At 54.2% G+C, this 55353-nt stretch carries 57 protein-coding genes (1 of these 57 only partly in view); 32 read left to right on the forward strand and 25 right to left on the reverse strand.

The window, feature by feature from the left end; translation table 11 throughout:
* The 3 genes from AC9UG7_RS06515 to AC9UG7_RS06525 form a co-directional block, all read right to left on the reverse strand.
* Positions 1-476, reverse strand: a 476-nt coding sequence (locus AC9UG7_RS06515) for an MFS transporter (RefSeq protein ID WP_509585788.1), incomplete at its 3' end; no start/stop codon positions are given.
* A gap of 27 nt (positions 477-503) precedes the next feature.
* Positions 504-2264 carry an ABC transporter transmembrane domain-containing protein gene (locus tag AC9UG7_RS06520; protein WP_509585790.1) on the reverse strand — a complete coding sequence of 587 codons (1761 nt, stop codon included), beginning with the start codon at positions 2262-2264 and terminating at the stop codon, positions 504-506.
* A 61-nt stretch (positions 2265-2325) separates the two neighbouring features.
* Entirely contained in the window at positions 2326-2523 is a 198-nt protein-coding gene (locus AC9UG7_RS06525; RefSeq protein ID WP_509585792.1) for a hypothetical protein, read from the reverse strand.
* Positions 2524-2555: 32 nt separating this feature from the next.
* Here AC9UG7_RS06525 and AC9UG7_RS06530 point away from each other — a divergent pair, with 32 nt between their 5' ends.
* Genes AC9UG7_RS06530 through ccmI form a run of 10 tightly spaced genes read left to right on the forward strand, consistent with a single transcriptional unit; the run spans position 2556 to position 10425 of the window.
* Positions 2556-3479: a GNAT family N-acetyltransferase gene (locus AC9UG7_RS06530; protein WP_509585794.1), complete on the forward strand. Its 924-nt coding sequence runs from the start codon at positions 2556-2558 to the stop codon at positions 3477-3479.
* Complete coding sequence (gene ccmA / locus AC9UG7_RS06535) at positions 3476-4102, forward strand: cytochrome c biogenesis heme-transporting ATPase CcmA (RefSeq protein ID WP_509585796.1); 627 nt, start codon at positions 3476-3478, stop codon at positions 4100-4102. The genes AC9UG7_RS06530 and ccmA overlap by 4 nt, the downstream gene beginning before the upstream one ends.
* Positions 4099-4764, forward strand: a complete 666-nt coding sequence (ccmB, locus tag AC9UG7_RS06540) for a heme exporter protein CcmB (protein ID WP_509585798.1) — start codon at positions 4099-4101, stop codon at positions 4762-4764. Before ccmA ends, ccmB begins: the two co-directional genes overlap by 4 nt.
* 4 nt (positions 4765-4768) lie before the next feature.
* The gene (gene ccmC / locus AC9UG7_RS06545; RefSeq protein ID WP_509585800.1) at positions 4769-5518 is read left to right on the forward strand and encodes a heme ABC transporter permease CcmC; all 750 of its coding nucleotides are present in this window, start codon (positions 4769-4771) and stop codon (positions 5516-5518) included.
* Positions 5515-5685, forward strand: coding sequence for a heme exporter protein CcmD (gene ccmD, locus AC9UG7_RS06550; protein WP_509585802.1), 171 nt, complete (start codon positions 5515-5517; stop codon positions 5683-5685). Before ccmC ends, ccmD begins: the two co-directional genes overlap by 4 nt.
* Positions 5682-6134: a cytochrome c maturation protein CcmE gene (gene ccmE / locus AC9UG7_RS06555; protein ID WP_509585804.1), complete on the forward strand. Its 453-nt coding sequence runs from the start codon at positions 5682-5684 to the stop codon at positions 6132-6134. The genes ccmD and ccmE overlap by 4 nt, the downstream gene beginning before the upstream one ends.
* Before the next feature lie 13 nt (positions 6135-6147).
* Positions 6148-8106, forward strand: coding sequence for a heme lyase CcmF/NrfE family subunit (locus AC9UG7_RS06560; RefSeq protein ID WP_509585806.1), 1959 nt, complete (start codon positions 6148-6150; stop codon positions 8104-8106).
* 4 nt (positions 8107-8110) lie between these two features.
* Entirely contained in the window at positions 8111-8695 is a 585-nt protein-coding gene (locus AC9UG7_RS06565; RefSeq protein ID WP_509585808.1) for a DsbE family thiol:disulfide interchange protein, read from the forward strand.
* The gene (locus AC9UG7_RS06570; protein WP_509585810.1) at positions 8692-9135 is read left to right on the forward strand and encodes a cytochrome c-type biogenesis protein; all 444 of its coding nucleotides are present in this window, start codon (positions 8692-8694) and stop codon (positions 9133-9135) included. Before AC9UG7_RS06565 ends, AC9UG7_RS06570 begins: the two co-directional genes overlap by 4 nt.
* Positions 9136-10425 (forward strand): c-type cytochrome biogenesis protein CcmI, encoded by a 1290-nt coding sequence (ccmI, locus tag AC9UG7_RS06575; RefSeq protein WP_509585812.1) that lies wholly within the window; start codon positions 9136-9138, stop codon positions 10423-10425.
* A 126-nt stretch (positions 10426-10551) separates the two neighbouring features.
* Here the strand turns inward: ccmI and AC9UG7_RS06580 are convergent, their stop codons facing one another.
* The 7 genes from AC9UG7_RS06580 to AC9UG7_RS06610 all read right to left on the reverse strand — a co-directional run bounded on the left by AC9UG7_RS06580 (position 10552) and on the right by AC9UG7_RS06610 (position 17351).
* Positions 10552-11154, reverse strand: a complete 603-nt coding sequence (locus AC9UG7_RS06580) for a response regulator transcription factor (protein WP_509585814.1) — start codon at positions 11152-11154, stop codon at positions 10552-10554.
* 16 nt (positions 11155-11170) lie between these two features.
* Positions 11171-12367 carry a tryptophan--tRNA ligase gene (locus AC9UG7_RS06585; protein ID WP_509585912.1) on the reverse strand — a complete coding sequence of 399 codons (1197 nt, stop codon included), beginning with the start codon at positions 12365-12367 and terminating at the stop codon, positions 11171-11173.
* Positions 12364-13044, reverse strand: a complete 681-nt coding sequence (locus AC9UG7_RS06590; RefSeq protein WP_509585816.1) for a site-2 protease family protein — start codon at positions 13042-13044, stop codon at positions 12364-12366. The genes AC9UG7_RS06585 and AC9UG7_RS06590 overlap by 4 nt, the downstream gene beginning before the upstream one ends.
* A gap of 114 nt (positions 13045-13158) precedes the next feature.
* Positions 13159-13794, reverse strand: coding sequence for an L-threonylcarbamoyladenylate synthase (locus AC9UG7_RS06595; protein WP_509585818.1), 636 nt, complete (start codon positions 13792-13794; stop codon positions 13159-13161).
* A 24-nt stretch (positions 13795-13818) separates the two neighbouring features.
* Entirely contained in the window at positions 13819-14673 is an 855-nt protein-coding gene (locus AC9UG7_RS06600) for a 3',5'-nucleoside bisphosphate phosphatase (protein ID WP_509585820.1), read from the reverse strand.
* A 6-nt stretch (positions 14674-14679) separates the two neighbouring features.
* Entirely contained in the window at positions 14680-16389 is a 1710-nt protein-coding gene (recJ, locus tag AC9UG7_RS06605; protein WP_509585822.1) for a single-stranded-DNA-specific exonuclease RecJ, read from the reverse strand.
* A complete protein-coding gene (locus tag AC9UG7_RS06610) occupies positions 16386-17351 on the reverse strand; it encodes a hypothetical protein (protein WP_509585824.1) in 966 nt (321 codons plus the stop codon). The genes recJ and AC9UG7_RS06610 overlap by 4 nt, the downstream gene beginning before the upstream one ends.
* 36 nt (positions 17352-17387) lie before the next feature.
* Between AC9UG7_RS06610 and AC9UG7_RS06615 the strand changes: the two genes are divergently transcribed.
* The gene (locus tag AC9UG7_RS06615; RefSeq protein ID WP_509585826.1) at positions 17388-18653 is read left to right on the forward strand and encodes a lipoprotein-releasing ABC transporter permease subunit; all 1266 of its coding nucleotides are present in this window, start codon (positions 17388-17390) and stop codon (positions 18651-18653) included.
* Entirely contained in the window at positions 18646-19323 is a 678-nt protein-coding gene (gene lolD / locus AC9UG7_RS06620; RefSeq protein ID WP_509585828.1) for a lipoprotein-releasing ABC transporter ATP-binding protein LolD, read from the forward strand. The genes AC9UG7_RS06615 and lolD overlap by 8 nt, the downstream gene beginning before the upstream one ends.
* Positions 19324-19336: 13 nt before the next feature.
* Here lolD and AC9UG7_RS06625 read toward each other — a convergent pair whose 3' ends face one another.
* From AC9UG7_RS06625 to AC9UG7_RS06635, 3 genes are read right to left on the reverse strand one after another with little or no spacing between them, the layout of a single operon-like run.
* A complete protein-coding gene (locus tag AC9UG7_RS06625) occupies positions 19337-19999 on the reverse strand; it encodes a DUF799 domain-containing protein (protein WP_509585830.1) in 663 nt (220 codons plus the stop codon).
* On the reverse strand, positions 19996-20352 hold the full coding sequence (locus AC9UG7_RS06630; RefSeq protein ID WP_509585832.1) for a DUF4810 domain-containing protein: 357 nt from the start codon (positions 20350-20352) through the stop codon (positions 19996-19998). Before AC9UG7_RS06630 ends, AC9UG7_RS06625 begins: the two co-directional genes overlap by 4 nt.
* Complete coding sequence (locus AC9UG7_RS06635) at positions 20349-21020, reverse strand: CsgG/HfaB family protein (RefSeq protein ID WP_509585834.1); 672 nt, start codon at positions 21018-21020, stop codon at positions 20349-20351. Before AC9UG7_RS06635 ends, AC9UG7_RS06630 begins: the two co-directional genes overlap by 4 nt.
* A gap of 146 nt (positions 21021-21166) precedes the next feature.
* On the opposite strand from AC9UG7_RS06635, the gene AC9UG7_RS06640 reads away from it, so the two are divergent.
* From AC9UG7_RS06640 to AC9UG7_RS06675, 8 genes are read left to right on the forward strand one after another with little or no spacing between them, the layout of a single operon-like run.
* Positions 21167-21970, forward strand: a complete 804-nt coding sequence (locus AC9UG7_RS06640; RefSeq protein WP_509585836.1) for a TatD family hydrolase — start codon at positions 21167-21169, stop codon at positions 21968-21970.
* Positions 21971-21988: 18 nt separating this feature from the next.
* Entirely contained in the window at positions 21989-22744 is a 756-nt protein-coding gene (locus AC9UG7_RS06645; protein WP_509585838.1) for a class I SAM-dependent methyltransferase, read from the forward strand.
* 38 nt (positions 22745-22782) lie between these two features.
* The gene (locus tag AC9UG7_RS06650; protein ID WP_509585840.1) at positions 22783-23280 is read left to right on the forward strand and encodes a tripartite tricarboxylate transporter TctB family protein; all 498 of its coding nucleotides are present in this window, start codon (positions 22783-22785) and stop codon (positions 23278-23280) included.
* 10 nt (positions 23281-23290) lie between these two features.
* Positions 23291-24802, forward strand: coding sequence for a tripartite tricarboxylate transporter permease (locus tag AC9UG7_RS06655; RefSeq protein WP_509585842.1), 1512 nt, complete (start codon positions 23291-23293; stop codon positions 24800-24802).
* A 9-nt stretch (positions 24803-24811) separates the two neighbouring features.
* Complete coding sequence (locus tag AC9UG7_RS06660; RefSeq protein ID WP_509585844.1) at positions 24812-26092, forward strand: DUF3422 family protein; 1281 nt, start codon at positions 24812-24814, stop codon at positions 26090-26092.
* 50 nt (positions 26093-26142) lie between these two features.
* Positions 26143-27765 carry a gamma-glutamyltransferase family protein gene (locus AC9UG7_RS06665; RefSeq protein WP_509585846.1) on the forward strand — a complete coding sequence of 541 codons (1623 nt, stop codon included), beginning with the start codon at positions 26143-26145 and terminating at the stop codon, positions 27763-27765.
* The gene (locus AC9UG7_RS06670) at positions 27766-28704 is read left to right on the forward strand and encodes a DMT family transporter (RefSeq protein ID WP_509585848.1); all 939 of its coding nucleotides are present in this window, start codon (positions 27766-27768) and stop codon (positions 28702-28704) included.
* The gene (locus AC9UG7_RS06675) at positions 28695-29489 is read left to right on the forward strand and encodes an SDR family oxidoreductase (RefSeq protein ID WP_509585850.1); all 795 of its coding nucleotides are present in this window, start codon (positions 28695-28697) and stop codon (positions 29487-29489) included. The genes AC9UG7_RS06670 and AC9UG7_RS06675 overlap by 10 nt, the downstream gene beginning before the upstream one ends.
* Before the next feature lie 46 nt (positions 29490-29535).
* Here AC9UG7_RS06675 and AC9UG7_RS06680 read toward each other — a convergent pair whose 3' ends face one another.
* From AC9UG7_RS06680 to AC9UG7_RS06690, 3 genes are all read right to left on the reverse strand, one after another.
* On the reverse strand, positions 29536-31395 hold the full coding sequence (locus AC9UG7_RS06680; RefSeq protein ID WP_509585852.1) for a response regulator: 1860 nt from the start codon (positions 31393-31395) through the stop codon (positions 29536-29538).
* Between the two features lie 10 nt (positions 31396-31405).
* Positions 31406-31930, reverse strand: coding sequence for a putative pterin-binding protein (locus AC9UG7_RS06685; RefSeq protein ID WP_509585854.1), 525 nt, complete (start codon positions 31928-31930; stop codon positions 31406-31408).
* A 165-nt stretch (positions 31931-32095) separates the two neighbouring features.
* On the reverse strand, positions 32096-33025 hold the full coding sequence (locus tag AC9UG7_RS06690) for a DMT family transporter (RefSeq protein ID WP_509585856.1): 930 nt from the start codon (positions 33023-33025) through the stop codon (positions 32096-32098).
* Between the two features lie 91 nt (positions 33026-33116).
* Between AC9UG7_RS06690 and AC9UG7_RS06695 the strand changes: the two genes are divergently transcribed.
* Positions 33117-34100, forward strand: coding sequence for a quinone oxidoreductase family protein (locus AC9UG7_RS06695; protein WP_509585857.1), 984 nt, complete (start codon positions 33117-33119; stop codon positions 34098-34100).
* 60 nt (positions 34101-34160) lie between these two features.
* On the forward strand, positions 34161-35858 hold the full coding sequence (locus tag AC9UG7_RS06700; RefSeq protein WP_509585860.1) for an ArnT family glycosyltransferase: 1698 nt from the start codon (positions 34161-34163) through the stop codon (positions 35856-35858).
* 87 nt (positions 35859-35945) lie between these two features.
* Here AC9UG7_RS06700 and lspA read toward each other — a convergent pair whose 3' ends face one another.
* The 3 genes from lspA to AC9UG7_RS06715 form a co-directional block, all read right to left on the reverse strand.
* On the reverse strand, positions 35946-36455 hold the full coding sequence (lspA, locus tag AC9UG7_RS06705; RefSeq protein WP_509585862.1) for a signal peptidase II: 510 nt from the start codon (positions 36453-36455) through the stop codon (positions 35946-35948).
* A 54-nt stretch (positions 36456-36509) separates the two neighbouring features.
* On the reverse strand, positions 36510-39422 hold the full coding sequence (gene ileS, locus AC9UG7_RS06710) for an isoleucine--tRNA ligase (protein ID WP_509585864.1): 2913 nt from the start codon (positions 39420-39422) through the stop codon (positions 36510-36512).
* Positions 39423-39533: 111 nt separating this feature from the next.
* Positions 39534-40541 (reverse strand): bifunctional riboflavin kinase/FAD synthetase, encoded by a 1008-nt coding sequence (locus AC9UG7_RS06715; protein WP_509585866.1) that lies wholly within the window; start codon positions 40539-40541, stop codon positions 39534-39536.
* A 93-nt stretch (positions 40542-40634) separates the two neighbouring features.
* Here AC9UG7_RS06715 and AC9UG7_RS06720 point away from each other — a divergent pair, with 93 nt between their 5' ends.
* Entirely contained in the window at positions 40635-41192 is a 558-nt protein-coding gene (locus AC9UG7_RS06720; protein ID WP_509585914.1) for an HNH endonuclease, read from the forward strand.
* A 21-nt stretch (positions 41193-41213) separates the two neighbouring features.
* Here the strand turns inward: AC9UG7_RS06720 and AC9UG7_RS06725 are convergent, their stop codons facing one another.
* Both AC9UG7_RS06725 and purN read right to left on the reverse strand, forming a co-directional pair.
* A complete protein-coding gene (locus tag AC9UG7_RS06725; RefSeq protein ID WP_509585916.1) occupies positions 41214-41459 on the reverse strand; it encodes a DUF1653 domain-containing protein in 246 nt (81 codons plus the stop codon).
* Between the two features lie 45 nt (positions 41460-41504).
* Entirely contained in the window at positions 41505-42110 is a 606-nt protein-coding gene (gene purN, locus AC9UG7_RS06730) for a phosphoribosylglycinamide formyltransferase (protein WP_509585868.1), read from the reverse strand.
* A 117-nt stretch (positions 42111-42227) separates the two neighbouring features.
* Between purN and AC9UG7_RS06735 the strand changes: the two genes are divergently transcribed.
* The 5 genes from AC9UG7_RS06735 to AC9UG7_RS06755 all read left to right on the forward strand — a co-directional run bounded on the left by AC9UG7_RS06735 (position 42228) and on the right by AC9UG7_RS06755 (position 47712).
* Positions 42228-43406 carry an acyl-CoA dehydrogenase family protein gene (locus AC9UG7_RS06735; RefSeq protein ID WP_509585870.1) on the forward strand — a complete coding sequence of 393 codons (1179 nt, stop codon included), beginning with the start codon at positions 42228-42230 and terminating at the stop codon, positions 43404-43406.
* Positions 43407-43426: 20 nt separating this feature from the next.
* A complete protein-coding gene (locus tag AC9UG7_RS06740) occupies positions 43427-44542 on the forward strand; it encodes an acyl-CoA dehydrogenase family protein (RefSeq protein ID WP_509585872.1) in 1116 nt (371 codons plus the stop codon).
* Between the two features lie 92 nt (positions 44543-44634).
* Positions 44635-45954, forward strand: coding sequence for an RsmB/NOP family class I SAM-dependent RNA methyltransferase (locus AC9UG7_RS06745; RefSeq protein WP_509585874.1), 1320 nt, complete (start codon positions 44635-44637; stop codon positions 45952-45954).
* Positions 45955-45998: 44 nt separating this feature from the next.
* Positions 45999-47210: a DesA family fatty acid desaturase gene (locus AC9UG7_RS06750; protein ID WP_509585918.1), complete on the forward strand. Its 1212-nt coding sequence runs from the start codon at positions 45999-46001 to the stop codon at positions 47208-47210.
* Positions 47211-47457: 247 nt separating this feature from the next.
* Positions 47458-47712, forward strand: a complete 255-nt coding sequence (locus AC9UG7_RS06755) for a signal peptidase (RefSeq protein WP_509585876.1) — start codon at positions 47458-47460, stop codon at positions 47710-47712.
* Between the two features lie 70 nt (positions 47713-47782).
* Here the strand turns inward: AC9UG7_RS06755 and rpmG are convergent, their stop codons facing one another.
* The 3 genes from rpmG to trxB form a co-directional block, all read right to left on the reverse strand.
* Entirely contained in the window at positions 47783-47953 is a 171-nt protein-coding gene (rpmG, locus tag AC9UG7_RS06760) for a 50S ribosomal protein L33 (RefSeq protein ID WP_019425810.1), read from the reverse strand.
* A gap of 30 nt (positions 47954-47983) precedes the next feature.
* Entirely contained in the window at positions 47984-48217 is a 234-nt protein-coding gene (gene rpmB / locus AC9UG7_RS06765; RefSeq protein ID WP_509585878.1) for a 50S ribosomal protein L28, read from the reverse strand.
* A gap of 160 nt (positions 48218-48377) precedes the next feature.
* The gene (trxB, locus tag AC9UG7_RS06770; protein WP_509585880.1) at positions 48378-49325 is read right to left on the reverse strand and encodes a thioredoxin-disulfide reductase; all 948 of its coding nucleotides are present in this window, start codon (positions 49323-49325) and stop codon (positions 48378-48380) included.
* A gap of 110 nt (positions 49326-49435) precedes the next feature.
* Between trxB and AC9UG7_RS06775 the strand changes: the two genes are divergently transcribed.
* From AC9UG7_RS06775 to AC9UG7_RS06790, 4 genes are read left to right on the forward strand one after another with little or no spacing between them, the layout of a single operon-like run.
* Positions 49436-51769 (forward strand): DNA translocase FtsK, encoded by a 2334-nt coding sequence (locus AC9UG7_RS06775; protein WP_509585882.1) that lies wholly within the window; start codon positions 49436-49438, stop codon positions 51767-51769.
* A 56-nt stretch (positions 51770-51825) separates the two neighbouring features.
* Positions 51826-52518: an outer membrane lipoprotein periplasmic chaperone LolA gene (gene lolA, locus AC9UG7_RS06780; RefSeq protein ID WP_509585884.1), complete on the forward strand. Its 693-nt coding sequence runs from the start codon at positions 51826-51828 to the stop codon at positions 52516-52518.
* A gap of 1 nt (position 52519) precedes the next feature.
* The gene (locus AC9UG7_RS06785) at positions 52520-53032 is read left to right on the forward strand and encodes a DNA-deoxyinosine glycosylase (protein WP_509585886.1); all 513 of its coding nucleotides are present in this window, start codon (positions 52520-52522) and stop codon (positions 53030-53032) included.
* A gap of 13 nt (positions 53033-53045) precedes the next feature.
* The gene (locus tag AC9UG7_RS06790) at positions 53046-54350 is read left to right on the forward strand and encodes a replication-associated recombination protein A (protein WP_509585888.1); all 1305 of its coding nucleotides are present in this window, start codon (positions 53046-53048) and stop codon (positions 54348-54350) included.
* Here AC9UG7_RS06790 and AC9UG7_RS06795 read toward each other — a convergent pair.
* Positions 54347-55353, reverse strand: partial view of a CDP-6-deoxy-delta-3,4-glucoseen reductase gene (locus tag AC9UG7_RS06795; RefSeq protein ID WP_509585890.1) — the 3' portion only. Its footprint extends 25 nt past the window's final position; only the last 1007 of its 1032 coding nucleotides appear in the window; its start codon lies off the right edge, out of view; it ends in the stop codon at positions 54347-54349. The genes AC9UG7_RS06790 and AC9UG7_RS06795 overlap by 4 nt on opposite strands.

Consider the following 55353-nt stretch of genomic DNA (forward strand, 5'->3'; position numbering starts at 1 on the left):
GGCCACAAGGTGCCAGCCAAGTAATTGCCACTCGCACACACCGCCACGGCAATGCCGCGACGCTTGTTCCACCATTGACCGGTGTCGGCCAGCAGCGGCGCAAACGTGGACGCAATACCGAGCAAACCGAGAAGTCCTTGTGCCAACGCAAATCCGACGATGCCGCCCGACAACCCGGCCCACACAAATCCACCTGCCACACCGGCTGCGCCCACCGCCAACACGCGGGCAATGCCGAAGCGATCTGCCCAACGCCCCAGCCACATGCCGCCGAAACCAAAGCCCAACATGCACAAGGTATAGGGAATGGATGCATCTGCGCGGCTGATGCCGAACTCGGTTTGCACAGCTGGCAACACCACCGACACGGCGTACATGCCGCTGTTACCCAGCAGCATCAACAACAAGGTGGTTAAGAGCCGCCACGCGGCTTTGCGTGAATCGATGTCGTCTGCTTTGGCGTAAGTGACAGTCATTCCATGCTCAGGGTGGGTTGAAAAGAATCAACTCTGATTGAACTGCAAGGCCGCCAAACTGGCATACAAACCGCCTTTGGCGACCAACTCTGCGTGCGTGCCTTGCTCAACCAAAGTCCCGTGGTCCAACACCCAAATCACATCGGCTTGTTGCACGGTAGCCAGTCGGTGTGCGATGACCAAGGTGGTACGGCCTTGCATGGCTTTTTCCAAAGCTGCTTGCACCATGCGTTCGCTGTGCGCGTCCAACGCGCTGGTGGCTTCGTCCAACAACAACAGCGGCGGGTTTTTCAACATGGCGCGTGCTATCGCAATACGTTGGCGTTGGCCACCCGATAAACGCACGCCTTTTTCACCTAAAAACGTACCGTAGCCTTGCGGCAATTGCACGATGAATTCATCGGCAAACGCGGCTTTGGCAGCAGCTAAAACCTCGTCGTCGCTCGCACCTGGATTGCCATAACGGATATTGTCCATGGCACTGCCCGAAAAAATCACCGGCTCTTGCGGCACGATGCCTATGCGTTCGCGCAAGTCGTGCAAGCTCATCTCATTGATGGCCACGCCGTCGAGCACAATACGCCCGGCTTGCGGGTCGTAAAAACGCAGCAGCAAACCGAACAAAGTGGTTTTCCCCGCGCCGCTGGGCCCGACCACGGCCACGGTTTGACCAGGCTGAATCTCACCACTTAGACCAGCCAGCGCCAAGGTTTGCGGCCTTGACGGGTAATGAAAATCCAGCGTTTGCAATGACAACGACGAGCCTTGTTGCGGCCAGACTGCTTGCAAAGGGTTTTCGGGGGAACTGACCACAGAGCGTGTGTTGAGCAACTCCATCAAGCGCTCGGTGGCACCTGCGGCGCGCAGCAAATCGCCATATACCTCGCCAAGTACGGCAAATGCACTGGCCAGCAAAATCACATAGACCACCGTTTGGCCGAGTTCACCGGCGCTCATGCTGCCGTCGCGTACCGCCATGGTCCCTTGGTACAAGCCCCACAACAAAGCCGCGCTGCTGGCCAGAATAATGAAGCCGACCAGCACCGAACGCGCTAAAGCGCGGCGTAGCGAAGTTTTCACGGCTTGTTCAGTGGAATCGACAAAGCGCGTCGCTTCGCGTTGTTCGGCGGTATAGCTTTGCACCACAGGAATCGCGTTCAACACTTCGGCAGCCAGCGCACTCGCGTCTGCCACACGGTCTTGGCTGGCGCGTGACAGGCGGCGCACGCGTCGACCCAAAGTCACACTTGGCCAAACCACCAACACCAGCAAGCCAATGACTTGCACCATCAACATCGGGTGGTTCCACACCAGCATCAACAAGGCACCAGTACCCATCACCAAATTGCGCAAGCCCATGGACAGCGACGAGCCGACCACGGTTTGCACGAGCGTGGTGTCATTGGACAAACGTGACAAGACTTCGCCGGTTTGTGTGGTTTCGAAAAACGCCGGACTTTGTTGCAGCACATGGCCGTAAACAGCATTGCGAACATCGGCAGTGATGCGCTCACCCAGCCAAGTGACGGTGTAAAAACGCGCTGCTGAAAACAAGGCCAGCGACGCCGCCACACCAAACAGTTGCATGAATTGACCGGCAAGGCGTTCGGCGCTGCCCGGCCCGGTCAGGCCTTGGTCAATCAATTGGCGCAGCGCCCAAGGAAACGCCAGCGTGGCCCCAGCGGCCAGCAGCAAAAACAAACCGGCCAGCGCAATGCGGCCTTTGTAAGGTCTGACAAACGGCAGCAGACCCGACAGGGATTGGGGAGAGGAGGTCACAGGGTTCATGGGTTCTGAGAGAAGGGAAACACGTACAAGCTAAGATGCTTACTCGATGAACAGCAAGACATTAAAAATAACACCACACACCGGTACACACACCGGTAGCCAGTTGTATCAGGCCATCCATCAACATGCCGATGGCCAACAGGGGCAAGCCAAGGTAAATCAGTGCCCACCACACCGCCATGCCGGTCAAACGTGGTTCTGGAATGCGGTATCCCATCACGGTTTGCACCGGGTGGCGCTTGAACAATTTTTTCCACATACCTGCATGGTAACCAAAACAGGATGGCTGGCGTGAAAGTCGATTGGGGCACGCAAGACATGACGGCTTGGGACCAGGCACACGCAACTGCCGCAGCACCGTTGCAGCAGGATTGGGCGTATGGCTCCACCATGGTGTCTGTGGGTGCGCGCGTATGGCGGGCCCGCATCGAGGCTGATGGCGTCGCGGTGGCTCAGGCGCAATTCATTGTGCGTAAATTTGCAAAATATGTGTCGCTGGCTTTGTGTACACGCGGACCCTTATGGCTGCAAGAAGTGAGTGCCAAGGACAAGGCCGCCGCCTATAAAGAAATGCGCCAAACACTTCCCTTGGATGGCTTGCGCTTCATGATGGTCACCCCCAACGAAGCGCTGGATGACAAGCTCGGCTTGCCTGCGCTGCGACGCATCATGTCGGGTTACAGCACTGTGATGCTCGACATCAGTCAACCCATGGATGTACTTCGCGCACAACTCGATAAACGCTGGCGCCACCGCTTGGGTGGCGCAGAAAAATCAGAGCTCAATGTGCAACGCATGGGCACCAACCCAGGCCAATACCGTTGGCTGTTGGACGCTGAAATGCAGCAACGTGCAGACCGTGGCCTGGAAGGCTTGCCCCTGATCTGGTTCGAGCGTTATGCCGAGTCCCGCAAACAACCTTCGCGCAATTTGTTGTCTTTGCGCGCCGATGTCGGACGTGATCGCGTGGCAGGCATGATGTTTTTGATCCACGGCGAAGCCGCTACTTATCAAGTGGGCTGGACGTCTGACGTCGGACGCGATTTGCATGCACACAATCTGATGCTGTGGCGTGCCATCGAAGCATTGCGCGAACGCGGTGTGCGCAGTCTTGATTTAGGTGGCGTCAATACGCAGCGCAGTGCAGGTATCGCACGTTTCAAAATGGCCACTGGTGGTAAGGTGATACAGCTGGCTGGCAGTTACTTGTTATGAGCGATGTCGTTCTGCAAGTATTGAATGCGACATGTGAACGCGGGGGGCGTGCCTTGTTCGCACCGGTGAGTTTCACCTTGCTTGCCGGTCAGGCCATGCATTTGCAAGGCGATAACGGCGCCGGTAAAACAAGCTTACTGCGCAGCTTGTGCGGTTTATCCTCGCTTTCTCAAGGACAGTTGCTTTGGTTGGGTCAACCCGTGTCACTGGTGCGTGAAGTTTTTTGGCGCGACGTTTTTTACCTGGGTCATGCGCTGGGTTTGAAAGACGAGCTCAGTGCTTTAGAAAATTTGCAGCTATGCGCTGCCCTTGCGGGCCAATCCTTGAGTGCCAGCGATGCCGGGCAAGCCTTGGGCGAGCAAGGTTTGGGCGGGCGTATGCATTTGCCATTGCGCGTGCTGTCACAAGGGCAAAAGCGGCGAGTGGCGTTGGCCCGTTTACAAGTATCAACCGCGCGTTTATGGGTGTTAGATGAGCCGTTGGTGGCGCTGGACGCTGCGGCGCAACACGCTTTGACCGCGCTGCTTCAAACGCATATCCAACAAGGCGGCATGTTGTTGTTCACCAGCCACCAGTCATTGGATGTGGGCAACGCGATGCAGGTGTTGAGGTTGCAGCCATGAACATTTTTTTCACCTTGGTGCAACGCGATCTTCGTTTAGCCATGCGGCGCAAAGCCGAGGTGTTGAACAGCGTGTTTTTCTTTGTGGTGGTCGCCACTTTGTTTCCACTGGCTATCGGCCCCGAGCCCGCCATGCTGCGGCAAATCGGACCTGGCGTGTTATGGGTCGGAGCTTTGCTGGCCACCATGCTGGGCTTGAGCCGCATGTTTGAAGGCGATTACCGTGACGGCAGCCTTGAGCACATGCTGTTGTCCCCTCATTCCTTAGGGCTTATGGTCCTTGGGAAAATCACCGCCCATTGGCTGCTGTGCGGGGTGCCCTTGGTAATATTGGCGCCTGTACTGGGTTTGCAGTTTGACCTCAGTGAAGAAGCACTCTGGATGTTGTCCTTGTCTTTGCTGCTTGGCACACCTGTGTTGTCCTGTGTCGGTGCCATTGGTGCTGCATTGACGCTCGGTGTGCGCGGCGGCGGTATCTTGATTTCCCTGCTGGTGTTGCCCTTGTTTGTACCGGTGCTGGTGTTTGGTGCAGGTGCTGTGCAAGCGCTTGAGTCTGGTGTGGGTGCGCAAGCCCATGTGTCGATTTTGCTGGCCATGCTGCTGCCTGCACTGTTTTTCAGCCCTTGGGCTTGCAGTGCAGGTTTGCGCATCGCCTTGGAATGAATGAATGGCTATTCGCTGGTTTTATTACGCTGCACCGCCAACTTTTTACGCGCTGGCAGCCCGTTTATGGCCTTGGTTAGCCATGCTGGCCGCGGCTTTGGGTGTGGCGGGATTGTGGATAGGGTTTGCGCTGGCCCCGACTGACGCGCAACAAGGCGAGGGTTACCGCATTATTTTTGTTCATGTGCCTGCTTCTTGGATGTCCATGGTGATTTATCTGGCCATGGCTTTTTGGAGCGTGCTGGGCCTGACATTCAACACCCGTTTATCCGGCATGATGACCCGCGCACTGGCACCCACTGGAGCGATGTTTGCCTTTTTGTCATTGTGGACTGGCGCCTTGTGGGGCAAGCCCATGTGGGGCACTTGGTGGGTCTGGGATGCACGGCTCACGTCTGAGTTGATATTGTTTTTTCTCTACCTCGGTTACATGGCTTTAACATCTGCGATTGACGATGTACGCCGCGCCGACCGCGCGGGTGCGTTGATCGCGATTGTGGGCGCCATCAATGTGCCCATCATTTATTTTTCGGTCAAGTGGTGGAATACCTTGCACCAAGGTGCATCGGTGTCGCTCACGCGTTCACCCAGCATGGCGCAGTTGATGTTGTGGGGTATGTTGCTCATGGCCTTGTCTTTTTGGGCTTACACCTTGGCCATTGTTTGTTACCGGGTTCGCAGTCTGATCATCGAGCGCGAACGCCACACCGAATGGGTACAGGCTTTGCCTGAAGTCTCTGGAGTCAAAGCATGAGGTGGGAAAGCTGGTCACAGTTTTGGGACATGGGCGGCTACGGCCTGTATGTCTGGGGCAGCATGGGCGTGACGGCCGTGTTCATACTGCTTGAAATCTGGCAGGCCAGACAAGCGCATTTGAGCGCATTGGCGCTGGCCCGTGCTGAAGTGCAGGAGCCTTCATGAATTGGAGTCCGCGTCAAAAACGCTTGGGATTGATCGCTGCCGGAGTGCTGGTGTTGTCAATAGCCGCTGCTTTTGTGCTGAATGCGTTCAACAGCAACTTGGTGTTTTTCTTCACGCCCACCCAAGTGCTCAATGGTGAAGCGCCGCGCAACAAAACCTTTCGCATCGGCGGTATGGTCAAGGCCGGCAGTTTGCAACGCGACGGCACCCTGGTGTCATTTGTTGTCACCGACACCATGCACGATATGAAGGTGCATTACAGTGGCTTGTTGCCTGATTTGTTCAAAGAAGGCAAGGGCGTGGTCGCCCAAGGCAAGTTGGATGAACAAGGTGTGATGACCGCCAGCGAAGTACTGGCCAAACACGACGAAAATTACATGCCGCCCGAAGCCCAGCACGCGCTGGACAAGGCGGCCCAGGCGCGTGCCGCCCAATCTGTCAAACCTTGAAAGCAAAGTCGGAATGATTCCTGAACTCGGTCAATTTGCGTTGATTCTCGCCACCATGCTGGCGCTGTTGCTGGGCATATTGCCTTTGTGGGGTGCGGTCAATCGCAACATCGTATGGCAATCGCTGGCGCGTCCGGCTGCGTTTTTGCAGTTCGCGCTGGTGGTGTTGTCGTTTGCTTGTTTGGCAGCCTCTTTTTTGAGCAATGATTTTTCGGTCAAGTATGTGGCTGAACATTCCAACCGTTTATTACCACGCGCATACCAGTTTGCTGCAGTATGGGGCGGTCACGAAGGTTCGTTGTTGTTATGGGTGTTGATGCTGACGGGTTGGACCGCCGCCGTGGCTTTGTTCTCGCAAAGCCTGCCTTTGAACATGGTGGCGCGTGTGCTCGGCGTACTGGGTTTGGTGGCTGTGGGTTTCATGGCTTTCATCTTGATCACCTCCAACCCGTTTGACCGCTTGTTTCCGATTCCGGCTGATGGCCGTGACCTGAATCCCTTGTTGCAGGACCCGGGTTTGGTGATGCATCCCCCCATGCTGTACATGGGTTATGTGGGTATGTCAGTGGCGTTTGCTTTCGCGATTGCCGCGCTGATATCTGGTCGCTTGGATGCCGCCTGGGCGCGTTGGTCGCGTCCCTGGACTGTCATTGCGTGGTCCTTTCTCACGTTTGGTATCGGGCTGGGTTCATGGTGGGCTTATTACGAATTGGGTTGGGGCGGTTGGTGGTTTTGGGACCCGGTGGAAAACGCCTCCCTCATGCCTTGGTTGGTCGGTACCGCTCTCATTCATTCCTTGATGGTGAGTGAAAAACGCGGCAGCTTCAAGGCGTGGACTGTGTTGCTGGCCATCGCTGCTTTTTCCTTGTCGCTGCTGGGCACATTTTTGGTTCGCTCGGGCGTGCTCACATCAGTGCATGCGTTTGCAACCGACCCTGCGCGAGGCATTTTCGTGTTGTGTTTTCTCGCCATAGTCATCGGCGCATCTCTCACTTTGTTTGCTTGGCGCGCGCCTGCTGTCACGCTGGGCGGCAGCATGGGTTTGGTGTCGCGCGAATCATTTTTGCTGCTCAATAGCGTGTTGCTGGTGGTCGCCACTGGTGCTGTCTTGCTGGGCACCTTGTATCCATTGATCATTGACGCACTCAACCTAGGCAAGTTATCCGTCGGGCCGCCTTATTTCAATTTGGTGTTTGCGCCTCTCATGGTGCCCTTGTTGTTTGTGCTGGTGCCGGGCACTGTGGCGCATTGGCGTGAAGCCCGTTTGAATGACATGGTGCTGCGCTTGCGTTGGATCGCCTTGGCTGCTTTTTTGTTGGCTATCGGTTTGCCGTTCTTGTTCGGTGAATGGTCTGCTGGAACTGCGTTAGGTGTATTTCTCGGCATGTGGGTGGCTTTGGGCAGTTTGCAGCATGTGGTTGAACGCATACGCAAACCCGGACGCATAGGCGGCTCTTTCTGGGGCATGCACTTGGCGCATTTCGGCATGGCGGTGCTGGTGCTGGGTATCACCGGTGTCAAGTCGTTTGAGGTTGAGCGTGATGTGCGCATGGCCTTGGGCGACACCGTCACGATTGCACCCTACACCTTCCGTTTGGCTGATATGGTGGATGTGAAGGGACCAAATTACAAAGCCATGCAAGCCCATGTGGAAGTTTTAAAGAACGATCAAGTGATTGAAGTTTTGTACCCAGAAAAACGGCGTTATTTCTCCAGCGCTATGCCAATGACCGAAGCTGCCATTGATTCAGGCGTGCTGCGCGATTTGTATGTTTCCTTGGGCGACCCCTTGCCGGGTGACACGCCCAGTTGGAGCATGCGTGTGTATTACAAACCTTTTGTGCCTTGGTTATGGGCCGGTGTGTTGATGATGGTGCTCGGTGGTGTGCTGGCTGCACTGGACCGGCGTTACCGCCGTGGCAGCGTGTCACCGTTACAAACGGCGGGTGAGGCCTTGTCTTCTGCGTCTTGATGCCATGAACAAAAAATTCCTCATCCCTTTGGGCTTGTTTGCTGCGCTGGTGGTTTTTCTGGCGGTCGGTCTCACGCGAGACCCGCGTGAAATCCCATCGCCTTTGGTAGGTAAACCTGCGCCTGATTTCAGCCTGCCGGTGCTGGCAGGCGACAAGCCTTTCAGTCCGGCGGACATGAACGGCAAAGTCTGGTTGTTCAACGTCTGGGCGACTTGGTGTGTCGCATGCCGCGAAGAACACCCTTTGCTGGTGGAATTTTCTAAAAACAGCAAAGTGCCGGTGGTGGGTTTGAGCTACAAGGAAATTCAACCACAGGACATGGCCAACGGCCCCATGAAAGACGCCGAAAAATTGCAGTTGGCGCGAGAACGCAGTCTGCGTTTTTTACAGCGCCAAGGTAACCCCTACAGTTTGTCAGTGCTAGACCTTGATGGCCGAGTAGGCATTGACTACGGGGTGTATGGTGTGCCGGAAACTTATCTCATCGACAAGCAAGGCGTCATCCGTTACAAACGCGTCGGCCCACTCACTCCACAAATATTGCAAGACACCTTGTTACCTCTGATACAGAAATGGGAAGCTTCATGAAGTGGATGTTGGGGTTCGCCATGCTGATGGCCTGCGTTGTTCGGGCGGGCGATGCCCCGCCCATGGCAGAGGACCCGCAGGTCGAAGCACGCTTGGTGGTGATAGCCGAGGAATTGCGTTGTCTGGTTTGTCAGAATGAATCGCTGGCTTCTTCCCACGCCGAGCTGGCCGAAGATTTGCGACGCGAAGTGCGCAAGCTCATCCGTGAGGACAAATCCGATGCTGAAATCAAAACTTACCTGGTTGATCGTTACGGTGACTTTGTGTTGTACCGGCCGCAGGTCAAACCGCTGACCTGGCCGTTATGGTTTGGTCCTTTTTTGATGTTGCTGTTGGCTGTATGGGGTTTGTGGCGTTATTTGCAGTTGCGTAAAAACGCATTGCTTGCACAAGCCGAACCGCAACACGAACCGATTGTTGATACGCGCGCCAAGGATTGAATGAACAACGCACAGCTATTTCTTTTGTTGGCACTGGCCATGAGCTTGCTGGTGGCGCTGGTTCTAGGCTGGTCGGCCCACCGCGCCGCCAAAGCCATCGCCATTGGGCAAGAGCGCGACCACGTGATGTCGCACATCACCGTGTATCGCGAGCAACTTGCTGAACTTGAACGTGAACTCCACCAAGGCAGCTTGGACCAAGCAGGGTTTGATTTGTCTCACCAAGAGTTGACCCAACGCTTGATGGAAGACGCGCCTGCCAACGACTCGGCCCCAGAGACCAAGCCCGTACCTCGTGTGCGCTGGTTGATTGCCTTGATGGCGCTGCTGCTGCCATTGGCTGCGCTTGGCGTGTATTTCTTCGTCGGTACGCCGGTTGCGCTGGACCCTGCTTTGATTGCACAAGCCAATGGCGATGAGCAAATGACGCCACAAAAACTCGAAGCCATGGCAGTACAACTTAGCCAACGTCTGGAGAAGGAACCCCAAAACGCAGAAGGCTGGGTCATGTTGGGCCGCATACAACGGGCGTTGGCGCGTTACGACCAAGCAGATGCAGCGCTGCAAAAAGCGCTGGCACTGGAGCGCAACGACGATATTTTGATTGAACGCGCCGAAGTGCTGGCGCAAAAAAACGAGGGCAGTTTCAAAGGCGAACCATGGGCCATCATCAACGGGGTGCTCAAAGCCGATCCGCAAAACGGCAATGCCTTGTTGCTTGCTGGCAGTGCAGCGTTCTCTGAAGCTCGTTTCAAAGACGCACTGGCCTATTGGGAAAAAGTGCGTGGTCTGTTGCCTGCGTCTTCGCCTGATTTACCCGCACTCGCAGAGGCGATTGACAAAGCACGTGAGCATTTGGGCTTGCCGCCGCTTGCGCCTTTATCCACCGCCAACGCCCCGGCAAGCGCAGGTGTCATGGCCAAATCTGCATCCGACGGCACCGAGCGTTTGAGTGGTCAGGTGGCAATGGCGCCCGAGTTGGCAGCGCAAGTGTCACCCAAGGACACCGTGTTTATTTATGCCAATGCAGCCGACGGCCCACGCATGCCTTTGGCCATCATCCGCACCACGGTCGACAAATTGCCCTATGACTTTGTGCTCGACGACAGCTTGGCTATGAACCCGCAAATGAAACTCTCGCAGGTCAAGTCGGTGATGGTGCGCGCCCGCATCTCCAAAACTGGTAACGCCATGCCGCAAGCCGGTGACTTCGGCGCCAGCGTCGGCCCGGTCACGCCGGGCAGCCCGGACAAATTGCAGTTAACGATTTCTAAAGCCTTGACACCGTGAGCACCTTTTCATAGGACTGTTGCGACAACAGCGCTTGATGAAAACCACACCCGCGGTGAAGACCGTTTGAAAGTCAAAAAAACCGGCCTAGGCCGGTCTTTTTGGGGGAGCTGCAGGTGAAAAAGATCAACCCATCAACAAACCGTGTGTGCGTGCAAAGTGCAAGGTTTGTGTACGGCTTTTCACACCTAGGCGGCGGAACAGGCGCCACAGGTGCACCTTGACGGTGTGCTCGCTGATGTTGAGCTCTGCGGCTATGTCTCGGTTGGATAAACCGCGGTCAAGCATGAGAATGAGTTGCTTTTGGCGCTTGGACAATTTGATGTCACCAATAACCACGGCATCCGCATCCACATCATCATCATCAGACTTCAAAATATCTTGGATGGCGGTTGATATTTCAGAGGTATCGGTGGATTTCTCAATATACAGGTCGGCGCCGGCCTCCAGACAAGCGTCACGTGCTTCGCCAGATGGCATGGCAGACAACACGACCAACGGCACATCGGGATACATTTTTTTCACATCGGAGATGGCTGTCGCACCTTTGACGCCAGGCAACAGCAAATCCAATACAAACAATTCGGGTTCACCATTTTTGATGAGTGCGGCTTGTAACTCGCTGAATTTTTCCAACTCCACCACCTTGGAGGCGGGGCGAAGTCTGCGCAGCAACATACCAATCATCTGGCGAACCATCGGGTGGTCATCAATCACGTATAAGCTCATAGTTATTCTCCGGGTGTCAATAGTTCAGGCCCATGGCCTCGCGCACATCGCGCATGGTGTCTTGCGCAGTGGCACGAGCATGCTGCGTTCCAGCATCAACGATATCACGAACAAGGCGGGGGTTGGAAACAAAAGGCTCAGCCCGCTCCAGCATGGGTTGCTGCTCAGCGATGATGGCCTCGATGATCGGTTGCTTGCATTCCAAACAACCAATACCTGCGCTGGTGCATTCGGTTTTCACCCATTGACGGGTGTTTTCCGGTGAATACACCAAGTGGAATTGCCAGACCGGACAACGCTCAGGGTTGCCTGCGTCAGTCCTTTTGACCCGTGCCGGGTCGGTCGGCATGCGTTTGATTTTGGTCTCTATGCTGGCCTTGTCTTCGCGCATGGCAATGGTGTTGTGATAGCTTTTGCTCATTTTGGCGCCATCCAAACCGGGCAGTTTGCTGGCCTCGGTCAATAGGGCATGCGGTTCTGTCAACACCGATTTCCCGGTTCCTTTGAAATAGCCTTCCAAGCGTTCGCGGTCTTTGTCTGTCAATTCAGGTGCGGTGTGCAAATAACCCATGGCACCTTCGAGTGCCTTGGCGTCGCCTGTTTCTTGGAACTGCTTGCGGGACTTTTCCAAGCGTTTGACGCTGTCTTTTGGCAGTTTGGCCAGACAGACCTGCACCAAAGAGTCGAAATCTGGTTCGCGGCCATACAAATGGTTAAAGCGGCGTGCTGCTTCGCGTGTGAGTTCGACATGGCTGGCCTGGTCTTCGCCGACAGGCACATGCTTGGCTTTGTAAATCAATATATCCGCCGCTTGCAACAGGGGATAGCCCAGAAAACCATAGGTGGTCAGGTCTTTGTCCTTGAGCTTTTCTTGTTGGTCTTTGTAGGTCGGGACACGCTCCAACCAACTGATAGGCGTGCCCATGGCCAGCAGGGTGAACAACTCGGCATGCTCGGGAATGCGGCTTTGTAAAAACAGGGTGCATTTGTTGGGATCGAGTCCGGCGGCCAGCCAGTCGATCACCATTTCATACACATTTTTCTCTATCACTTCGCGGCTTTGGTAGTGCGTGGTGAGCGCATGCCAATCGGCAACAAAGTAAAAACAATCCATGTCGGATTGCAAGCGCACCCAGTTTTTCAGGGCGCCGTGGTAGTGGCCCAGATGAAGCGCGCCGGTGGGACGCATGCCAGAGAGTACGCGATCGGTCATGGGGTAGGCAATTGCAAATAATTTGCCAAGGGCTGCAGCAGCCATTGGATAGACACCATGGAAGCCGTCATGATCGGCAGCATCCACAAGGTATTGACAATACCCATCAATACCAAACCCATGACGATGAAAAACCCGTACCGCTCTACCCTGGAGTAGCTAATGGCTAAGCGCAAGGGCAGCAAGCCAACCACAATTCGACCGCCGTCCATAGGTGGCACAGGAAACAGATTGAAAGCAAACATGACCAAATTGGTCAATACACCAGCCTGCGCCATGTCAAAGAAAAAACGCTCTTCCGCGCCAAACCCATTTAAGACGTAGATGGCAATTGCCCATACCAAGGCCTGGATCAAATTGGATGCGGGACCTGCCAAAGCGACCCAGACCATGTCGCGTTTGGGATGACGCAATCTGGAAAAATCAACCGGCACAGGCTTGGCATAACCAAACAAAAAACTGCCGCTAGTGGCAACGTACAAAAGAAGCGGCATAACGATGGTGCCGATGGGGTCTATGTGTGGAAACGGGTTGATGGTCACGCGCCCCAAAGCCCAAGCCGTGTTGTCGCCAAAAAGCTTGGCGACAAGCCCGTGCGCCGCCTCATGCAAGGTAATTGCCAGTAATACCGGCAATGCATGGGTGGTGATTGTTTGAACTATTTCATTGAAAGTCACTGTTTGATTCTCTCATTAAACCTGAGACAAATAATATCGAAATAACAAATATCTGTAATATTTTTAATATAAGCTGGGAATGTACTTGCCTTATAAAGACAACCCTTGCAAGGATTAAAGTCCCAAAAGGCTTACATCGCCTGCGCCCAACCGTACCAATACCGGGTCGCCTCCTGCTCCCATGTTTGTCAAATCGACCACGCTGGTGGCCTGCATAGCGCAAGCGCCAGCATCGATGACGGCGGCAAGTTGGTGTTCAAACCGTTGGCGTATTTCCAAGGCATCGTTCATCGGTTCAGTGTCATCAGGGGGAATCAAGGTGGTGGCCAACAGCGGCGCACCGTGCAATTCGAGCAATTGCAGCAAGCACAGGTGCTCAGGCACCCGCAAGCCTATGGTTTTTCGCTGTGGGTGGGCCACGCGCCTTGGCACTTCCTTGGTCGCTTCCAAAATAAAAGTGTAGGCGCCGGGGGTGGCCGCTTTGAGCAAACGAAATTGGCGGTTGTCCACCTTGGCATACAAAGCCAATTCACTCAGGTCGCGACACAGCAGAGTGAGATGGTGTTTGTCGTCTACCCCGCGAATGCGGCGCATGTGATCGATAGCGGTTTTATCGTCCAAATGGCAAACCAAGGCGTAGCTGGAATCGGTGGGCACTGCCAGCACACGGCCTTGACTGAGCAAGGCCACGGCCTGTTTCAGCAAACGCGGTTGCGGATTGTCAGGATGAACTTGCAGCCATTGGGCCATGGATAAAAACGCACAATGCCGCGGTTATTGGATACGGTCTGCCAGCAATTCCCACACGGGGGTCAAATCTCCGGGTAGCCATGGCAGAGAGCCGAGGTCAGTGTGGCTTTCATTTGGGCTGTGGAAATCGCTGCCACGCGACGCAGCCAAGTCAAATTCACGCGCCATGTCTGCGTAGACGATGGCTTCTTGCGCCGAATGGCTACCAGTCACCACTTCGACCGCCTGACCCCCATGGTTTTTGAATTCGGTGAACAAGGCAAATTCTTCGGTCGGCGTAAAGCCATAACGTGCCGGATGGGCAATGACGGCAACGCCTTGGCATTCGCGAATCCAACGGATCGCGTCTCCAAGAGAGGCCCAGCGGTGAGGCACAAAACCAGGTTTGCCCTCGGTGAGAAAACGCCGAAACACTTCGTGCGTGTCTTTACAGACGCCGGTTTCCACCAAAAAGCGTGCGAAGTGGGTGCGTGAAATCAAATCCGGGTTACCGGCGTAGGTCAGTGCGCCTTCAAAGCCGCCGTGTATGCCGACCTTGGCCAGTCCTGCGGCCATGTCTTTGGCACGTTCATGTCGGCCACCGCGCGTGGTTTTCAGGCCTTCAACCAAGCGCGGGTCTTCGGTATCAAAACCCAGGCCGACAATATGCACGGTGTGGCCTGCGAAAGAAACAGAAATTTCGGTGCCGCTTAAATAGCCCATGCCTAAAGCCTTGGCGGCGGCGGCGGCGCGGCGTTGGCCACCAATTTCGTCATGGTCGGTGAGTGACCAAAGTTCAACCCCGTTGGCATGCGCACGGGCAGCCAGTGCTTCGGGCGTGAGGGTACCGTCAGAGATGACGGAGTGGCAATGCAAATCGGCGTTAAGAATGTTCACCATTCGATTCTAGGCGGAGCGCATGTTTTCCACATGCAGTTTAAGTTTGCGTTGGCCTTGCCAACTGTCTAGCACCAACCGGTAGGCGAGTTCGGCATAGTTGGGTAGCGCCTGTGTATGACCAAACCAGATGCCGTCAATCGCTTGACCATGCAGTTTGAGCTTGAGCGACAAATGCTTGTCAGCGACGATGCGCTGACTGAGCACTTCAACTTTGTCTTGGAATACAGGCTCGGCAAAACCCTGGCCCCAGACCTGGTTTTGCAATTCCGTTGCCACATCGGGTCGCAAATACTCCTTGGCCAGCGGCCCGTCCGTGGCCAGCGATTGCGCCAGGGTGGCCGCGTCCAGCCATTGTGCGGCGATGTGTTGCAGTGAGGCTTCAAATGTGGCCAGATCGTCTTCCCGCAAAGTGCAACCGGCTGCCATGGCGTGGCCGCCAAAACGCAGCAACAACCCGGGGTGCAGTTTGACCACCGCGTCCAAGGCATCGCGTAAGTGAAAACCGGGAATCGAGCGACCCGAGCCTTTCAAGACTGCTTGGCCTTCGGACTCGCTGGCGGCAAACACAAAGCAGGGCCGGTAATGCAAATCCTTTAAGCGTCCAGCGACGATGCCCACCACCCCTTCGTGGAACTCTTCGTCATAGACGCACAATGCTGGCGGCGGCGCGTCTTCACTGTCCATCAGCGATTCGGCGATCAACAAAGCTTGTTCGCGCATGCCGCTTTCCAGCGTGCGGCGTTCGCGGTTGATGGCATCGAGTTGCTGGGCGAGATGCAAAGCCAGTGCGGCGTCATCGGTGCGCAGACATTCAATGCCCAGACGCATATCTGACAACCGGCCGGCGGCATTGATGCGCGGGCCCAACGCAAACCCCATGTCTTGGCTAATGGCTTGTGACGTTTCGCGTCCGGCGACTTGAAACAGCGCTGCCATTCCAACAGGCAATTGGCCGCGGCGCATACGCTGCAAGCCTTGCGCCACCAAACGGCGGTTGTTCGCATCAAGTTTCACCACATCGGCTACCGTGCCCAGTGCTACCAGCGGCAACAAACCATCGAGGCGCGGTTCGGTGTCTTTGTTGAACACACCGCGTTGGCGCAACTCGGCGCGCAGCGCTAGCAGCACGTAAAACATCACACCTACACCGGCAATGCTTTTGCTCTCAAAGTGGCAGCCCGGTTGGTTGGGGTTGACCAAGGCATCGGCGGCGGGAATCTCGGGCCCTGGCAAATGGTGATCAGTGACCAGCACTTGCAAACCCAGTCGCTGTGCCTCGGCAACACCCTCTACGCTGGCAATGCCGTTGTCTACGGTGATCAACAGTTGTGCGCCGCTGGCATGCACGCGTTCAGAAATCGAAGGTGTGAGGCCATAGCCATCGACCACGCGGTCGGGCACGATGAAGTCCACCTGCTGCGCCCCCAGTAAGCGCAGTCCGCGCAAAGCCACGGCGCAGGCAGTGGCGCCATCGCAGTCGTAGTCAGCAACGATGCACAACTTTTTTTGCTGAGATATGGCGTTGGCCAACAGGCAAGCCGCATCCGTCATGCCTTTCATGCTGTCAGGCGGCAGTAGGTGCGTCAAAGAGGTGTCCATGTCTTTGGCATCGCTGATACCGCGCCCTGCGTACAAGCGAGCCAACAACGGATGTACACCAGATTGTTCTAAGGTCCAGACGGCGCGTGGCGGTATATCTCGGGCGATGAACTTCATGACAAATGACGCACCAAAGACACGGGTTTGAACCAGCGAATAAAACGCTGCAGCGCATGGTCTGGTAGAGCTTGCAGATAAAGTGCATGGTCGGGACTGCACAGTACCAGTGGCCAACCTTGTTGCAGCGCAGGCTGCATGATTTTTTCTGCCAATGCTTGCCAAGCCAGTGCCCATGCCGCAGGATCGGCATGCATCCAAGGCTCACGTAATTCCTGATGCAATACCACTGAGCGATGCGGCAAGGTGGGCAAGTCACCGCAACCACTGACCCAGAATGAATTGATGGTGATATCGCGTTCATCGTTTAGCGCATGGGTATAGAGCAGCATTTGCATTTCATTTTGCAAACGTCTAAGCAGGCGTTGTGCGGCAGTTTGCGCCGTCACCTGATGGGTCTCTGTCAGCGCATGCATGCCGCGCAAACAAACCCGCTCCAGACTGACACAAGGCAACTGCTTAAAAACAGTGGCATGTGCCAAAAACCGGCCGGGTGAAACCGTATGCAAGCTGATACCGTCTTCTGTGAAAAAAGGCAGCATGGCTTGGCACAGGGTTTCGGATTCTTGTGCGGTCAAATCTGGGGGCAAACTGACCCTTATCTGCCCTTGGTCAAACTGCCCATGGACCAAATCGATGAAGGCCCATCCGTGGTCAACGGGACAATGCATGTTCAATTGCGCCGCTAGCAACGCTGCTTCAGGCAGTACATCGCAGGCCATGGGCCAGCCTCGGGCTTGCGCCACCACCGATTCATGCGCCAAACAAGCGCTGTCCATGTCCGCCACAAGTTGGTCTGTGATGCGGGTGTTGGCCACGCTTGCAAGCGCTGGCGAATGGGGTCGGGCTTGCAACGCGTCTTGCCAAGCTGTGGCGCTTTGATGCGTGGCGGTACCGCTTATGTCGGGAGGCCACAAGGCATAGGCAACCACGTGCACAGTTGCTGAATCGGTGAATGTCATACAAGGGATTGTGCCGTGATGCCACAATCACGGCCAATGACACATTCCAAATGGCCTTTTGAGTGGTTGATCGGCTGGCGCTACACGCGGGCAGGTCGTGCCGCCCGTCGCAACCGTTTCATCTCTTTTATTTCTTCGGTGTCCATGTTGGGCATTGCACTGGGGGTGGCTGCGCTCATCATCGTGTTAAGCGTGATGAATGGTTTTCAAAAGGAGGTGCGTGACCGCATGCTCGGCGTGTTGTCGCACATGGAGGTGCTGGCTTACACCAGTTCTTCATTACAGGACGTCACTGGCATTCAGCAGCAATTAAAGCAACACCCGCAGGTCTTGGCCAGTGCGCCCTTTGTGTTGTCACAGGTGCTGCTGGCACAAGGCGAGGACATGCGTGGTGCGGTGGTGCGAGGCATCGATCCGGCGCAGGAAGTGTCGGTGACAGAAGTGGTAGCGGGCATGCCGTCTGCGTTACTCGCACAACTGAAACCCGACTCCTATGCCGTGGTGTTGGGGGCTGAGTTGGCACGAACGCTGGGTGTCAAAGCCGGCGATCAGGTGACATTGGTAGCGCCTGGTGGTCAGGTGACTCCCGTCGGTGTGGTGCCTAGGTTGAAGCAATTGCACGTGCTTGGCGTGCTCGACACCGGTCATTTCGAATACGACGCCAGTTTGGCCTTGCTCAATATCCAGGATGCCGAGCGTATTTTCAGGCTCGAAGGACCCAACGGCATCCGAGTGAAATTGAAGAACGCACAGCAGGCGCGCGAAGTCGCTGCCGAGGTGGCGCCTTGGCTTGGTAACGATGTGCTGGTGCGCGATTGGACGCGCGCCAACCGCACTTGGTTTACAGCGGTTCAAATTGAAAAGCGCATGATGTTCATCATCCTCACCTTGATCGTGGCGGTGGCGGCTTTCAATCTGGTCAGCACCTTGGTGATGACGGTGACGGACAAACGGGGCGACATTGCCATATTGCGCACACTGGGTGCGAGCCCAGCCAGCATCATGGGCATATTTGTGGTGCAGGGAGCGCTGGTAGGCGTCATAGGCACCTTGTCTGGCTTGGTCATGGGTCTGTTGGTGGCTTTCAATATTGGCAGTATCGTGCCGGCCATCGAGCGTGCTTTGGGTGCCAGTTTTTTACCCAAGGATGTGTACCTGATCAGCCGCATGCCCAGCGATCCGCAATGGGCAGACATAGGACCGGTGGTCATCATTGCACTGGTCATGGCTTTGGCTGCAACGCTTTACCCCAGCTGGCGTGCCAGCCGCATCGATCCGGCGGAGGCATTGCGTCATGAATGAAAACATATTGCAAGCGCGGGGATTGGGGCGACGATTTCACGATGGTGAAATCGATGTGACGGTCTTACAGAATGTGGATTTGCATATTCACGCCGGTGAAACACTGGCAGTGGTTGGTGCGTCAGGTTCAGGCAAAAGTACCTTGTTGCATTTGCTGGGCGGCTTGGACACGCCCACTACCGGATCTGTGCATTTGCTCGGTCAGGCGCTGGCCGGTCTGGACCCGACGACCTTGGGTCGATTGCGTAACAAACACCTGGGCTTCGTCTACCAGTTTCACCATTTACTGCCCGAGTTCAGTGCGCTGGACAACGTCGCCATGCCCTTGTGGATACGACGCATGCCGCGCGATCAGGCCGCGACCCAAGCCCACGACATGCTCAAAGCGGTGGGACTGGGCGAGCGCATACATCACACCCCGTCAGAGCTGTCCGGCGGCGAACGCCAACGGGTAGCGATTGCACGCGCCTTGGTCACGCAACCGGCTTGCGTGCTCGCCGATGAACCCACCGGCAACCTGGACCGCAGCACGGCGGACAAGGTGTTTGAGTTGATGATGCAGTTGGCGCGACACCAAGGCACCGCTTTTGTGTTGGTCACGCATGACGATACATTGGCCGCCCGTTGCGACCGTCATTTGCGACTGGTTGCCGGGCGCTTGCAAGACTGAATAAGCCGCCGCTTCAATCCTTGCCGTGGTTGGGCGATCGGGGCCCGTACAACATGCCGCCCGAGTGCGGTGTGAGTAAGCGGGCGCTGGTCAGTTTGGATAAGCGGTAGCCGGGGTTGCCGATGTTGCTGGCCAATTGGTGAATCACAGAGGTCAGCAACACTCCGACCAAACCATTGTTGTTATCCCGTCCCTCCGCGTCAGAAGCGCTGGCCCGAGCTTGCCATAAAACGGTACCAGTACGTGCGTCCACCAGACGGGCTTGGGCGGTGACCACGGTTTGGCTGTCTAACACCACATAGCTGCTACCGTATTTCTCCAAAGTGATGTAGAGCACTGCATCAGCACCAAAAATACTTTGCAATTTGGACAACGGCGCTTCATGGATCTGGTCTGGCAATGGCAAACCGTTTTCTTTGAACGTAGCCTCGACCATGGCCACCGGGAAGACGTAATAACCGGCCTCAGACAGCGGTTGGGTGACAGTGGCTAAAAAGCTCAGGCTGCCACGGATGTCGGTGGATAGGTTGACAGGCGGCAAAACCAGAATGGATGTCGGCCGGCTGTTTCTGAACGCGGATTGGTCAGGTTGAGAAGGCGCAGCGCAACCGACCAGAATCACCAGCGCCAGCCAAACAGCTGTCTTTGACACTTGGGTGAGTAAGTGCAGTTTCATGGCTTTTTCAATTTACCGATGACAAAGTCCATGTAAACGGATGACTCAGGGAATTGTTTTTTTTCATTTTCAAAAGCCACGACAGCTTGGTCCGATTGACCGGTTTGGAAAAACAAATACCCCATGTGCGCTTGAAAACCCGGAGGCAAGGCCTTGCCATGGGATGCGGCTTTTTGTTGTTCCTGCTGCAATTGCTGCAATTGCTTTTCAGGGGAAGTGTTGCCGTTTTCTACGCGAAAGCCTTCGTACAAGGTGTCTTGGTAAGCGCCCCAGTGGTAGAGCGCGTGGTCTTGGGTGGCACAAGCGTTAAGCAGCAGCAATGCGGTCGCGCACCCTAGCCAACGGCAGTTCATGAGCCGCGCTTCCACTGTCCTAGCTCAACGCCTGTGACCAATTTATTCACGCCTTCACGGATGGCCAGATCCAGCACCTTGCCCGTCAAGGTGGCGTCATAACTTGCCGTGCCGCCAAACCCGATGACCTCGCGGTTTGATAGCGCAAATTCACCTGCGCCTTGCACTGAATAGACCACTTCAGCATTGGCTGCGTTCACCACATTGAGCGTGACCTTGGCATAGGCTATCTGTGTTTTACCGCGACCCAGTAAACCGAATAACTGCTGGTCGCCGACTTCCTTGCGACCGAATTCGGTGATGTCACCGGTGATCAAAAACTCAGCGCTCTTGAGCGTTTGCGTCTTACCTTCGATTTCCTTTTCAAATTTGGCTTCGCCCAGGTTGTCACGGTCCATCACTGAAAAGCGATTGGCTTGTTGCAGATGTGCGATCAAAATGGTTTTGGACTGGTTGCCCAATCGATCGACTCCATCAGAAAACAACCCGCGCAAAAAGCTTGAACGGTTTTCGAACTTGCCAATCACCAAAGCGTAACGAGGCCCGTTGTAAGCGCTGCCTGCGCTGGCGACTTGCGGTGTAGAAAGCGCTTGCGAGGTTTCCGTGGCGCAACCGGACATGACAGCGGCAACAACACTGAGCGATAAAGCAGCGTGAATGGTTTTCATAGATGACGTCCTTGGCAACAAAGCGGATAGAGCAATGCAATCCACACTGTGGCTGAATATAAGTGATCAGAGCCAAGCCTGATCGTGTCAGAGGTTGAGCCTGGCTGGCAAAGCCCTTCACCACGCCATCTTGTCACAATCTATGCATGAATTGGATTGACAGCCATTGCCATTTGGACGCCGAGGAATTTGCCGCAGAGCGCGACGCGGTGCGCTTGGCTGCACGCGCGGTAAAAGTGCTTACCTGTGTGATTCCAGCGGTTCAAGCGTCCAATTTCGACACAGTACGCCTGCTGGCGCATCAATATGGTGACGTGTATGCCCTCGGCATACACCCCATGTACACGCCGCAAGCAACTGAGGCCGACTTGCCAACGCTTGACGCGCAATTGCATCAGCACCGCAGCGACCCGCGTTTGGTGGCTGTGGGTGAAATCGGTCTTGATGGCTTTGTGCAGGGCTTGGACATGGCGCGTCAGCAACTGTTTTACAAAGCCCAACTGAGATTGGCGCAACAACACGACTTGCCCGTCATCTTGCATGTGCGGCGCAGCGCAGACTTGCTGCTGCAAGGTCTGCGTCAGACGCCCGTCAAAGGCGGTATCGCCCATGCGTTCAACGGCAGTTTGCAGCAGGCGCAGCAATTCATAGACATGGGCTTCAAACTCGGTTTTGGCGGTGCGCTCACCTATGACCGGGCCTTGCAATTGCGCCGCTTGGCGATTGAGTTGCCGCTGAATGCGCTGGTGCTGGAGACCGACTCGCCAGATATCCCGCCGCACTGGTTGTATGTGACGGCGCAGCAGCGCGAGGCGGGTGTGGCGCAAGGCCGCAACACGCCCGAGCAGGTGCCGCGCATCGCGCAAGTGCTGGCTGAATTACGGGGTGTGTCAGTTGAGGAAGTGCAGCAAGCAACGACTGAAAATGTGCGGCAGGTGTTGGGTTTGTGATTTGAAGACAATCCCACCATGACAGCTACTCCCCTCAAACTCCCGCCAGTCAATGTATCCGAGCATGGCAAGGTGCGTTATTTGCACTTGGGTACCGTGTGGATTCAGGGCTCGATGATGCTGAACAAACCCAACGACATTGAGCTCGACTATGTGCAACGCATGCAGGCCTGGCTGTTGTTTCATGAGGCTGACGAGGTCGATGGCATGCACGCCATGCAATTCGGTCTGGGCGCTGCGGCTTTGACCAAAAATTGCCACCAGGTGCTGAAGATGCGCACCACTGCTATCGAACTCAACCCACAGGTTATTGCTGCTTGCCGCACTTGGTTTGAATTGGCTGCGGACGATGAACGACTGAGTGTGGTGTTGGGTGACGCGGCCGAGGTCGCGGCGCACGAGCACTGGCAGCAGCAGGTCGATGTGCTGCATGTGGATTTGTACGACGATGAAGCCGCCGCACCTGTGTTGGATGATGCCGGGTTTTATGCCGATTGCCGACAGCTGTTGACCTCGCGAGGTTGCTTATTGGTGAATCTGTTCGGGCGTTCGTCCAGCTTTGAGCGCAGTCTGGGACATATCACCCAAGCTTTCGGTGCTGATGCGGTGTGGGCGTTCAAGCCGACGCGGGAAGGAAATACCGTGGTGTTGGCGTTGCGCAACCCGCAACATCCAAGTGATGAAGTTTTGCAAGCACGGGCCACGGAGATTCAAAGACGCTGGCGCTTGCCGGCGCCTCAGTGGTTGCGAATGTTCAAGCCGGTATTGGCATAGGTGACAATCACACTTCAACGCAATTCAGGAGTTTCGACTTGTCGATCAAGAGCCAAAAAGATTTCACTTCAGGCGCACTGTTCACTTTGACGGGTGCGGCATTCGCTTGGAGTTCGGCCACTGATTTCAGCGTGGGCGCTGCCAGTCAAATGGGGCCAGGTTATTTCCCCTTGGTACTGGGTTTGTTGCTGGTGCTGCTGGGCGGCTTCATCATGTTTTTTTCATTGGTGGTGGAAACACCCGATGGAGGCGTGATGGGTAGCGTGGCATGGCGACCGCTGGTTTGTATTTTGGGTGCCAATTTGGTGTTTGGTGTTTTTCTCGGGGGGCTGCCGATGCTTGGATTTCCCTCTTTGGGTTTGATTGCCGCCATCTATGGTTTATGCGGCTTGGCCTTGCTAGCTGATGCCTCCAGTTTCACTTTCAAACGATGGTTGGTGCTGGCCAGTGTGCTGGCCGTAGGCAGTTATCTGGTGTTTATTTACCTGTTGAAACTGCCATTGCCGTTATGGCCTGTATTCATCAACCAGAATTGATCGGATACCTATGGATTTGCTCGCTAACCTCGCCACCGGATTTGCTGTTGCAGGCACGCCCATCAATTTGTTGTATGCGCTGATTGGCTGTTTATTGGGCACGCTCATCGGCGTACTGCCTGGTATAGGGCCAGTCGCCACGATTGCCATGCTGCTGCCCGCCACCTACGCCTTGCCGCCGGTGTCAGCATTGATCATGCTCGCAGGGATTTACTATGGTGCGCAGTATGGTGGTTCGACCACCGCCATTTTGGTTAACTTGCCTGGCGAATCTTCGTCGGTGGTCACCACACTCGATGGTTACCAAATGGCGCGTCAAGGGCGGGCAGGACCTGCGTTGGCAGCAGCTGGGTTGGGTTCTTTTTTTGCAGGATGCGTTGGCACCTTGTTGCTGGCTGCGTTTGCGGCGCCTTTGACCACCGTGGCTTTTGCTTTCGGTCCTGCTGAGTATTGTGCGTTGATGGTCGTTGGTCTGGTAGGTGCCGTGGTGCTGGCCTCAGGTTCTTTGCTCAAAGCCATTGCCATGATCATCTTGGGGCTGTTGCTGGGGCTGGTTGGTACTGATTTGAATTCGGGTGTGGCACGTTTCAGTATGGACATCCCTGAGCTTGCTGACGGCATCGGTTTTGTAGCAGTGGCCATGGGCATGTTTGGCTATGGCGAAATCATCACCAATCTGGCCAAAAGTGAAAACGAGCGTGAAGTATTCACTGCCAAAGTGCAGGGCTTGTTCCCGACCCGCGAGGATGTCAAACAAATGATGCCCGCCGTATTGCGCGGCACGGCGCTGGGCTCGGTGCTGGGCGTACTGCCGGGCGGAGGCGCGGTACTGGCATCGTTTGCTGCTTATACCTTGGAGAAAAAAATCAAGCTCAAGGCAGGCGAAGTGCCACTGGGTCAGGGCAATATCCGAGGCGTGGCGTCGCCCGAATCGGCCAACAACGCAGGCGCCCAAACTTCATTCATTCCTTTGCTCACTTTGGGGATACCGCCCAATGCGGTCATGGCTTTGATGGTCGGCGCCATGACCATACACAACATACAACCTGGCCCGCAAGTGATGACGGTCAATCCCGAGTTGTTCTGGGGTTTGATCGTGTCGATGTGGATTGGCAACTTGATGCTCATCATTTTGAATCTGCCAATGATTGGTATTTGGATCAAACTGCTGACCGTGCCCTACCACTATTTGTTTCCGGCCATTGTGTTGTTTTGTGCGATTGGCGTCTACACCACCAACAATGCCACGTTTGATATTTGGTTGGTGGCCTTGTTTGGATTAGCTGGGTATGTGTTCACCAAGCTCGGCTGTGAACCCGCGCCTTTGTTGCTCGGCTTCATACTGGGTCCGATGATGGAAGAGTATTTGAAACGCGCCTTGAAGTTGTCACGCGGGGACTGGTCGGTGTTCATTACCCGTCCCTTGTCTGCGGCTTTGCTGGCGCTGGCGGTGGCCTTGTTGTTGCTGGTATTGCTGCCGGCCATCAAGTCCAAAAGAGAAGAAGCATTTGTTGAAGATTGAGATTGGCGCATGAAAGAACATGTTTTACGCCGTGCACTGCACAACGAAGTGCATGCCCGTCCGCCTGAGCCTATGCGCGCGCCGCTGGCCATCACCCATGTGGTGATGCTGGCCGATGCCTCTGCCCGCGAAGCCAGCCGAGAACATTTGCTGGCCTTGCTGCGGGATCACCATTTGCCGGTGCCCGATGCGCAGGCCAACCATTTGCGAATCGATCTGGGTCGTTGGCGATTGCGCTGGGAGCTGCACACCGAGTTTGTCACCTGGACCTTTATGGTGGATGGCACTGCCGGTTTGCCCAAGCAAGAAGATTACGGTTTGGCTTTACACGCCATTCCTCAACAATGGTTGGAGGCCTTGCCTGGCGAATGTTTATCGCGTATTCATTTATGGGCCAAGCAAACAGACAATCTCGCTGACCGCGAGGAACTGCATCAGCAGTTTCGTGAAGACAGTTTGGTGGTCTGTCAACTTGCTGAAGGTTCTGCCACCTTGCACACCGATTTTCAAATTGACCCGAATGGTTTTTCTCGCATGTTGTTGCGTGTCGCTCAGTTATCGCAGCGAAGATTGGGTCGTTTGGTGCAGCGATTGTTAGAGATTGAAACCTACCGCATGATGGCATTGTTGGGTTTGCCGGTGGCTCGCACTGCCGCTCCCGCACTGGCGCAGGCCGAGCAGGAATTGGCGGATTTGGCTCAAGCCATACGCAGCGCACACCATGACGAAGAAGCAGATTTGCTTGAGCGATTGACCCGTCTGGCTGGCCAAGTCGAAGGCCAATATGCATCACAACATTCACGCTTTTCTGCCAGCAAGGCGTATTTTGAATTGGTGGACAGACGCATCCAAGATATCCGTGAAACACGCCTACCAGGCTTTCAATCTATCGGTGAATTCATGGACAGGCGTTTGTCGCCTGCACGCAGCACTTGTGACTGGGTGGCCAAGCGCCAAACCGCATTGTCCGAACGCGTTTCGCGCATGAGCAATTTATTGCGCACCCGGGTCGATTTCCAACAGGAGCAAAGCAGTCAAGCTCTGCTGACAGCGATGAACCAACGCCAAGGCATGCAATTGAAACTGCAAACCACGGTGGAAGGTTTGTCGGTCGCTGCCATCACTTATTACATCGCAGGTTTGATGCACTATGTGGCTGAGGGATTGCAGGCCAAAGGTTGGATCAATGACCCGAGCTTTGTCACCGCCATGGCGGTGCCTGTGATTGCCTTGGTGGTTTGGCGTATCACGCGGCATTTGCATTTCAAGGTGTTACGCACTGACACTTGACATTTTTACCTCGGGCAGTGTCACCCTTTTGTTATCCCTCAAAGTCAACCATGCATTTCAATTTCAATAATCCTTACAGCAGCACACGCCTTCCTGTTTTTGCCCGCAATATTGTTTCTACTTCGCACCCGTTGGCAGCGCAGGCTGGTTTGCGCATGCTGTGGCGCGGCGGCAATGCGGTCGACGCTGCCATTGCAGCGGCTGCGGTACTGACCATTGTGGAGCCGGTCAGCTGCGGTCTGGGTTCAGACGCATTTTGTATTTTGTGGGATGGTCAGCAGCTACACGGCTTGAATGCTTCCGGGCGCGCACCGCAGGCTTGGACACCGGCGTATTTCCAGCGCAAATACGGTGACAACGCCATGCAACCACCTAAGCGCGGCATCGACTCGGTGACCGTGCCTGGCGCGGTCGCTGGTTGGGTGGCATTGAGCGAGCGCTTTGGCAAATTGCCTTTTGAAGAGTTAATGCAACCTGCGATTGAGACAGCCGAGCGCGGTTTTTTATTGAGCGTGGTGGTGCAGGAAAAATGGGCGGCGCCAGTGGAAGAACTTAAAGGCCAGCCCGGTTTTGCCCAAGCTTTTTTGCCGCGTGGGCGCGCCCCTGAGGTCGGCGAATTGTTTCAATTCGCCGCGGCAGCCCAGGGACTGCGAGCCATTGGAAAAACCAAAGGCCAAGCGTTTTACGGCGGCGAAATCGCCGAAGCTCTAGAGCGTTTTTCGAATACGCATGGCGGTTCGTTGAAAGCCTCTGACTTTGCCGCTTACCAAGCCGAATGGGTCAAGCCGATTGCCATGGATTACCGCGGTCATACGCTGCACGAAATACCACCCAATGGGCAAGGCATTGCTGCGCTGATTGCCTTGGGCATATTGGATAACTTTGATCTGGCGGCGTTGCAGCGCGATGGCGTGGATTCTCAACACGTGCAAATCGAAGCCATGAAACTCGCGTTTGCCGATGTTTACCGTTATGTGGCAGAAGAAAGCAGCATGGAAGTCACCGCCGCACAAATGCTGGACAAGTCCTATTTGAAAGAGCGTGCCAAGTTGATTGATATGCAACGTGCACAAGACTTTAAAGCCGGTAATCCAGCCAAAGGCGGCACCATCTACCTGACGGCAGCCGATGAAAACGGCATGATGGTCAGTTTTATCCAAAGCAATTACATGGGTTTTGGTTCAGGGTGCGTTGAACCGACATTCGGCGTGAGTTTGCAAAACCGTGGCCATGCGTTCGCTGTGCGCTCTGGTGGTTTGAACCCGGCCAATCTGGTGGCGCCGGGCAAACGACCGTTTCACACCATCATTCCGGCGTTTCTCACCCAAGACGGCCAACCCGTGATGAGCTATGGCGTGATGGGTGCGAACATGCAACCGCAAGGCCATGTGCAAACCTTGGTGCGTATGTTGGATTACGCGCAAAACCCGCAAGCCGCGTGTGACGCACCGCGTTGGCGCTACAACGAAGGCTTGGTGATCAATGTGGAAGCCGGTATGGATGCGCACACCGTGCAAGGTTTACAGCAGCGTGGGCACGCCATGGAAGTCATCAACGACAGTTACCAGGACTTCGGTTCTGGTCAATTCATTTGGCGCATGGGCGACCCCAAGGTGCAAGGCTATGTGGCGGCCAGCGATTCACGCCGCGATGGATTGGTCGCTGGTTTTTAAATGTTCGATGCACTGGGTATGCGTTTGGGGCGTTTGTCGCCCTACACCTTAGGCATTTTGTTGGCCTTGTCTGGGGCGATTGCATTCAGCGGCAAAGCCATTATTGTCAAACTGTCTTACCGTTACGGCGTTGATGCCGTCACGGTCATCATGTACCGCATGTTGTTTGCCCTGCCGTTTTTTATCGCCATGACTTGGTGGGCTTCACAACAACCCCACGCACGAGCACATCCGTTGGACCGACGCGATCTGCTGGCGATTGCCGGTCTGGGTTTTTTGGGTTACTACTTGGCCAGCTTTCTGGATTTTCTGGGATTGCAAACCATCACAGCGAGCTTAGAGCGGTTGATCTTGTATTTGAACCCGACCTTGGTCATGTTGCTCAGTGCTTTGCTTTACCAACACCGCATACTCGCGCGACGAGCCTGGGCCATGGCCATCAGCTATGCCGGTGTGTTGGTGGTGTTCGGACACGAGGTTAGCTTCAGCGGTAACGGCGTGGTGGTGGGTTCGGCCTTTGTCTTCACCAGTGCTTTGTCATACGCGCTGTATTTGATGTTCAGTGGCCAAATGGTCAAACGCATAGGCGCATTGCGCTTGGTCGGCATGGCTTCCATCGTGGCCTGTGTCTGTTGTTTGCTGCAATTTGTCATACTCAGGCCTTGGTCGGCTGTGTGGGTGCAGCCGCAGGTGCTGACCTTGGCCTTGATGAATGCAACGGTTTGCACGGTAGCGCCTGTCGTGTGCATCATGATGGCGATAGAGCGTATCGGCGCTGCGTTGACGTCGCAGGTTGGCATGGTGGGCCCCATATCCACCCTGACATTGGGTGTGTGGGTGTTGGGTGAGCCGGTCAACGGCTGGATTGGCATGGGCACTTTGCTGGTGCTCGCTGGTGTGTATATGGCTTCGCAATCAGGAGAAAAAACATGGACTTAGGCATCAAAGGTAAATGGGCGCTGGTGGGCGGCGCGAGCAAGGGTTTGGGCTGGGGGTGTGCCAGTGCGCTGGCGCAAGCTGGCGTCAATTTGGTGATGGTGTCGCGCGGCGCTGCTGTGTTGGAGGCTGCCGCAGCAGGGCTGCGTCAACACGGTGTGACGGTTTTGACGGTGGCTGAGGACATCACCTCCGAAGCTGGACGTGCAGCCATTTGGTCAGTGGCTGGGGGACCAGCAAATAACTTTGATATCGTGGTGACCAACGCCGGTGGCCCGCCCAGCGGCGACTTTCGCGAATGGGACCGGGACGCTTGGATCAAGGCCGTGGATGCCAATATGCTGACCCCGATCGAACTGATGAAAGCCACCATTGATGGCATGGCAGCACGTGGCTTTGGGCGCATAGTCAACATCACCTCTAGTGCGGTCAAAGCACCCATCGATATTTTGGGTTTGTCCAATGGCGCGCGCAGCGGTCTGAGCGGATTCGTTGCCGGTTTGTCTCGCAACCCTTCTATTGCCAAGCACAATGTCACCATCAATAATTTGCTGCCAGGTGCGTTTGACACTGACAGGCTCAAAGGTATTTTGCAAACGACAGCCGAAAAAACCGGCAAGAGCGTGGAAGAGCTTGCGCAAGCACGCCGTGCCAGTGCCCCTGCCAACCGGTTTGGTACGCCTGAGGAGTTCGGTAACACCTGTGCATTTTTGTGCAGCCAGCATGCAGGTTTTATCAATGGTCAAAACATATTGATCGACGGCGGTGCTTACCCGGGGGCTTACTAACCTTGGGTTTAGTAGCCAAGGGCTTACTAAAGTAGTGGGATGTGGACTAAGAGGCGTTGGCTGGTGTTAGGGTGGTCTGCGTTTGTTGTTGATACACATGCACAACCAATGCCTTTTGCAATTCTTTCAACTGCACCGGTTTAGCTATGAACGCATTGATACCGGCAGAGACGGCGTTTTCGCGGGTTTCTTTGAACACATCAGCCGTCAATGCAATCACTGGAATCTGTGCTTTTTGACAAGCCATCGACCTGATCGCTCGCGTAGCTGTCAAGCCGTCCATCACCGGCATGTGTATGTCCATCAGCACCACATCGAAATCCTGTTGATCCAGTGCTTGCAACGCCAGTTCGCCGTTTTCACAAAAGGTGGCGTGGTGGCCAAGCTGCTGCAATAGAAACGCCAAAAACTTTTGGTTAACCGGATGGTCTTCGGCGACCAATACACGCAGTGTTTCATTCTCTTTGATGCCAATGACTTGCTCAGTTCCCGTGTCTTCAACGACAGGCGCAGGCATTGGCACCCATGGCATACGAAACGTGAAGCTAGACCCTTGTCCAGGCTGGCTTTGCACGTGTATGTCCCCGCCAAGTAATCGCGCCAGCGCCATGGAGATTTCCAATCCCAGGCCAATGCCCGAGGATTTGCGTGATAAACCTGAGTCAACTTGGTAGAAAAGTTGAAACAGTTTGCTCATGGAAGTTTTGTCTAAACCTATGCCCGTATCGCTGACGGTAAATTCAAAAAAACGCGCCTGTCCTTCGTCGCTTGAGTGGTGAAAGTGCAGGCTAACTTCACCTTGCTGCGTGAATTTGATGGCGTTGTTTAGCAGGTTAAGCAATATCTGGCGTAGCCGTGTGCCGTCAGATTTCACCCAGAACGCCTCATCAGGTAAGTTGTGTAACGAGATGGACAGGTTTTTTTGTACGGCCAGAGGCCGCATGATGGCCTCGACATTCAGCATCAACGATGCCAAGTCAACCGCTTCGGTGTGTAAGCTCATCTTGCCTGACTCGAGCGCAGACATGTCAAGAATGTCATTGAGCAACTTCAGAAAATGATCAGCTGAATCGTTCACGGTGTGAACCAAGTCGATCTGTTCCTGGGTCAGCGGGGTTTTGGCTAAGACGCCCAACATACCAACGATACCGTTAAAAGGGGTACGCAACTCATGGCTCATGTTGGCCAAGAACAGGCTTTTGCCGCGACTGGCTGACTCTGCATCTTGTTGTGCTTGACGCAGTTGCTCATTCAACGCAGTCAAGGCGGCTTTTTCTCTTTGCAGCGACCGATGACGGTACAACAGACCAGCGGCTGTTGCCATTAACACCACCAATTGCACCAGAGTCAACCAAGTGATTTGCTGGTTTTGTGACAGCAATTCTGCATTTTGCTGTTCCATTAAGAGGGAGGCAATTAAATCTGCTGAATTACCAAGGGTCCGGTTGTTCTTAAAGAAATTTTGCATGTCTGCCAGCAGCAAACGAAGTTCGGTGTTGCTACTGGGTTCTTGGTCTAATTCATGTTGTGCACGTTGCACATACGTTTGCATGATGTTGAAGGTTGCAACGTTTTCTGGGTTTTTAAACAAGTAGGCCGAGCCCGGTGCATCGCGCACGGTATCTACTTTGCTCGACAGTAAATCGAGCCGTGTTTGTAATTCAGCCTTGGACACAGGCTGGCGCGAATCTAAATGCAATTGCAGCGCATGTTGAAAGCGTTGGAATTCACTGTCCAATATAAAAGCAGGCGCGGACAGCGAGTCAATTTTGACCGCATTTTGTTCAAGCAAGGACTTGCGTTGCGCCAGTTCGAACACTAGCAACGCCGCCATGACCAAGGCAATCACGGCGGTGACCAAGAACAGCCGGATACAGAAGGGAACAGACAGTTGACGTAACGACATTGATGTGCGGTTATTCAATGATTAAGGCTTTGAGTTGCCAAACCGAACGCTGGTAGTACCGCACGCTTTGCAATTCTTTTTTACTGTCATAGGGATACACCACAAACAAGGGGCCTTTGTTTTTCATGCTTATTTGTTCACCATTTAAAGAGTGGGCCAAGATGACATCAAAATTCATCGCATCACTGAACGGCAGTGTGTCTTTGTAATCATCCAAGGCGATCGCAGTGATGCTGTGGCCTTTTACCTTGGCTGCATTCAAAATATCTCTTAGCAAAGGGCCTGTGAACGCGACAGCGCTTTGATGCCAAGGCGTGTGGGTGGTGAATGTGTGTGGTGGTAATTTTTTCAGACTCGCCATGTCAAACTCCATCACCAATGTGGGCGCTTGCGATTTGTCGGCGGCCTGCTGGAAAACTTGCAACACCTTGTCGGTGGGCTTGGGCTCTTTGGCCATTACTTTCGACGGCACGAGCACCGTCAGAGTAAAACAAATGCAAGCAAACACAGTCAGCCAATGTTTGATCGAGTTCATAGGATGAATAAGCATTGAACGGTGAAGATTTATTTCAAAAATATATTTTATATACCAATAAATCAACTTTTAGTTTTAAATATGGCAAATTATTCAACTATATTAATTATTCTAATTAAATAGAAAACAATACTATTTTGTTGAAACTTTACATATCTGACAGTTTCAAGGTTTGCGGGAGGAAACCCAAATACCGCCAACGATCAATACAAACGCCAGTCCGTGGAAAAAACGCGGTGTTTCGCCCAACACCAAGGTAGAAATCAAAGCAGCGAATAAAGGTGTGAGGTTGGCAAAAAACCCAGCGATATTAGGACCAACGCGTTGTATGCCCAAGCCCCAACTGCGGTAGGCCAACAAGGCCGGTCCCAACGCCACATACACCACACTGGCGGCCAATGGCCAGCCCCACACAATCTGCGGGTTGTTGCTCAAACGCCACTCGGCAGCGGTGAATGCACCGCTCCAAAGCAATCCAAACACCATTTGCGCGGTCAAAAAATAGGTCCAATTGCCGCGGATTTCTGGCGCATCCACGGGCAGGGACACCAACCAGCTGTACCAGGCCCAGCAAACCACCGCGATCAGAATGTAGATGTCGCCAACCACCAGTTGCACCCGCATCAATGTGTCCCAATCGCCACGCCCCAGCACGCACAAAACGCCGGCAATGGACAAAGAGGCGCCCATTAACTGGCGCAAAGTGACGGATTGTTTGTAGAAAACGGCGCCCATGGCCAGCATGAACACCGGCACACTCGCACCCACCAAGGTCACGTTGATCGGCGTGGAGGTATGCAAAGCCAAATATTGGAAACTGTTGTAGCAGCCCACCCCAAGCAGACTCATCAAGGCATAGCGCCGCCAATGTGACCACATCGGACTAGAGGGTTTGAGTACTGGGTAGGACCAGGGCAATAACAAAGCAAACGCCAGCAGCCAGCGAAAAAAATTCAAGGTAATCGGCGGCACCATATCGGCCACGACACGACCCAATACGCTGTTACCAGCCCACACCAAAGGAGGCAGCAACAGCAAGCCGGCGGTGGCTAAATCCAAGCTGGGTTTGGCTGGAGAGGGGGAAGTTTCAGACATGACAAGGACTCTAACCGAGTTGCGTGGACAATCGCAATGGGGGCTTGGCAGTTGGCCAGCCCATTTACAACTATCCAGACAGGAGCCAGCCATGAGCAAAGCCATTCAATTCAAACATACCGGTGGACCCGAGGTATTGCAACTCGCTGACGTGAGCGTTGGCGCCCCCGGCCCTGGCGAAGTGCGGATCGCTCACAAAGCGGTCGGCTTGAATTACATAGACGTTTACCACCGCACTGGCTTGTACCCCTTGCCGCTGCCGCACGGTTTGGGCATGGAAGGCGCTGGTGTGATTGAAGCTGTGGGCGAAGGCGTCACCCACTTGCAAGCAGGCGACCGCGCGGCATACGCCAGCGCCCCGCCAGGAAGCTATTGCGAAGCGCGTGTCATGCCAGCCAAAAACGTGTGCAAATTGCCGGACAGTATTTCGTTTGAAACAGCGGCTGGCATGATGCTCAAAGGCATGACGGTGCAGTATTTGCTCAAGCGCACCTTGCCGCAAGCCGGTTTACATGCAGGCGATTTGATTTTGTTCCACGCCGCTGCCGGTGGCGTGGGTCTGATTGCCTGCCAGTGGGCCAAGGCCTTGGGTTTACAACTGATTGGTACTGCAGGCAGCGATGAAAAATGCGCACTCGCCAAAGCCAATGGCGCCGCCCATGTGATCAATTACAACAAGGAAGACTTTGAAGCGCGCGTCAAAGACATCACCAACGGCAAAGGCGTCAAAGTGGTGTATGACTCGGTTGGCAAAGATACCTGGGACAAATCGCTCAACTGTTTGTCACCCTTTGGCTTGATGGCCAGTTTCGGCAATGCCTCAGGCCCGGTCGAACCATTTGCACCTGGCTCACTCGGCGCCAAGGGTTCGATTTACGTGACACGCCAAACCTTGTTCACCCATATCGCCACCCGCGAGACCAACCAGCAAATGGCCGAAGATTTGTTTGATGTGGTCGGCAGCGGCAAGGTGAAAATTCATATCGAACAACGCTACGCGTTGGCCGATGCAGCACAAGCGCACCGCGACTTGGAAGCACGCAAAACCACCGGCAGTACTTTGCTGACTGTCTAACTGGCACAAACAAGCACCGCCGGTGAAAGCTGGCGGTATTGACACTGAACAGGTCTATTTGTGGATCGCCATTCCAACAGCTTTATCGACGCCTCATTGCGCCCGCACCTGCTGGCTTGGATATGCCTGACATTGCTTGTCAATGCGCTGATACTGTTGACGCCTATCCTGAACGAAGGTGACTCGGTTTTGTATGCAGCCTTGTCGCAACATATGGTCAGCACTGGCAACTGGAATGACTTGGTATTGGATGGGCGGGACTGGTTGGACAAACCGCATTTCCCGTTTTGGATAGGGGCCTTGTCGTTCAAATTGCTCGGTGTCAGTGTGTTTGCCTACATGTTGCCGGGTTATCTGTTTCATGTGCTGGGCGCTTATTACACCTACCGCATAGCGCGTTTGTTTCACGCACGAGAAACCGGGCTGATCGCTTTGTTGGTGTATGTTTCGGTCTACCATTTGATGTACACCACCACCGCCTTGAAAGCCGAGGCATTTTTGACCGGCAGCATCATGGCCGCGTGTTACCACTGGTTGCGCTATGACGCACAGAGTGGCTTGAAACATCTGTTGCTTGGTGCCATATTTAGCGGCATCGCTGTGATGACCAAAGGTGTGTTTACCTTGATCACCATCAGCAGTGGTTTGCTGTGTATGTGGGTATACCAAGGGCGCTGGCGCGAGTTGCTACGCTTGAAATGGCTGTTGGCTTTGCTGTTGACCATGGTGTGCGTATTGCCGGAGTTATGGGCTTTGTACCGGCAGTTCGATATGCATCCGGAAAAAACCATTTTCAATCAAACCGGCGTGTCAGGCATACGCTTTTTTCTGTGGGACAGCCAGTTCGGGCGTTTTTTCAACGTTGGCCCGATCACCAACACGGGCGGCAACAAACTTTTTTTCGTGCTGGTGTTTCTGTGGGCGTTTTTACCTTGGGTGGCGGCGTTTGTGATGGCCTGTGGAAGCGTTCTAAAGCATTTCAGTACGCAAGAAGACATACCGCGTTCACAGCATGTGTATGTACTCAGCAGCTTTTTCATCAGCTTCTTGATGTTCAGTCTGACTGGTTTTCAATTGGATTACTACACCGTCATCGTTTACCCGTTTGCCGCTATTTTGATTGCGCCTGTGCTTTTGGCTAGCCTTGCCGACAAGACGGCGAAAGGTGTGCGCAGGGCGCAATTAGGCATGGGCTTGCTCACTTTGACGCTGGCCGTGTGGCTCAGTCTCAAGATCGGGCATGTCGCGTTGCAATTGCTGTCAGGCATGGGGCTGCTGGTCTGGTTGATTTACGCACGTCTACAAAAAAAACAATGGCACGCTTTGAGTGTGATGGTGTATCCGGTGATGGCGGTCAACCTGTTGTATCTGGTGCTCGAAGGCATGACCTTGATAGCCCATACGCGCTACAGCATTCCCCATAACGTTTTGACATCCATGGCAAACGAGCAGAATGTACCGGTGGTGGTGTACCGGCTTGACCCTCCGGTCACCTATGAACTCGGTCTTTACCGCCAAACCGCGCCAGTGTTGCGCATTGATAAACCTGAAGACTTGCCGCCCCAAAGTGATAACTATTTTTTGTTGACCCGTACCGCTGAAGCGGTCAAGTTAAAAGAACGCATAGGCTTAATGACCGCGGTGCAGCAGGGCGATTGGGTAGACCACAAGACGGGCACCTTGCCCCGACAAATTGAATTGGCTGCCGGCCGTGCTGCTTTGGAGAGTTTCAGCGTATACAAAGTCTCGCCGCGCTGAAGCTGTGCTGAATGCTCAGAGGCGCGGACAAAAAGCTTGTCGGCTGTTTATCTGCACTTGTGATCGGTCACAGCAACAAACAGACGTTCAAGCAGCGCGTCTGACCCGCAGTAACTCATCGAGTATCAAACACACTGTGCCCACACTGATGGCGCTGTCTGCCAGGTTAAACGCAGGAAAATGGCCTTGGTAAAAAAGCGGGGCCAACCCATCCCAATGGAAATCTAAAAAATCAATCACATAGCCCCACAGCACGCGGTCGATCACATTGCCCACTGCACCGCCCAGCACCAGTGACAACGCAAAACAAAACAATTTTTGGTTTGGATGACTGCGCAGCAACCAAATGATGAAGCCCGCTGCACCCAAACCAATGCCAGTGAACAACCAGCGTTGCCAACCGGAGGCGGAAGATAAAAACGAAAACGCTGCGCCGCTGTTGTGCACCCGCACCAGGTTAAAAAACGACGTCACCGTGTGGCTGTCACCGAGCTGAAAACTGCCGATGATCAACACCTTGGTGATTTGATCGGCCAGCAAAATGGTCAAGGCGATACCTAGCCATACAAACAAAAAACGTTGTGCGTTGCGTGCCATGGTCAGAAATTTTCAGGTGAGCTTGGAGGAAAAGATGGAGACACAAACAAGGCTTTAGGCATACATGCGCTGCTCACCGCTACCGTGCAGGTTGCTGTCGCAACGTCCGCAAATCGTTGGGTGCGCGGCAATGCTGCCGACGTCGGCGCTGTAATGCCAGCAACGCTCACACTTGGTACGTGCTGAGGGTACTACTTCAACTGTGAGTTCGCTGCCGGTTTTGAGTTCCATGCTGGAGACGATGAAGACAAATTTCAAGTCATCGCCCAAGCTATGGAGCAAGGCCATATCGGCAGGATTGAGCGTCAATACAGTTTGTGCTTGCAGAGGCGAGCCGACCAAGCCTTGCGCGCGCACCACTTCAATTTCTTTGTTCACGGCTTCGCGAATTTCACGTATGCGCGACCATTTGTCCAGCAATGTGGTGTCTGGCGCAGGCAGTTGCACATAGGTGTCTTTGAAGATGGTGTTGCCCAAGCCGAGCACACCCCAAGCTTCTTCAGCGGTGAAGCTCAAAAACGGCGCCATCCAGCGCAGCATGGCTTGGGTGATGTGCCACAAAGCGGTTTGTGCACTGCGTCGCGCATGCGAAGCGGCAGCGGTGGTGTAGAGCCTGTCCTTCAAGACGTCAAGGTAAAACGCGCCTAAGTCCTCAGAGCAATAGATTTGCAGTTTCGAGACCACGGGGTGGAACTCGTAACGCCCGAAATGGCCGCCTTCGAACACCTTGGTCTGCGGGTTGAAGTGACCGACGATATCGGTTTGCAGTTGCGCAGCGCGGCTGATGGCGTAGCGGTCAACTTCCAGCATCTGCGCCCATGGCACCGCGTGGGTAGCGATATCAAAGTCGCTGGTGTTGGCCAGCAAAAACTTCAGCGTGTTGCGCACCCGACGGTAAGTGTCGACCACGCGTGCCAAAATTTTGTCGTCGATGTTCAAGTCGCCCGAGTAGTCGGTAGACGCCACCCACAGGCGCACGATTTCAGCACCTAGTTTGTCAGTGACTTCTTGCGGCACCACGGTGTTGCCCAGACTTTTGCTCATCTTGCGGCCTTGGCCATCGGTGGCAAAACCGTGCGTCAACAGACCACGGTAAGGCGCGCGATCGTAAAGCGCACAACCGAGCAACAGCGAACTGTGAAACCAGCCTCGGTGCTGGTCGTGGCCTTCCAAATACAGGTCAGCCTCGGGGCCGTTGTGGTGGAAAGGTGGACGGTCGTATGCATCTTTGTGGCTGCCGCGAAGTACGTGTTCAAACGTAGAACCCGAGTCGAACCAGACCTCCAAAATATCGGTGCTTTTGCTGTAGTCGTCAGCTTGGGCGGTTTCACCTTTGCCATGTGCATTCAGCAATGCTTGAATATGGTTTACATCCGCGCGGCTCCAGGCTTCAATGCCGCCTTCTTCCACCATACTGGCTGCAATGTCCAAAATGTCCATGGTGTCCGGATGTAATTCGCCGCTGTCTTTGTGCAGCAAAAATGGCACCGGCACGCCCCAACTGCGCTGGCGCGAAATACACCAGTCGGGACGGTTGGCAATCATGTCGCGCAAACGGGTTTTGCCGTTTTCGGGATAGAACTTGGTTTGCTCAATCGCGTCCAACGCCAACTGTCGCAATGTTTTTGACGCTTTGTCTTGGGTGAACACACCCTCGCCTTCGTCCATGCGCACAAACCATTGGGCCGCCGCGCGGTAAATCACTGGCGTCTTGTGGCGCCAGCAATGAGGGTAACTGTGCGTGATACCGTGCGTCGCCATCAAGCGATGGGCATTTTTCAAAGTCTCCAAAATATTCTGCACAGCTTTCCAAATGTGCTGCCCGCCGAACAACGCAAAGTCGGCGGCATACGCGCCGTTGCCTTGCACCGGGTTGAGGATGTCGTCATAAGGCAGGCCGTGTGCGACGCAGGAATTGAAGTCATCTACGCCATACGCAGGAGCGCTGTGAACAATACCGGTGCCGTCAGCGTCGGTGGCGTAGTCCGCCAAGTACACAGGCGCAGTGCGCTTGTATGCAGCATCCACATGAGACAGCGGGTGGTGAAACTCAATCAAATCCAGCGACTGGCCTTGGCAAGTCGCTATGGCTTTACCGCTGAGTTGCCAGCGCTCTAAACATTTTTCCACCAGTGATTCAGCGCACAAGAAATAACCTCGCTCGGTATCCACCAAGGCATAGGTCAATTCGGGGTTGAGGTTGAGCGCTTGGTTGGCGGGAATGGTCCAAGCGGTGGTGGTCCAGATGACCGCAAACGCTTCTTTGTCGAGCTTTGTCAGGCCAAAGGCTTGGGCCAGTTTGTCGGGTTGGGCACATAAAAAAGCCACATCCAGCGTGTCACTTTTTTTATCTGCGTATTCAATTTCAAATTCAGCCAAGGACGAGCCGCAATCGAAACACCAATACACAGGCTTCAAGCCACGGTAGACAAACCCACGCTCGATCACCCGTTTGAAAGCACGGATTTCACCGGCTTCGTTGGCAAAGTCCATGGTGCGGTAAGGCCGCTCCCAGTCGCCCAAGACCCCTAAGCGTTTGAAGTCTTCGCGTTGCTGATCGATTTGCTCGGTAGCAAACGCGCGGCTCTTGGCCTGCATGTCGTCACGTGACAACTTACGGCCGTGCAGTTTTTCAATCGCGTTTTCAATCGGTAATCCGTGGCAATCCCAACCGGGGATGTACTGCGCGTCAAAACCGGCAAGTTGGCGGCTTTTGACGATCATGTCTTTGAGCACTTTGTTCAGTGCATGGCCGATGTGCAGTTTGCCGTTGGCGTACGGAGGGCCGTCATGCAACACAAACAAAGGTTGGCCGTGGCGTGCCATGCGCAGTTGTTTGTACAGGCCTTGCTCGGTCCAGCTTTGGGCCCAAGCGGGTTCGCGCTTGGGCAGATCGCCGCGCATAGGAAAAGGCGTGTCGGGCAGGTTCAAGGTGGCGCGGTAATCGGTGGTGTTCGCTTCGGTCATGTCAATTCAGGGTCAATGTATGTCATCGGATGAAGGTCTGACACTGCGTCATCAGTGGCAGTGGTCAGTCGAATCAAGAGACGCGGGGCAAGGTGCGTCATGCAGGCCCAGTCAAATTCGGGCGGCCAGCCAGGCGCGCGCATCTTCGCAATCGCGCTGTATGCCCTGGTTCAAAGCATCCAAGCTTTCATATGTCAATTCGTCATGTAATTTATGCAGCAGTTCCACCTTGATGAGTTTACCGTAGCCCCCCTCCGGGCCCAGATCAGCAGGCCAGTTCAGGCAATGCGTTTCCAGCAATACCTGACCGCGGTTCACATCGTTGGCGTCCAGAGATGGGCGCACGCCGAAATTCGCCACACCCGGCAGCGGCTTGTCGCTCAGCCCATGGACTTGCGCTACAAAAATACCGCTGGCTGCTGGCTTGTCATGGGCGAATCGCAGATTCAAGGTGGGGCAGTTGAGTTCACGTCCGAGCTTGCGCCCATGCACCACATGGCCCGAGAGTGCATACGGACGACCCAGCAGCAACGCAGCCTGACGCATATCCCCATCGGCCAATGCTTGACGCACTGCCGAGCTGGAGACTCGCACGCCGGTCACGCTTGGTTTGTTGGCTGAAGCCGGTTCTGATATTTCATAACTGTTCATGCGAGCGACTTCAAAGCCATGTTGAAGTCCACTGCGCGACAAAGAGGCGTAGTCTCCCGCGCGTTTGGCGCCATAGCAAAAATCGTCGCCGACCAGCACATAGCGCACGCCCAAGCCATGCACCAACATACGTTGCACAAAATCGTCCGGACTCAAACAGGCCAATGCTTGGTTAAACGGTAGCACCACGCATTGGGCAATACCGCAGGCTTGCAGTTCAGCCAATTTGTCGCGTAATCCGGCGATACGCGCAGGCGCCAACGAGGGTTGATGAGACAGCTTGGCAAAAAAATCGCGCGGATGCGGCTCGAAAGTCATGACGCAAGACGGCACCCCGCGCTGTCGTGCTTCGTTGTGCAACAAAGCCAACATCGCCTGGTGACCGCGGTGCACACCATCGAAATTACCGATAGTTAGCGCACAGGCTGGGGCAATGCCGCCGTGATGAATACCTCTGAAAATTTGCATGTGATTCGCAGTCTTGTCAAAGTGCTGTCTTGGAAACAGGTTATATTGTCACGGATTGACGTCAGTGCTCGCTTATCTCACTGGAGGTGAATGTTGAAGGTCTTGAAGCTGTCTGCCCAAGGATTACCGCAATCTTGGATTTCGCTCGAACAAGCCGTGACCCATTACGCGGCGGACGAGGTGCGCTGGGAAGCTGGTGTGGAAGTCGCCGTTTACCGCGGCGGCTACAACGCTGTCACTGGCATACAGTCAAAAATTGTTATCAACAGCATCATCGGTACCAAAGGCGTGCCTCGCATCAACCCCTTTGATTTGAAACCGGGTCTGACCAACAGCAAATTGTTTGCCCGCGACCGCAACCTGTGCGCTTATTGCGGCGATGATTTTCACGAAACAGACCTGACCCGCGAACACATCATTCCGTTTGGCCAACACGGGCAAGACACGTGGATGAACGTGGTCACTGCGTGTCAGAGTTGTAACCACCGCAAAGCCAACCGCACGCCCGAGCAAGCCCGCATGCCCTTGCTGTACACGCCTTATGTGCCTACGTTGTGGGAGGACTTTATATTGCGTAACCGCCGCATCTTGGCCGACCAAATGGAATTTTTGATGGCGCATTTGCCGCGCAATTCAAGGTTGGCAGCATAAGCATTTCAGCCCGTGAAGCGTTCAAGCGGGATCGCTCAGTTCTCTGAATCTGGGCACACTCACCCCGTCCACCCACACTTCTTCGTTGAACATGGCAAACGGCCTGACCCACAGGCCTTGTTCGCCGTACAGCGCTCTGTATAAAACCAACGGCTCTAGCGTTTCGCTGTGGCGCACCACACCGATCACCTCGTAATCCAGTTGTTTGTAATGGCGGTATCGCCCAACGGGCAGGGTAGGCAATGGTGGCAGATCGGTATCAGACATCGTATGAGTATCCATCTGATGGGAAGGTTGACAAAAAACTTCAATTCAATCGATGGACGATTGGGACTTTAAATACTCTTCAATCGCTTGCGGATAAATCAGATGCTCTTGGGTCAACACGCGTGCGGCCAAACTTTCTGCATGGTCATCTGGCAAAACTGGAACCACGGCTTGCGCCAATATCGGGCCATGGTCTAACTCGGTGGTGACTTGATGGACTGTGGCACCGGCAAAACGGCAACCAGCATCAAGGGCGCGTTGGTGTGTGTGAAGTCCCGCAAAAGCAGGCAACAGTGAAGGGTGGATATTCAGCAAGCGTCCGTCGTAATGCACCACAAAACCCGCCGTCAGTATGCGCATGAAACCGGCCAACACCACCAATGACGGTTCATAGGCGTCAATGGTTTGTCGCAACACATCATCGAACGCAGTGCGTGGATCTGACCGGTCGTTGAATGCGGTGTGGTCCACCACTTGCGTGGCCAAACCCATGTCTGCTGCAATTTGCAATCCACGCGCGTGTGGGCGGTTACTGATCACTGCCGCGATGCGGGCATTCCATTTATCTTCCCAATGGTTGAGAACACAGGCGCGGGCAATCGCGGCCATGTTGGAGCCACCGCCGGAAATCAGAATGACTATATGTCGCATGTGGCAATTATGACGAAACACTGGCTTGTCACCTTTGTTTGCATCAAAATCGCACGGTCGTGCTAAAACACGTTCCTCGTCTCACAAGATACGTCATTGCGCCTACGGAGAATTCACATGGATCTGGCATTCACGCCTGAAGAACAGGCTTTCAGGGAAGACATACGCAGTTGGGTCAAAGCCCATTTGCCGCAAGCAATTTCCCATAAAGTACATCATGCGTTGCGGCTCACGCGTGAAGACATGCAAGCTTGGGCGCAAATTTTGGGCAGCAAAGGTTGGCTGGGTTATGGTTGGCCGCAGCAGTTTGGTGGCCCAGGTTGGAACGCGGTGCAAAAGCATTTGTTCGAAGAAGAATGTGCCCTGGCCGGTGCGCCGCGTGTGGTGCCATTTGGCCCGGTGATGGTGGCACCTGTCATCATGGCTTTTGGCAACGCCGAGCAGCAACAACGATTTCTGCCTGGAATTGCCAGCGGCAAGGTCTGGTGGAGCCAAGGTTACAGCGAGCCCGGTTCAGGTTCAGATTTGGCGTCATTGAAAACCCGCGCTGAACGCGTTGGCGACAAATACATTGTGAACGGTCAAAAAACCTGGACCACACTGGGTCAGTTTGGCGAATGGATTTTTTGTTTGGTGCGCACCAGCACAGAAGGGAAACCGCAAACAGGTATTTCATTTTTATTGATAGACATGAAATCTCCTGGCGTCAGTGTGCGGCCTATCAAGCTGCTGGATGGTGAATGCGAAGTGAATGAAGTCTGGTTTGACAATGTGGAAGTTCCTGCGGAAAACCTGGTTGGTCAAGAAAACAAAGGCTGGGATTACGCCAAATATTTGCTGGCGCACGAGCGTACCAATATCGCAGATGTGAACCGCGCCAAGCGCGAACTCGAGCGTTTGAAGCGCATCGCCAAGGCAGAAGGTGTTTACGACGACATGCGATTCCGTGACGAGATCGCCAAACTTGAGGTGGACATCATCGCTTTGGAGATGATGGTGTTGCGCGTGCTCAGCGCCGAAAAATCAGGCAAACAATCGATGGATATTGCCGGTTTGCTGAAGATTCGCGGCTCGGAAATTCAGCAGCGCTACAGCGAACTGATGATGTTGGCGGCTGGGCCTTTCAGTTTGCCATTTATTCAAGAAGCCATGGATGCAGGCTGGCAAGGCGACCATGTGGGCGCAGCGCATTGCCCGCCATTGGCCTCCACCTATTTCAATTTGCGCAAAACCACGATTTACGGCGGCTCTAATGAGGTGCAACGCAACATCATCGCTAAAACCGTGCTCGGCTGACTATTTATACAAGGATTGACATGGACTTCGATTTTTCTGACGAACAAGAGCAACTGCGCGACGCGGTTCGCAAATGGGTGGACAAGGCATATACCTTTGACGAGCACCGCCGCACCGTGGCCGATGGAGGATTTTCTGCACCTACCTACCAAGCGTTGGCAGAGTTGGGCCTGACCGGTTTGTATGTGCAAGATGCCTACGGCGGTATGGCCATGGGTCCGGTCGAAGGCATGGTGGTGATGGAAGAGTTAGGACGTGGCATGTTGCTAGAACCGCTGACGCATGCCTGGATCAGCAGTGCCGTATTACAAGGATTTGCAGCTGAAGATTTAAAGCAGGCATGGTTGCCGCGCATCGCTGGCGGTGAAGCACTGGTGGTGTTGGCGCATCATGAGCAGGGCCAGCGCTACCACTTGGACAAATGCCACACTAGCGCCAGCGAGCACAACGGTGTTTGGCATGTCAGCGGCCACAAAAGCCTGGTCGCCGCTGGTGACCACGCTGATGCGTTTGTGGTGCCGGCCATGTACCAAGGGCAACTGGCCATGTTGCTGGTGCCGCGCAGTGACGCAACCGATACCCGCCAACATTACCTGGCTCAAGACGGCAGCCGCATGAGCGAATTGCGGCTCAACAACGCACCAGCTGAGTTGCTGTCATTGCAAGGCTTTGCTGCATTACAACTGGGCGTAGATGTGGGCATTGCCGCACTGTGTGCCGAGTCTGTCGGTTTGATGGAAAAAACACTGGCGATCACCGTGGACTACATGAACACCCGCAAGCAGTTCGGCGTGCCCATCGCCACTTTTCAAGCGTTGCAACACCGCGCCGCTGACATGAAGATGCAACTCGAGTTGGGGCGCTCCATGAGCTATTACGCCAGCTTGAAACTGAACGCGTCCGCAGACGAGCGCAGCGTTGCGCTGTCGCGTGCCAAATTACAAATGGGCAGATCTACCCGCCATGTGGGTCAAGAAGCGGTGCAATTGCACGGCGGTATTGGTGTGACCGATGAATACATCGTCAGCCATTGCTTCAAGCGCCTGACGCAAATGGAAATGACCTTCGGCGATAGCCTGCACCACTTGGGGCAGGTATCAGCGCAGATGCAGGAGACGGCGGGCGTGTTTGCTTAATTGATTGTTTGATGGTGCAGACAGAACAGTCAATATATGTTGTTCAACGTCTGCGCCATGGCGTCAGATGATCAAGGTGGGACAATAGCCGAATGCACCCTAAAGCCCTGCTCGACGCCTGTACCGAACTCACCCGCCTCTTGTTACGTTTTGAACACCCCGCTGACAGCGTGGTGTCCAAGTATTTCCGCGAGCAACGCAAGACCATGGACCTGGGCCCGCGCGAGCGCAGTGTGTTGGCCGAAACTGTTTATAACGTGTTGCGGCAAAAGCTGCGGTTCGAGCATTTGGCCAAATCTGGTACTGGCGTGCGCGAGCGGCGACTGGCCATTTTGGGCTGGGCTGCGCACCTTGACGCACAAGCGCGGCAACAGCAGCCGCAACTCAAACACGGTGACCGTGGCTTCATGAAAGCCGCCATGAGCGAGATGGAGTTCAAGTGGTTGAGCGACTGCGATGCCGCCACCGAAGACGATTTCCTCGCCCCGCACAAACACAATTTGCCGCCTTGGCTGGCCGAGGCCTTGGAAGCACAACTGGGTGAGAATTTTTGGCCTTTGGTCGACAGCTTGCAGCAAACCGCCGGGCTGGATGTAAGGGTCAACACCTTGCTGGCCAAGCGAGCCGATGTGTTGGCGCAGTTGAAAGCCGCCGGTATCCAAGCGTTTGACACACCGTTTTCACCTTGGGGCTTGCGCATGCCAGCCAAACCCAATCTGAGCAAACTGGCATTGTTCGAGCAAGGGCATATCGAGGTGCAAGACGAAGGCTCGCAATTGCTGGCGCTGCTGGTGTATGCCAAGCGCGGTGAGATGGTGGCCGACTTCTGTGCCGGTGCCGGCGGCAAAACCCTGGCCTTGGGCGCGAGCATGCGCAACACCGGCCGCTTGTACGCGTTTGACACCTCGGCGCACCGGTTGGACGCGCTCAAACCCCGCCTCGCACGCAGCGGTTTGTCAAACATACACCCGGTTGCGATTGCGCACGAACGCGACGAACGCATCAAGCGCTTGCGCGGCAAGATGGATCGGGTGCTGGTCGACGCGCCGTGCACGGGTTTGGGCACATTGCGACGCAACCCTGATTTGAAATGGCGACAAACGCCACAAGCGGTGGCCGAATTGGTGGTCAAGCAAACAGCCATTTTGGCGTCGGCTGCGCGTCTGCTCAAACCGGGTGGTCGCTTGGTCTATGCCACCTGCAGCTTGCTGCGCGAAGAAAACGAACTGATTGCTCAGGCTTTCAGCGCGGCGCACCCCCAGTTCAAGCCACTGCCGGTCAACCCATTGCTGGCGGGTCACGACGTGGCGCAGGCAGACACTTTGTGCACGCCCGATGGTTTGTATTTGCGTTTGTGGCCGCATTTGCACGCCACCGATGGTTTCTTTGCAGCGGCTTGGTCTTTGTCATAAGCCCGTTTTAAAATCAACCGGATTTTGAATTTTTAAGGATGCATATGGTCTTACCTGCATGGCCTTGGTTGGATGTGGTGCTCAATTGGCTGGCACATGGCTCATGGCAATTGAGCGTTTGGCAACTGGTTTTATTCACTTTGTTGATGACGCACATCACGATTGCCTCGGTGACGATTTACCTGCACCGTCATCAGGCCCACCGTTCACTGGATTTGCATTGGCTACCTGCGCATTTTTTCCGACTCTGGCTGTGGTTGACTACCGGCATGACCACCAAAGCTTGGGCGGCGATTCACCGCAAACACCACGCCAAATGCGAGTCTGAAGAAGACCCGCACAGCCCGCAGGTAATGGGTATACAAACCGTTTTCTGGCAAGGCGCCGAGTTGTACCGCCGCGAAGCCAATAACGCCGAAACCTTGCGCAAGTACGGCCATGGCACACCCGACGATTGGCTGGAAAACCATGTGTATGCGTATTTCCCTTGGCAAGGTGTAGGTGTGATGCTGGTCATAGACTTGGCTTTGTTTGGTGCCATCGGTTTGACAGTTTGGGCGGTACAAATGCTGTGGATTCCAGTGACCGCTGCGGGCGTCATCAATGGCATTGGCCACTACTGGGGTTACCGTAATTTTGAAGCGCCCGACGCCAGCACCAATATCTCGCCTTGGGGCATCATCATCGGTGGCGAAGAGCTTCACAACAACCATCACACCTATCCCACGTCAGCCAAGTTATCTGTCAAGCCCTACGAATTTGACATTGGCTGGTTATACATACGTATCTTGGAAACATTCGGATTGGCGACTGTGAAAAAAACACCGCCCAAACTTCATTACGCTGATCGACAACCGATGGCAGACGAACGCACGCTTGAAGCACTGATCACCAACCGTTACGAAGTCATGGCGGGCTTTGCGCGTCAATTGCAAACTGCTTTGAAGCAGGAAATTGCTGCCATGCCCAAACTGCCCGCTGACGCCGTAGTGAGTGCGGCCAAGCGCTGGATGCACCGTGACGAGGTGCAGGTGCCTGTGCAATTTCACGCCTTGCTCCAGCAGGCACGTGACGCATTGCCGAATGTGGACACCATGGTGCGTATGCGCGAAGAACTGCGTCAGATGTGGCTGAATACAAACGCGAGTCGCGCCCAACTGGCCTTGGAATTACAGCAATGGTGTTTGCGTGCCGAGCAAAGCGGTGTGGTTGCGTTGCGTGATTTTTCTATGCAACTAAGGGCAGTGCGACTATGAGCGTGAGCCAGTGACAGCCAGCCAAGGCAATGGCGGTGTGTGCCAGTTTTTGCACCATGGCATTTGCTGATTAATCCTTTAAATGCAATTCTGTAGCGCAAGCTTGGTCAGCGCCATCAACGACAAATGTCATGTTCGGTTGACCAAGATAAATATTTATTTCAGTCAACAGCTTGTATTCGGTAGCCGTTGAAGAATCACTCCAAGGCTTTGGAGGTTTTCTTCCTCAACCACTGAAAGGTACGTCATGAAAAAAATGTCTGCGCTGTTAATTTCTACTGTGTTTGCTGCCGGTTCTTATGCGGCAACCCCAGCAGCTGCTCCCGCCACTGCCGCCGCGCCTGCTACCACTGCCGCACCGGCGGCCAAAGCGACAACAACGGCTGCAACACCTGCTGCCAAGCCTGCCGCTGATAAAGTGAAAAAACATAAAGTAGCGCACAAAGCGTCTAAGAAAGAGGCAGCACCTGCTGCAGTTGCCAGTACGCCAGCGATCAAATAAACACTGACGCCTTTATGTCGGGACGAAAAAAAACCGCCGTGAGGCGGTTTTTTTTGAACGACAAGAAAACTCACTTGAGTTTGATTTCCTTGTATTCGACATGCTTGCGAGCTTTGGGGTCGAACTTCATGATCGACATTTTTTCGGGCATGGTTTTTTTATTTTTGCTGGTCGTATAAAAATGACCGGTGCCAGCTGTTGATTCCAGCTTGATTTTTTCGCGTCCGCCTTTGGAAGCCATGGTGAAAGTCCTTTAAAAGTCGGTGAAAAATTAAGCTTGACCGCGTGCCCGCATGTCTGCGAGCACCACTTCAATACCTTTTTTGTCGATCAAGCGCAATGCTGCGCTGGATACACGTAAACGCACCCAGCGGTTTTCGCTTTCCACCCAAAAACGGCGGTGTTGCAAATTGGGCAAGAAACGGCGCTTGGTTTTGTTGTTGGCATGGGAAACGTTGTTGCCAACCATCGGGGCTTTGCCCGTTACTTCACATACACGTGCCATCAGACACTCCTTGTTAACAGCCGGTACTTCCGACTTGACCTCGCCTTTGAAGGGGGCGGTATCCCTGGAACCGATCAACCTAAGGTTGAGTCTGGGTCCAAACTCAGCCAGATATTATAGCTTGCTGGGACATGGGGCAGTCCAATCAGGCGTGGAGTACTTATTGCTCTAAAAACCTCTGGGCATCCAAAGCCGCCATACAACCCGTGCCAGCACTGGTGATGGCTTGGCGGTACACATGGTCTTGCACATCCCCAGCCGCAAATACGCCCGGCACACTGGTCTGCGTGGCCATGCCTTGTAAGCCGCTTTGCGTGACGATGTAGCCGTCTTTCATGGTCAACTGGCCTTCGAAAATACCCGTGTTGGGTTGGTGACCAATGGCAATGAAACAACCGTGCACCGCCAATTCACGGGTTTGCTGGTCTTGTACGCTTTTCAATCGCACGCCAGTCACACCAGAGGCGTCGCCCAGCACCTCGTCGAGCACACTGTGGAGTTCGAGCACGATCTTGCCAGCTTTGACCTTGTCCATCAATTTGTCAATCATGATGGCTTCGGCCTTGAACTTATCGCGGCGGTGGATCAAATGCACTTTGCTGGCGATGTTGGACAAATACAAAGCTTCTTCGACTGCCGTATTACCGCCGCCGACCACACAGCACACCTTGTCTCGGTAGAAAAAACCGTCACAGGTGGCGCATCCGGAGACGCCGCGACCCATGAAGTTTTGCTCTGAGGCTAAGCCCAGGTATTTGGCCGATGCGCCGGTTGAAATAATGAGGGCGTCACAGGTGTAAGTGCCGCTGTCACCTGTCAACGTGAAAGGCCGTTGGCTGAAGTCAACCTTGTTGATATGGTCAAAAATAATGTTAGTTTGGAAGCGCTCGGCGTGTTCCTGAAACCTTTGCATCAAATCAGGTCCTTGTACGCCATGCACATCGGCAGGCCAGTTGTCCACATCGGTGGTGGTCATGAGCTGGCCACCTTGCGCCATACCGGTGATCAAAGTGGGTTGTAAATTGGCACGCGCTGCATAGACGGCGGCGCTGTAGCCGGCCGGGCCGGAACCAAGAATAAGGACTTTGCTGTGTTTGGGGGAGGTCATGTTTTCTGATGAGGCAAAAAGAGAAGGCAGTCTTTGCGCTTCGGGATAGGTATTTTAGGCCTTCGTTGCAAGCCGTCAGCCTGTCGCTGCTGTTAAGCTTACGTCCGGCAATGACTTACTCACTCAATACGCTTAGCAACCGCAAAGAAGACCCGCCCGCAATCAGCGGTTGGCAGCGCTTTGTCCAGGAAATTGCACTGTCGTTGGGCTTTGTGTTTTTATTGTTCTGGCTGGTGGCCATGCTCAGCCATTCTGCCCAAGACCCGGCTTGGACCACTTCGGGCTCCAGCGCAGTGCCGCGCAACTGGGGCGGACGCATAGGCGCGGCTATCAGCGATCTGGGTTTTTTTGTGGCGGGCTATTCCATCATTTGGTGTTTTCTGGCGGCATTTACCAGTTGGTTGCAAGCTTTGGCGAATCGGTTGCGAAGCGAGGAACTCCCGGCGGCTCATGCACAAATTTGGCGTTTAACCCGGTGGGCTTTTTGGAGCGGGTTGGTGTTGTTGATGATCTCCAGTACCGGGCTTGAATTCACCCGTCTCTACCGTTTCGACCCCCAATTGCCCGGTCACCATGCTGGCGGTATTTTGGGGTTTTTGGTGGGTGGAGCAGCAAACAAATGGCTGGGCTTTAACGGCTCAGCCTTGGTGTTTATTGTGTTCATGTTGGTTGGGCTGTCATGGACTTTTGGATTTTCATGGGTGGAGCTGGCTGAAAAAATCGGTGCAGGTATGGATCAAGCCCTCATCAACTGGCGCGAACGACGTGAAATGGCCGAAGACTTGGCATTGGGTCAGGCGGCAGCCCGTGAACGGGCAGAGGATGTGCATATTGAGCGTGTAGATACGGAGGACGCTGCGCCACGCCCTGTTCGAATATTGGTCGATCCAGAACCACAGGCTGCGCCAAAAAGCGAACGCATGGCGCGTGAAAGGCAAAAGCCTTTGTTCAATGACATGCCTGATTCCCGCTTGCCACAGGTTGACTTGCTGGACGAGTCTCACGCCAGACAGGACCCGGTCGATTCAGAAACCATCGAATTCACCAGCCGTTTGATTGAGAAAAAATTACGCGATTTCGGTGTCGAGGTCAAGGTGTTGGCTGCGGCTCCAGGTCCGGTGGTGACCCGTTATGAAATTGAACCAGCCACCGGTGTCAAAGGTTCGCAAATTGTCAATCTGGCCAAAGACTTGGCAAGATCGCTCAGCATGGTGTCCATCCGTGTGGTGGAAACGATTCCTGGTAAAAATTTCATGGCGCTGGAATTGCCGAATGCCAAGCGTCAGTCCATCCGTTTGAGTGAAATTCTGGGTTCCGAGATTTATAACGAAGCCAAGTCCATGTTGACCATGGGTTTGGGCAAGGACATAGGCGGCCATCCGGTGGTGGCAGATTTAGCCAGAATGCCGCATGTATTGGTAGCGGGTACCACTGGCTCAGGTAAATCTGTGGGCATCAACGCCATGATTTTGAGCCTGCTCTACAAAGCCGAGGCGCGCGATGTACGCCTTTTAATGATTGATCCGAAAATGCTGGAGATGTCGGTTTACGAAGGCATTCCGCATTTACTCGCGCCTGTTGTCACCGACATGCGGCAAGCCGCGCATGGTTTGAATTGGTGTGTGGGAGAAATGGAGCGCCGTTACAAGTTGATGAGCAAGTTGGGCGTTCGCAACTTGGCAGGCTACAACCACAAGATTGAAGAGGCGCTGGAAGCAGGCCATTCCATGCCCAATCCGTTCAGCCTCACACCCGATGACCCAGAGCCTTTGGAACGCTTGCCGCATATCGTCGTCGTGATCGATGAATTGGCAGACCTGATGATGGTGGTCGGCAAAAAAATCGAAGAGTTGATTGCACGGTTAGCGCAAAAAGCAAGGGCTGCAGGTATACATCTGATACTGGCGACACAACGCCCGAGTGTCGATGTGATCACCGGTTTGATCAAAGCCAATATTCCAACGCGTATCGCTTTTCAAGTCAGCAGCAAAATTGACAGTCGCACCATCCTAGACCAGATGGGTGCCGAGGCTTTGCTGGGCATGGGAGACATGTTGTATTTGCCCAGCGGCACCGGTTTTCCCATTCGAGTTCACGGCGCATTTGTCAGTGACGAAGAAGTGCACCGCGTGGTCAGTTACCTGAAAACCCAAGGCGAACCGAATTACATCGAAGGCTTGCTCGAAGGCGGTACGGTCGATGGCGAAGCCTACGGGCCTGACTTGTTTGGTGAAACGCCAAGTGAAAAAGACCCGATGTATGACCAAGCCGTTGAAGTGGTGTTGAAAAACCGCAAGGCCAGTATTTCTTTGGTGCAGCGCCATTTGAAAATTGGCTATAACCGCGCCGCCCGCTTGGTGGAGGACATGGAAAAAGCAGGCATGGTCAGCGCCATGAGCAGTAACGGTCAGCGTGAAATTCTGGTGCCCACACGTCAGGATTGATTCTCAAGCCTTCACCGATGCTGACATATTCGATAAACACATTGCAGGAGTCGCTCATGAAACTTTTCAATCCAAAGGTACGTATCAGCGCCTTCGCCTACAGTTTTCTTCGTTGTGCATTGTGGGTGTGTTTGCCCTTATGTATGAACGCGCATGCGGACAGTATCAGCAGTTTGTCACTTTTCTTGAAGAATGCCCACAGCATGAGAGCCGAATTTGTGCAGTCTGTGACCACGCCAGCCAAAGAAAACCGGCCATCCAAAACCAAGACTTCGTCAGGGACTTTTGCATTTGTCCGGCCTACTGCTTTCCGTTTCGATTACGCCAAGCCGTTTGTACAAAACATCATTGCCGATGGCCAGCACCTGTGGTTATATGACGTCGATTTGAATCAGGTCACCCAACGCGTACAAGCACAAGCACTTTCAACCACACCTGCTTCTCTGATTGCCTCAGCCAGTGATGTGGCTACATTGGAAAAAGAATTTGTTTTACAAGCGCAGCCTGAGGCGGAAGGCTTGCAATGGATTGCTGCTATACCTAAAACGCAGGACGGCAGTTTGCAACGCGTGCGCATTGGTTTGCGGCTAGATGGTGAACAAGTTCAATTGGCGCAACTGGATATTCTTGACGCTTTTGGTACGCGTTCATTGATTAAATTTGAGCGTACAGAAATCAACCCGAAAAACCTGACTTTGGCGCAATTTAATTTCGTGCCACCCAAAGGTGTTGACTTGATCAAACCTTGACGTGCTGCAAGGCCTGGCACCGCTGTATGCTGAGCAAACAAGGCTGCTGATATTAGGCAGTTTTCCGGGCGTGGCTTCTTTGGAAAAACAGCAGTATTACGGTCATTCGCGTAACCATTTTTGGAAAATTTGCGCTAAGCTATTGACCACTGATCCTGAACCAGTGATGAGTTTGGATTACGCAAGCCGTTGTGATTGGCTGCTGACTCACGGCATTGGTTTTTGGGATGTGTATGCAGCCTGCGAACGTCAAGGCAGTTTGGACAGCCATATTCGCAATGCACAGCCAAACGATTTGTCTTTGTTATCAGTGGCGTGTCCTCAATTACAAGCCATTGCACACAATGGAGGTGAGAGTTTCAAGCACGCCAAACACACGCAAACTTTGGGTGTGCCGGTTTACCTTTTACCTTCCAGCAGTCCGGCCAATGCGACTTGGTCGTTTGAGCGCAAATTGAAAGCTTGGCGAGATGTGTTTATGCAAGCAGGTTTGTCTGTGATAAGTTCGCCCTAGTTCAGACACGACCATGCATACACCTACTCCCATTCCTCATTCACCTTTGGCCGAGCGCTTGCGCCCGCGCAAACTTTCTGAGGTCGTGGGACAGCAGCATATTTTGGGCGAAGGTATGGCGCTGCGCGTGGCGTTTGAGTCTGGGCAGCCACACAGTTGCTTGTTATGGGGGCCGCCAGGCGTTGGCAAAACCACGATTGCACGGTTGATGGCGGATGCGTTTGATGCGCAATTTCTCTCCATCAGCGCGGTATTAGGCGGTATCAAAGAAATACGCGAAGCCGTAGAGATGGCGCAAGCCGCCAGAGACTCTTTAGAGCAACGACGAACCATTGTGTTTGTCGACGAGGTACACCGTTTCAACAAAAGCCAGCAGGATGCTTTTTTGCCGCATGTGGAGTCCGGCTTGTTCACCTTCATCGGGGCAACCACGGAGAACCCGTCGTTTGAAGTCAACTCCGCCTTGTTGTCTCGCGCTGCGGTATATGTGTTGCAACCTTTGTCTGATGCCGACTTGACGCAAATCGTCGAGAAGGCGCGCGCCATCGACGCTGTGCCCGAACTCGAAGACGCAGCGCAGGAGCGCTTGATTGCTTATGCCGACGGCGACGCCAGACGTTTGCTCAATACCTTGGAAACATTGGCCGTGGCGGCGCAGCGAGAGCAGTTGCAACGGGTGACCGATGTGTGGCTCATGAAAGTGTTGGGTGAAGGCATGCGTCGTTATGACAAAGGCGGTGAACAGTTCTACGACACCATCAGTGCCCTACACAAATCAGTGCGTGGCTCCGATCCGGATGCCGCTTTGTATTGGCTGGTTCGCATGCTTGATGGTGGCGCAGAACCTAAATATATGGCGAGGCGCATGATTCGCATGGCTGTCGAGGACATTGGACTGGCTGATCCGCGTGCGTTGCGTTTGGCTTTGGATGCCGCTGAGGTCTACGAACGTTTGGGCTCACCCGAGGGTGAACTCGCTTTGGCTGAATGCGTGGTGTATCTGGCCATCGCACCTAAATCGAATGCAGTTTATAAAGCATATAACCATGTACGCAAACTCATCAAGTCCGACGGTACAAGGCCTGTGCCCATGCATTTACGCAATGCGCCGACACAATTGATGAAGGACTTGGACTACGGGAAAGCGTACAGGTACGCGCATGATGAACCCGATGCATTTGCCGCAGGTGAAAACTACTGGCCTGACGGCATGAAGCCACCCGTGTTGTATGAACCGGTTGAGCGCGGCATGGAAATCAAGATCGCTGAAAAAATGCGCCTGTTGCGTGACAAAAACACACAAGCCCCAAAAACTTAAAGCTTGTCTGCTTCGCTGGTGAACGAATCAGCGAAAAATTCATCGGCAGCTAAACCATGCGCTAAGTAATCACGCTGAGCCGCGTCAATCACCACCGGTGCGCCGCAGGCATATACCTGATGACCAGACAAATCGGCGTTGTCTTGCAGCACAGCCGCATGCACAAAACCGGTTCTGCCTGTCCAGTTATCTTCTGGCAATGCGTCGGACACGACGGGTATGTATTGCAGATTCGGCATCTGAGTCAATTGCGCCATGACCCATTCGTTCATATACAAATCTGAAGGACGGCGACCGCCCCAATACAAACAGGCAGGACGTTGTGTGTTTTTATGTTGCATATGTTCTATCAATGCCTTGATCGGGGCAAAGCCGGTGCCAGACGCCAGCAATACGATGGGCTTGTTGCTGTCTTCGCGCAGGTAAAAACCACCAAAGGGAGCTTCAATACGTTGAATCTCTTTTTCTTTCATGGCACCGAACACATGGTCGGTGAATTTGCCGCCCGGCATGTGCCGTATGTGTAACTCAATCACCGGGGTACCTGCCACCAAGGTGTGCGGTGCATTGGCGATAGAGTACGCACGGCGTGAACCGTCACGCAATAAAAATTCCACATATTGCCCGGCATGGAATTGCATGTTTTCTGTAGAAGGTAATTGCAGTTGTATGCGCATCACGTCATGCGACAATTTTTCCAATGATGCAATGCGCACGGGCATTTTGCGAATAGGAAATGCGTCAGCACTGGTGACTTGGCGCGATTCGAGCACCACATCACTTAAGGCGGTTGCACGGCAGGTCAGCACCATACCTTTGGCCAACTCTTCGTCGCTCAAAGCTTTGCTCTGGTAATTGCCCATTTGAATCTCACCAGAGACTTTCAAGCATTTGCAAGAACCACAGGCGCCGTCTTTGCAACCGTAAGGTAGTCCCACCCCTTGGCGTATGGCAGATGACAAAATCGTTTCGTTTTCATCTACGCTGAAAGACCGCCCACTGG

Origin of the sequence: Limnohabitans sp. (genome assembly GCF_046052765.1) — a bacterium.
In the GTDB taxonomy this organism is placed as follows: Bacteria; Pseudomonadota; Gammaproteobacteria; order Burkholderiales; family Burkholderiaceae_C; genus Limnohabitans.

What these genes read in the sequence shown, in the direction of transcription:
- recJ (WP_509585822.1), bottom strand. Translation starts at nt 16,389, where the DNA reads ATGAAGTTCATCGCCCGAGATATACCGCCACGCGCCGTCTGGACCTTA.
- AC9UG7_RS06640 (WP_509585836.1), top strand. Translation starts at nt 21,167, where the DNA reads ATGAATTGGATTGACAGCCATTGCCATTTGGACGCCGAGGAATTTGCC.
- purN (WP_509585868.1), bottom strand. Translation starts at nt 42,110, where the DNA reads ATGCGACATATAGTCATTCTGATTTCCGGCGGTGGCTCCAACATGGCC.
- AC9UG7_RS06560 (WP_509585806.1), top strand. Translation starts at nt 6,148, where the DNA reads ATGATTCCTGAACTCGGTCAATTTGCGTTGATTCTCGCCACCATGCTG.
- AC9UG7_RS06680 (WP_509585852.1), bottom strand. Translation starts at nt 31,395, where the DNA reads ATGTCGTTACGTCAACTGTCTGTTCCCTTCTGTATCCGGCTGTTCTTG.
- AC9UG7_RS06715 (WP_509585866.1), bottom strand. Translation starts at nt 40,541, where the DNA reads ATGCAAATTTTCAGAGGTATTCATCACGGCGGCATTGCCCCAGCCTGT.
- AC9UG7_RS06580 (WP_509585814.1), bottom strand. Translation starts at nt 11,154, where the DNA reads ATGAGCTTATACGTGATTGATGACCACCCGATGGTTCGCCAGATGATT.
- AC9UG7_RS06615 (WP_509585826.1), top strand. Translation starts at nt 17,388, where the DNA reads ATGACACATTCCAAATGGCCTTTTGAGTGGTTGATCGGCTGGCGCTAC.
- ccmE (WP_509585804.1), top strand. Translation starts at nt 5,682, where the DNA reads ATGAATTGGAGTCCGCGTCAAAAACGCTTGGGATTGATCGCTGCCGGA.
- AC9UG7_RS06745 (WP_509585874.1), top strand. Translation starts at nt 44,635, where the DNA reads ATGCACCCTAAAGCCCTGCTCGACGCCTGTACCGAACTCACCCGCCTC.
- rpmB (WP_509585878.1), bottom strand. Translation starts at nt 48,217, where the DNA reads ATGGCACGTGTATGTGAAGTAACGGGCAAAGCCCCGATGGTTGGCAAC.
- ileS (WP_509585864.1), bottom strand. Translation starts at nt 39,422, where the DNA reads ATGACCGAAGCGAACACCACCGATTACCGCGCCACCTTGAACCTGCCC.
- AC9UG7_RS06690 (WP_509585856.1), bottom strand. Translation starts at nt 33,025, where the DNA reads ATGTCTGAAACTTCCCCCTCTCCAGCCAAACCCAGCTTGGATTTAGCC.
- AC9UG7_RS06525 (WP_509585792.1), bottom strand. Translation starts at nt 2,523, where the DNA reads ATGTGGAAAAAATTGTTCAAGCGCCACCCGGTGCAAACCGTGATGGGA.
- AC9UG7_RS06675 (WP_509585850.1), top strand. Translation starts at nt 28,695, where the DNA reads ATGGACTTAGGCATCAAAGGTAAATGGGCGCTGGTGGGCGGCGCGAGC.
- AC9UG7_RS06610 (WP_509585824.1), bottom strand. Translation starts at nt 17,351, where the DNA reads ATGACATTCACCGATTCAGCAACTGTGCACGTGGTTGCCTATGCCTTG.
- AC9UG7_RS06790 (WP_509585888.1), top strand. Translation starts at nt 53,046, where the DNA reads ATGCATACACCTACTCCCATTCCTCATTCACCTTTGGCCGAGCGCTTG.
- AC9UG7_RS06750 (WP_509585918.1), top strand. Translation starts at nt 45,999, where the DNA reads ATGGTCTTACCTGCATGGCCTTGGTTGGATGTGGTGCTCAATTGGCTG.
- AC9UG7_RS06735 (WP_509585870.1), top strand. Translation starts at nt 42,228, where the DNA reads ATGGATCTGGCATTCACGCCTGAAGAACAGGCTTTCAGGGAAGACATA.
- AC9UG7_RS06565 (WP_509585808.1), top strand. Translation starts at nt 8,111, where the DNA reads ATGAACAAAAAATTCCTCATCCCTTTGGGCTTGTTTGCTGCGCTGGTG.
- ccmC (WP_509585800.1), top strand. Translation starts at nt 4,769, where the DNA reads ATGGCTATTCGCTGGTTTTATTACGCTGCACCGCCAACTTTTTACGCG.
- lspA (WP_509585862.1), bottom strand. Translation starts at nt 36,455, where the DNA reads ATGGCACGCAACGCACAACGTTTTTTGTTTGTATGGCTAGGTATCGCC.
- AC9UG7_RS06670 (WP_509585848.1), top strand. Translation starts at nt 27,766, where the DNA reads ATGTTCGATGCACTGGGTATGCGTTTGGGGCGTTTGTCGCCCTACACC.
- AC9UG7_RS06740 (WP_509585872.1), top strand. Translation starts at nt 43,427, where the DNA reads ATGGACTTCGATTTTTCTGACGAACAAGAGCAACTGCGCGACGCGGTT.
- ccmD (WP_509585802.1), top strand. Translation starts at nt 5,515, where the DNA reads ATGAGGTGGGAAAGCTGGTCACAGTTTTGGGACATGGGCGGCTACGGC.
- AC9UG7_RS06600 (WP_509585820.1), bottom strand. Translation starts at nt 14,673, where the DNA reads ATGGTGAACATTCTTAACGCCGATTTGCATTGCCACTCCGTCATCTCT.
- AC9UG7_RS06685 (WP_509585854.1), bottom strand. Translation starts at nt 31,930, where the DNA reads ATGAACTCGATCAAACATTGGCTGACTGTGTTTGCTTGCATTTGTTTT.
- AC9UG7_RS06570 (WP_509585810.1), top strand. Translation starts at nt 8,692, where the DNA reads ATGAAGTGGATGTTGGGGTTCGCCATGCTGATGGCCTGCGTTGTTCGG.
- AC9UG7_RS06585 (WP_509585912.1), bottom strand. Translation starts at nt 12,367, where the DNA reads ATGACCGATCGCGTACTCTCTGGCATGCGTCCCACCGGCGCGCTTCAT.
- AC9UG7_RS06655 (WP_509585842.1), top strand. Translation starts at nt 23,291, where the DNA reads ATGGATTTGCTCGCTAACCTCGCCACCGGATTTGCTGTTGCAGGCACG.
- AC9UG7_RS06775 (WP_509585882.1), top strand. Translation starts at nt 49,436, where the DNA reads ATGACTTACTCACTCAATACGCTTAGCAACCGCAAAGAAGACCCGCCC.
- rpmG (WP_019425810.1), bottom strand. Translation starts at nt 47,953, where the DNA reads ATGGCTTCCAAAGGCGGACGCGAAAAAATCAAGCTGGAATCAACAGCT.
- AC9UG7_RS06645 (WP_509585838.1), top strand. Translation starts at nt 21,989, where the DNA reads ATGACAGCTACTCCCCTCAAACTCCCGCCAGTCAATGTATCCGAGCAT.
- AC9UG7_RS06660 (WP_509585844.1), top strand. Translation starts at nt 24,812, where the DNA reads ATGAAAGAACATGTTTTACGCCGTGCACTGCACAACGAAGTGCATGCC.
- AC9UG7_RS06625 (WP_509585830.1), bottom strand. Translation starts at nt 19,999, where the DNA reads ATGAAACTGCACTTACTCACCCAAGTGTCAAAGACAGCTGTTTGGCTG.
- lolD (WP_509585828.1), top strand. Translation starts at nt 18,646, where the DNA reads ATGAATGAAAACATATTGCAAGCGCGGGGATTGGGGCGACGATTTCAC.
- AC9UG7_RS06755 (WP_509585876.1), top strand. Translation starts at nt 47,458, where the DNA reads ATGAAAAAAATGTCTGCGCTGTTAATTTCTACTGTGTTTGCTGCCGGT.
- ccmB (WP_509585798.1), top strand. Translation starts at nt 4,099, where the DNA reads ATGAACATTTTTTTCACCTTGGTGCAACGCGATCTTCGTTTAGCCATG.
- AC9UG7_RS06665 (WP_509585846.1), top strand. Translation starts at nt 26,143, where the DNA reads ATGCATTTCAATTTCAATAATCCTTACAGCAGCACACGCCTTCCTGTT.
- AC9UG7_RS06695 (WP_509585857.1), top strand. Translation starts at nt 33,117, where the DNA reads ATGAGCAAAGCCATTCAATTCAAACATACCGGTGGACCCGAGGTATTG.
- AC9UG7_RS06635 (WP_509585834.1), bottom strand. Translation starts at nt 21,020, where the DNA reads ATGAAAACCATTCACGCTGCTTTATCGCTCAGTGTTGTTGCCGCTGTC.
- lolA (WP_509585884.1), top strand. Translation starts at nt 51,826, where the DNA reads ATGAAACTTTTCAATCCAAAGGTACGTATCAGCGCCTTCGCCTACAGT.
- AC9UG7_RS06725 (WP_509585916.1), bottom strand. Translation starts at nt 41,459, where the DNA reads ATGTCTGATACCGATCTGCCACCATTGCCTACCCTGCCCGTTGGGCGA.
- AC9UG7_RS06630 (WP_509585832.1), bottom strand. Translation starts at nt 20,352, where the DNA reads ATGAACTGCCGTTGGCTAGGGTGCGCGACCGCATTGCTGCTGCTTAAC.
- trxB (WP_509585880.1), bottom strand. Translation starts at nt 49,325, where the DNA reads ATGACCTCCCCCAAACACAGCAAAGTCCTTATTCTTGGTTCCGGCCCG.
- ccmI (WP_509585812.1), top strand. Translation starts at nt 9,136, where the DNA reads ATGAACAACGCACAGCTATTTCTTTTGTTGGCACTGGCCATGAGCTTG.
- AC9UG7_RS06595 (WP_509585818.1), bottom strand. Translation starts at nt 13,794, where the DNA reads ATGGCCCAATGGCTGCAAGTTCATCCTGACAATCCGCAACCGCGTTTG.
- AC9UG7_RS06520 (WP_509585790.1), bottom strand. Translation starts at nt 2,264, where the DNA reads ATGAACCCTGTGACCTCCTCTCCCCAATCCCTGTCGGGTCTGCTGCCG.
- ccmA (WP_509585796.1), top strand. Translation starts at nt 3,476, where the DNA reads ATGAGCGATGTCGTTCTGCAAGTATTGAATGCGACATGTGAACGCGGG.